The organism is Alistipes sp. AM16-43 (assembly GCF_003435745.1).
Taxonomy (GTDB): Bacteria; Bacteroidota; Bacteroidia; order Bacteroidales; family Rikenellaceae; genus Alistipes; species Alistipes onderdonkii.
Window position 1 is genome coordinate 248,667 of the sequence record NZ_QTUQ01000002.1, and the last position, 57,671, is coordinate 306,337.

The window sequence follows — 57,671 nt, forward strand, 5'->3', positions numbered from 1 at the left end:
CCCGGTGTACCGGTGTACGCTGCTGCCGCCCGACCGGGCTTTCGTCGCCGAGTGCGGTTTCGACCGCCTGATGACGGAGATCTGCGCCGTTCTGAAACTTCCGAGCCATGAGTAGCAGGAAGGCTCCCGCCCAACAGGAGATCGACGAAGAGTACCTGCGCAGCCTGATGGCGGCCCCGGAGCCGGCGGCTTCTTCGTCGGATACCGAAGTGTCGGAACAGGCGGAAACCCCGGCTTCGGAGCCGCGCGTCAGGCGTTCGGATGCGGAAGACTATGCGTCGCGGTTTCTGAAGAATACTCCTTCCGAAGCGCGGCAATGCGTCTATATCGACCGGCGGCTGCACCGCAAGATCACGACCCTCGTGGGCGTTGCGGGCAACCGGCGTTTTACGGTCGGGAACTTCATCGACAACGTATTGGAACAGCACTTCGAGCGGCACCGGACGGAAATACGGTCGCTCTGCTCCAAAGGACTCAATAAAATTCTATAAGGATGACACCCGTTATGAAAATCACGGAAGCCCTCGTCGTGCTGTTCCTCGTGCTGTTCTGCTACCTGTTTCTGGATAAGTTCCTCTTCCGGGGCGAGTTGGGCGAGATTTGCTTCGGGCCGACGTGCCGGGCGCTGGCGCGTTGGCATCGACGGCAAGCCGACCGTCTCGACCCGCCACGCCGCCGCAGGCGTCGGACGGCAGCCGTTACCCCTAAAGACGATGCGCTGGTCGTCACCCGGGACTACGGCGCCGGTCAGCGGACGCCAGCACGCGCCGCGTCACGCCACTCCCGGCGCAAGGGGAACAATTCAGACAAGAGCGACCATACATTTGTACCGGCAAGCGACAGCGATAAGGAACATCGCGCTGTGCAAGCGACCGTTCAGGGGTGGATACATAAGGAACCTACGGCGCTCACCGCGGAGGAAGAGAACACCCTGATGCGCGAAGCTGCGACCGAAGAGGTGATGGACATAGGATGCGAAACGACGGCCCCGCCTGCCGGGACGCAGAGTTTCTCTCCGCAACAGTTGGATTGCATCCTCGCCTTGTGCAAGGGGCAGGCCGTGCCTGAAGAGCAGCGGCAAACCCTGGCCGGAGTGCTGCGTGACATCCGCCATACGGAAGTGCAGCGTACACTCATGGACGCCATCTCCGGCGCCAGCCCGATCATCGCCCGTTATCTGGACGATGCCGAGAAGGAAGCGGCGCAGCGTATGGCTGCCGCTCCGAAATAGATTGTTCAACTTAAAAAATGCGAAGCTATGAAAGCTCCCGGATACTACGATTCAGGCTGACGGCAGGATGAGCAGCACGCATGAATCACGGGCCCAGCGCCCGGAGAGAAAATCTGAAGTCGAATTAAAAAACACAATCATCCATGAAAAGAAAACTCATTTTCAGTTCGGCATGAATCGCCGTATGACTGCTCGCCACGGTGCAGCACGCCGCAGCGCAGCAAGGCAACGGCATGGCCGGCATTCAGGAGGCTACGCAGATGGTCACGTCGTATTTCGACCCGGCGACCAAGCTGATCTACGCCATCGGCGCCGTCATCGGCCTGATCGGCGGAGTGCGGGTCTATCAGAAGTTCAGTTCGGGCGATCCGGATACGTCTAAAACCGCTGCGAGCTGGTTCGGAGCCTGTATCTTCCTGATCGTCGCCGCCACGATTCTGCGTTCGTTTTTCCTTTAGACGATGGCCGAATATCCGATCAATAAAGGCGTGGGCCGCCAGGTGGAGTTCAAGGGGCTGCGGGCGCAGTACCTCTTCCTCTTCGCCGGCGGCCTGCTCGCCGTTTTCATTCTCGTAGTCGTACTTTATATGGGCGGAGTCGATCAGGTGGCATGCCTTGTCGCGGGCGTGGGGCTGGGCGGTGCGCTTGTGGCGCTGACCTTCCGTCTGAACCGCAAGTACGGGGCTTACGGACTGATGAAGCTCCTCGCCGCACGGCGGCATCCGCGACGTATCGTCTCCCGAAAAAGTGTGGCAAGAATTCTAAACCGACATTAGAAACATGAATAACACCCTGAAAACCGAAACCCTCGAACGGAAATTTCCGATCTGAAAGGTCGAACACGATTGTATCCTCTCCAAAGACGCCAACATCACGGTGGCGTTCGAGGTTACGCTTCCGGAGTTGTTTACCGTCTCTTCGCAGGAATATGAAGCGCTGCACGGCGTATGGCTCAAAGCGGTGAAGGTGCTTCCGGACTATACCGTGGTGCACAAGCAGGATATTTTCGTTCAGGAGCAATATCGTTCCGACATCGGGAAAGATGATTTGAGTTTCTTGAGCCGGTCGTTCGAGCGGCATTTCAACGAACGACCTTTTCTGCATCATACCTGCTACCTGTTCATTACGAAGACAACCCGTGCGCAAAGCCGCCGTCAGAGCGATTGCAGTGTGCTGTGCCGGGGTACGCTCGTCCCGAAGGAGTTGCAGGACAAAGATGCGACGACGCGCTTTCTGGAAGCTGTGGAGCAGTTCTCCAGCATCGTCCGCGAGAGCGGCCATATCCGGCTGCGGCGTCTCGGAGCGGACGAGATTGCCGGGACTCCCGAATCTTCGGGAATCCTCGAACGTTATCTCACGCTGTCACCGTCCGGGAAGACTCCGTTACAGGACATGCGTCTCGATCCCGACCGGATGTGGATCGGCGACAAGGCGTTGTGCCTGCATACGCTTTCCGATCTGGACGACCTCCCCGGCAGCGTTCGTACGGATGACCGCTACGAACGCCTCTCGACGGAGCGTTCCGATTGTCGGCTTTCATTCGCCGCTCCCGTAGGATTGCTGCTCTCATGCAATCACATCTACAATCAATATCTGTTTTTGGATAACAGCGACGAAAACCTCAGGCAGTTCGAACGTACGGCCCGTAACATGCAGTCGCTCGCGCAGTACAGCCGTTCGAACCAGATCAACAAGGAATGGATCGACGATTACCTCAATGAGGCGCACTCCTTCTCTCTGACCTCGATACGCGCCCATTTCAATGTCATGGCATGGGGCGAAGGGAGCGAGGAGCTGAAGCAGATCCGTAACGATGTCGGGGCGCAGCTGGCGCTTATGGGGTGCACGCCGCGTCATAATACTGTGGATGTTCCGACGCTTTTCTGGGCGGCGATCCCCGGCAACGAAGGGGATTTTCCCGCCGAAGAAAGTTTCTATACGTTTCTCGAACAGGGCTTGTGTCTGTTTAACGAAGAGACGAACTATCGCTCATCTTTGTCGCCTTTCGGCATTAAGATGGCGGATCGGGTGAGCGGTATCCCCATTCACCTCGATATCTCCGACTACCCGATGAAAAAAGGATGGATAAGCAACCGGAACCGTGTGGTCATCGGGCCTTCAGGGGGAGGCAAAAGTTTTATCCTCAATCATATATGCAGGCAATATTATGAACAGGGCGCACATATCGTGATTGTCGATACGGGAAACTCCTATCAAGGATTGTGCTCGCTTATCCGGCAGAAAACCAAAGGTCGGGATGGGATATATTTCACCTATCAGGAGGATGCCCCCGTTGCCTTCAACCCCTTCTTTGTCGAAGACGGAGTGTACGACGTCGAGAAGCGCGAATCGCTCAAGGCGCTGTTGCTGACTTTGTGGAAGCGCGAATCCGAGGAACCGACACGTGCGGAAGAGGTGGCCTTGTCGAATGCCGTGAACCTATACCTCTCGCAACTCAAGACCGGCACTGCGGTCACACCTTCGTTCAACACCTTCTACGAGTTCGTCGCAACGGATTACCGCCGTCTGTTGGAAAAAAAGCGCGTCCGGGAAAAGGATTTCGATATTGAAAATTTTCTGAACGTTCTCGAACCCTACTATCGTGGCGGGGAGTACGACTACCTCTTGAACTCTGACAAGCAGTTGGACTTGTTGGATAAGCGATTCATCGTCTTCGAACTGGATAATATCAGCGAAAACAAAGTCCTTTATCCTGTCATTACACTGATTATCATGGAGACCTTCCTTACAAAGATGCGGCGGCTGAAGGGTATTCGCAAAGTTTTACTGCTCGAAGAAGCATGGAAAGCTATCGCCAAGGCGGGCATGGCGGGATTTATCAAGTATTTGTATAAAACCTGCCGCAAGTATTTCGGCGAGTGTATGTGCGTAACGCAGGAGTTGGACGACCTGCTGTCGTCGCCCGTCCTCAAGGAGAGCGTCATCGCCAACTGCGACTGCCGCATCCTTTTGGACATGCGTAAGTATGCTAACAAGTTCGACGAGATTCAGGAGTTGTTGGGATTGAGTGATAAGGAACGCAATCAGGTGTTGTCGATCAATCGGGCCAATGACCCCAAGCGCCGCTACAAAGAGGTGTGGATCGGACTCGGAGGCGTACACTCTGCTGTCTATGCTACCGAAACGAGTCTTGAGGAATACCTCTGCTATACCACCGAAGAGACTGAAAAACTGGAGTTGCAACGTCTCACGGAGAAGCTCGGCGGCAATATCGAGCTGGCCATACGCCAGTTGGCCGAGCAAAAACGCAATGAAGATCATTAACCTAAAAACCGAAAATCATGTTCATATCCAAAAAAGAACTCGCCGCGCGAGACGAACGGCTGCGCCGGGCGCAGGAAGAGATCGAGTCGCTGAAACAGACCATCCGGGAGTTGCAATCCGAGGTTGCCGACGACCGTATCTGCGGCTGCTGAAAGAACGAATACGGAGAGCGGATCACGATCCGCAAAACGGCTCCGGGATATGCCGCGACGCTTTTCTGCGGCGAACGTCCCGTGCGGGACATGGTCATTCTCAAACGCGATGACAGTCTGTGGCTCCATGTCTTGTACGGGCAAACCGGCGGATGCGTCATTCATCACACGACCAACGATATTCTGCATATCGGATGTTTCGGGCTTTTCGTCCGCGACGACCGGCCGCAGCGTATAGGAACGGAAGTAATCCTTCAGGCTCCGGTGCGATGGGACGGCGAATAGGCTTCGGCCTGCTGGCAGCGATGCTGCTGGCAGGTCATCCGCTTCGGGCGCAGTGGGTCGTGAGCGACCCCTCGAATCTGGCGCAGGGTATCGTGAATTCCACCAAGCAGGTCGTCGAAGCATCCCGGAACGGAAGTACGCTGCTTCAGAGTTTTCAGCAGACGGTAAAGATTTACGAGCAGTCGAAGAAATATTACGATGCGCTGCGGTCGGTGCATAACCTCGTCAAAAGCGCCCGTCGTGTGCAGCAGACGATGCTGCTCGTGGGCGACATCTCCGATATATACATCTCGAACTTCCGGTCGATGCTCGACGATACGAACTACTCGGCCGAGGAACTCACGGCAATGGCCGCAGGCTATACGAAGCTGCTGTCGGCGAGTGCCGACCTGTTGAACGACCTGAAGCAGATCATCACTCCGTCGGGGCTTTCGATGACCGACAAGGAGCGGCTGGATATTATCGACAGGATCTATTACGAGATGCTCGAATACCGCAATCTTACGGAATATTATACGCGCAAGAATATCTCCGTGTCGTTCCTGCGCAGCCGTCAGCGCGGGGATTCGGAGCGTGTGCGGGCCTTGTACGGCGGCCATAACGACCGATATTGGTAACCTATGACGATGCCATTAGCCGTAGAGTGGACGAACCTGCATCAGATTCTCCGCTCGTTGTACGCCGATATGTTGCCGTTGTGCAGCGATATGATGGGCATTGCCAAAGGACTCGCCGGATTGGGCGCCTTGTTTTTCATCGCATACCGGGTCTGGAAATCCCTCGCCGCCGCGGAGCCGATCGAGGTATTCCCGCTGCTGCGGCCCTTTGTGCTGGGGCTGTGCATCATGGCCTTCCCGACCCTCGTATTGGGGCCTTTGAACGGTCTGCTGTCACCTATCAGCAATGCCACATCGCATTTGGTCGATCGACAGGCGTTCGATCTGGAGAAATACCAGACACAGAAAGATGAATTGCAGCGTCAGGCGATGCTCCGCGATCCGGAGAAAGCCTATCTTATCAGTAATGAAGAGTTCGACAAACGGCTTGACGAATTGGGCTGGAAGCCTAAAGACCTCATGGCGATTGCCGGGATGTATGCCGAGCGAGCCGGGTATCAATTCGGTCAGAAAGTCCGTGAGGCATTCCGGGCGTTTCTGGAAACGCTCTTCCAGGCGGCATCGCTGACCATCGACACCGTGCGGACGTTTTTCTTGATTGTCCTGGCGTTACTGGGGCCCGTGGCCTTCGCCTTCTCCGTGTACGACGGCTTTCACAATACGCTGGCGTCTTGGTTGGCACGCTATATCTGCATCTATTTGTGGCTGCCCGTCAGCGACCTGTTCGGTGCGATCCTTTCGCGCATCCAGATTCTGATGCTCCAGCAGGACATCGAACGACTGCAAGACCCGACGTTCATACCCGACGGAAGCAATACGGTCTATTGCATTTTTATGATTATCGGAATCGTCGGATATTTCTGCGTGCCGACCGTTGCGTCGTGGGTCATTCAGGCCGGAGGTGCCGGAAGTTACGGCGATAAAGTCGCAGGCGCAGGACGTGCCGTGGCGATGGGCGCTGCCGGAGTCGCCGGAGCGGCGGTCGGAAATGTCGGAGGCCGTATAAAAGGGGCTTTGAAGAAACGATAAAACGTAATAAAATATGGAATTCAAAACATTGAAGAATATAGAATCGTCCTTTCGCCACCTGCGGCTCTTCAGCATGCTCTTTCTGGGAGCCTGCACGCTGATCTCGGTGGCGGCAGTGTGGACATCCTACCGCTTCGCGGAAGCCCAGCGGCAGAAGATCTACGTACTCGATCAGGGCAAGTCGCTGATATTGGCCCTCTCGCAGGATATGGCCCAGAACCGTCCCGTCGAAGCCCGCGAACACGTGCGGCGCTTCCACGAGCTCTTCTTCACCCTCTCTCCCGACCGCGAGGCCATCGAAGGCAATGTCCGCAGGGCGCTGTACCTTGCGGACGGAAGCGCCATCGCCTATTACCAGAGCCTCGCAGAGAAGGGATATTTCAACCGCATCATCGCCTCGAACGTATCGCAGAATGTCGTCGTGGACAGTATCCGCTGCGATTTCGACTGCTATCCCTATGCCGTGGAGACCTTCGCACGGCAGAAGATCGTCCGTGAAAGCAACGTCACGGAGCGGACGCTCGTCACGACATGCCGCCTGCGAAATGCCGTACGCTCGGACAACAACCCGCAGGGATTCCTGATCGAAGATCTGCGCATTCTCGAAAACAAAGACCTCGGAAGTTATGAGCGCTAAGGATTTACAGACGCGGGCCGAAGCGTGGCTGAAGGCCCGCATGAAACGTCTTACGCCGCGCCAGCGGCTCGGGCTGGTTACTGTGCTGCTGCTCGTCTATGCGGCGGTCTCCCTGATGATTCTGTTCGGTGGAATGCGGAGTCGGGAGACGTCGATTCCCGCCGTCGAACACCTCCGGCAGCCACTACTGCCGGAAAGGAGCCTGTTACCTCTAAACACGAGTGAAGATGACACGCAGGAGCGATAACGGAGCAGTTGAAAAACTGTCGCAATTTCTCACACCGCAGCACCTCCGGCAACTTAAGTTCGCCGGCGTCGTGACGGTGATGACACTGCTGTGCGGCATTTTCCTATGGTACCTGTTCGCCCCGAAACCGGCTCCGCAGCAGGCGGGAACGGGCGGATACAATGTTACGATTCCGGAAGCGACGGTAAAGCCGACGGAAACGGACAAACGCAAGGTCTACGAACAGGAGCAGTACGAGCAGCAGCGGCGCGAAAAGCTACAATCGTTGGGTGATGTTATGGACGACCGCTTGCCTGTGACCGGGGAAATGGCGGATGCTACAGTTCCGGCAGCACCGACGGCGATCGACGAATCGGATGCTGCCTACCGGAGGATATCGGGTGAAATGGCGGCTTTCTACACCCCGGCCCCTTCTTGCGGCAATACCGAGGTCGAAGCACTGAAAGAGCAGGTCGCGGCCCTGCAATCCCAACTCGACGCCGAGCGGCAGCAGCCCGACCCGCTGGAGCTGGCCGAGGAGCAGTACAAGCTCGCACGGAAGTATCTCGGCGGCGGAGTGGCCGTAGATGAAGAAGCTGTTGAGCCGACGAAGCAGCGGAAGGATTCGCGCCTGTCGGTCATGCGGCCCGTTCGGGAAGGTGAGGTCGAAGCCTCGACGCTCGATCCGCGGGCGGATTTCGCCGTCGAACGCAACTTGGGATTTCTCACGGCGGCAGGTGGCGTCGCGCATGCCGATACTCCGACCGTCAGAGCCTGCGTCGCCTCGACGCAGGTCATACGTGCCGGAAGCACCGTGCAACTGCGGTTGCTGGAAGCCGTGCGTATCGACGGAGTGACCATTCCCCGTAATACGCCGCTATACGGTCTTGCGACGATCTCCGGGATGCGGCTGCAAGTCATGGTGTCGTCCGTCGAATACGGCGGGCGGATCTTCGCTGTCGAAGCCGTGGCTTACGACCTCGACGGCCAGCCGGGGCTGAACGTCCCGAACTCCCGCGAACGGACGGCCCTCAAAGAGGCGCTGGCGTCCGTAGGACAGACTGCCGGGACGAGTGTAAACGTCACCCGTTCGGCCGGGCAGCAGGTGTTGTCCGAGCTGGCCCGCGGAGGATTGCAGGCTTCGTCGCAGTATGTCGCCGGGAAGCTCCGCGAGGTGAAGATAACCCTCAAAGCCAACCATCAGCTATTATTGATTTCAAAACAGCAGTAAAATGAAAAGAGACCTTATTTATCTGCCCCTGATCGTCTCCGCAATCTGGGCAGCACACGCTACGGCGAAAGCCATGCAGGACGGGCCGCAACAGATCGAACCCCGAAAGATCGAAGCGGGATTCACCAAGACTGTACACATCCTCTTCCCGTCGCCCGTGACCTACATTGACATCGGCTCGATGGACATCATAGCAGGCAAGGCCGACGGAGCCGAAAACGTCGTGCGGGTGAAAGCGGCCGTGCGGAATTTCGCAGCAGAAACCAACCTGACGGTCATCACCGAAGACGGAGGATTTTTCACTTTCGATGTCCACTATGCCGAGAATCCGGCTGTTTCGACCCTCAATCTTACAGTGCAGGAACCGCAACCAGAAAGTATGAAGAAACCGGCAGCCGTGGGCTATCCGCAGCCAACGGCCCCAGCATCCGAAGGCCGGGTGCTGCTGCGCGAGGTAGGGCGCGAGAAACCTGCGACCATAAAACGCATGTTGAGCGACATATACCGCCAAAACCGTACGGACGTGAAGGGCATTCGCACGAAAAAGTACGGTATCGGGGTCGAAGTGCTGGGGATTTACGTGTTCAATGACGTGATATACATGCACACCTGTATCTCGAACGACACGAATATCTCATTCGAGGTAGATGCACGACATTTCATTGTAGCGGATCGCAAACTCACCAAGCGTACGGCACAACAGCAGTCGACGCTCGAAATCCTGCGCGTATGCAACGATCCGGCAGTCGTGAGGGGACACCAGCGTCAGCGGACGGTATTCGCACTGCCCAAACTGACGATCTCCGATGACAAGGTGCTTTTGCTGGAAATCATCGAGAAAAACGGAGCCCGGCATCAGACGGTGGAAATACCAGCCAAAGAGTTGTTAGAAGCAAAACTGCTGTAACGGGAAAAATAAGATTCGATGTTCGTACACTTTCTAACGGCTATTTGCCTGACAATGGGAATATTGTCGGTACTGGTCGCCATCGGACTATGTTGGTTGATCCTCTTTCCGGAGTATCCGAAACACAGATATTGATCCGGGGTTGAACCCAATTAAAAGGCCCCGGTTTTACCGGGCCACTTTTAATATTTTACAACTTACAATTCTCTGGTGTGGCAGGCAGGTCATTCCACGACTTGTCCGCCATAGTGCAATGTGCATATTTCACGATGTATCTGCCGGCATAGCAGCTCGATAACCCGTTCGGAAAGATCGTGCCGCACCGTGTGCATGAAGCGGCGGTTCTCGATGCGGCTGAACAGGCTTGTGCCGTCTTCGGCGACGGCGCAGCAGATTTGCTCCTCGCGGAAACGGTCGTAATCGGTGAAATATTCCACATCGGGAGCGATACGTATATAAGATTTCATAGGTTCGTCAGATGATGTTTTGACACAATTCGGGGTGGCGGTATGGCGGGAGCCGCGGGCGTCCGCCCGTTCGCGTCTGCGGCAGTCATGCCGCAGACGGAAACCGGGACTTATTTATGGTGTCGCAAGGTCGTTGAATCGCAGTTCGATAGTTGTCAGCAACAATCCCGGCGGACAGAAATAAGTGCCCCTTATGTCCGATTCTTCGGAGAAGATATGCACGGTATAACGGTGTTCGCCTCGTTGCCGGGAAATCCGGATACTCCAAGTATGGCCGTTTCGGCGTGCGAAAAAAATGTGATTCCCCGCACCTACATGGATCAGATCGAAAACGGCGACTCCATGCCGGCGAAGAGCGTCGATAAATTCTTTCAACATGATTCATTCGGTTTTATGGGGACGGCCTGCGGGCCGTCCCCGATCAGAATTTAGGCGGCTTTCTTTGTCGTTTTCTTGGTGCTCTTACCCGTTTTGCCCTCTTTCTTGGCGGCTTTGGTCTTGGCTTTCTCCTGCGCTTCGGCCACGGCAATACGCTCGTCGAGACGGTCGTTGCGTTTCGTGTATTCCTCGTCGAACTGAGCTTTCACAACCTCGTATTTCTCTTTGTGGTGCAAGGCTGCAAATTCCATCAGCAGTTGCTTCCCCGTTTTGTCGAAACCGATGTCGGATGTAAGGCTTTTTACAAGAAAATCACGGGTGATGAGGTCGCGTTGTTCGTCGGTCAGCGCATTGACGACAGCGATTTTCTGTTCGGATGTCAAATAATACGCTTCGGGAAATCCCACGGCGGCGAGGTGTTCGCGCCGCAGGCTTCCGAGCATGATGTAATAGAGAATGTTGTCTTCCAGCTGGGTAAACGGCGTCGGGGCGATCTCCTCGTCGCGGACGATCTGCCGGACGGCTTCGACGGTTTTTTCGTGTGCGAGTTCCGTGTTGCGGATTTTCTTCTCCTCAAGGCGGGCGATCAGTTCCCCGGTAGATTCCCTGCCTTTGGCGGCTTGGTTCACATAGACCAGCCGGGCGTCGTCGCGCGAGGTTTTGACAAAAATCCGGATCGCCCCGGCGTCGTGCTTGGCCAGCAGGTCAGCGGTCTTTTCCTCGGCGGCCTTTTTCTGCTGTTCATAGATCTGCATTGCCGCGGTATAATCGGTATCGGTGGCATAATCCGCCGGACATGGTTCCGCGGGTATAGCGGGCATTTCCTGTACCTGCCCGTATTCGAACGACTTGCATTCGACCCCGTTTTCGGTCATATGCTCTACGGCCTTATCATGGTCGTCGCATCCGTAACGATCTTTGCAAAGGATGAATTTCGGATTTTGCGCGAGCAGTTCTCCGCTTTTTCGCTCGATGAATTCGCGGTTTTTGGCTTCGAGACATTCCCGGTTCGTACACCGTCCGCTTCCCGTGGCGAACATATCGTAGGTATTTGCGTTGTACTTGCATGCGGCACACGCCGTCTGGTCGAAGCGATACCGGGCCAGGTCGTTCGTATAATGGGCGTCCACCATTCGCTTGAACTCCTTTACGGAGTATTTCCGCCACCCCTCCTCGTCTTTGAGGCGGTCTTTGCAGATCGTCTTTTGCAGGTCTTTCCCGTATCGTGCCAACTCCATAGCGAGACCCAATGTAATAGAGTTTTCGCGCAAAAGTTTTTTGATGTCGGGGATCAGTTCGTCGAGTTTCATCCGGTAGTAGATATACTGCTCGCTCTTGCCGAAGCGTGCGGCCACGGCGGCGGCATCTCCTCGGAGGGTCTGCATGGCGGCTTTGTAGGCTTCGGCCTCGTCGAGCGGCGGCATCTCCTCGCGCTGAATGTTCTCCGAGAGCGCGAGGTCGAAGATCGCCCGTTCGTCCGCGGGAGCGGCATCGACGATTGCCTCGATCTCGGTCTGGCCGAGCAGTTGCACGGCGCGGTAGCGGCGTTCTCCGCAGACGATGATATAGCCGCCTTGTTCTGCGGCTCGCACCCGGATGGGCTGAATAAGGCCGTGTGTGGCAATGGAGGCGGCCAGTTCCGCGAGGGCGTTTTCATCGTAACTCCGCCGCGGATTGTAGGGGTTGGGGCGGATTTTGTCAATGGAGAGCAAAACGGTCGACTTCGTGCTCTGGGCGGCGGTTGCGGTCGTGGTGTCGGTTTCGTTCGTTTTCATGGTTTGATGATTTTAAGATTATTTTGAAAGGTATTTGATCAATTGCTTGTGGCGGTCGTACGGTATTTTGAACAGCAGGTAGGTAATGCCTATGCCGTTACGGGATGCGTTGTGGAGGAGTTGCCGTAGATCGGGGTCTTCCCCGGCCGTGACGCCGAACACCTCCGGCATGTATTTTTCCGGCAACCGTGTGCGCATCATGTAGTCGAAATCCGCCGTGCGCTGTATGATTTCTTCGTATGATTTCATAATAAAGTCGTTAAGAATGAGAGGATCGAATCGCCGGACATGGCATGCGCGTTGTCCCAATTCCGCCATTGCTGTCCGTCCTTGTTTTGTAACGAGAGGTTGAAAAGAGGGTCTTTCCCCTGCGACCATTTGCCGGAATAAATCCGGATGCTGAAAGTGCGTACATGGCCGCTGAAATCGAAAAAGGCGGTGTATTTTTCTTTGCCGTTGATCTCCAGCAGGAGCGCGGCGATAGCTGTTATCTGTTCGTTCATGGTTTCGGGTGTTGTGGGGCGGGCGGATGCCCGCCCCGGATTGAATGTTATTTGAGATAGGCGGCCAATGCGCTGCGCACCTCTTGTTCTCGGCGTTTGGAGAAAATCCACCCGGCGCACCGGGTGCCGTCGTGCGTAAGGTAGGCGCGAAACAGCCCGTTCAGATCGCGGAGCGTGTCACGCAGGGGTTTCGTATCGCCGAATACGGCGATCGACTTCGCGGAGTATTCCACGATCTCGACACGTGCGTCGGCCACGGTTTCGGGGGCGGCGGTCTGCACGGGTGCAGGGTTCTCGATGCATACATTGTCGGAATTTCCGGCCACGACGGCGAAACGCTTGATAATGCCCTCTTTGTCGCGGCACGATTCCTTACTGACCTGCCAGCCCGAATAGCGGTGCGTACCAAGGTAATAGCCGTGCCCCATGCTGTACTTTTCGCGGTGTTCGTACTCGGCATTACGCTCGGCCAGGTGTGCCGTGCCCTCGAACCGTGCCGCGGCCTTGCGCATTTCGGGGAACAGATCGCGCGTGTGGGTCGAGAATCCGAGGATCACCGTGCGCACGATACGCGAGCCGAAATAGTCCGTATAGGGGTCGCATTCGCTTTCATGCTGTTCGCCGATGATGACGGCCACGGCATTGTCGGGAACGATCTGCCGCAGACGCTCCGCGCCGATGGTGCGTAACCGTTCCGCGTCTTCCGCCGCCGCACGTCGGGCGGCTTCCTGCTCGGCTTTGAGGGCGTCGGCACGAGTGCGGAGCGCCGCGACCTCGGCGGCATCCATAAATTCGGGGTGCTCGTCGTCGTAATAGTGCCCGATACCGAATTTGTCCCGCAAGGGGCGGATCAGATCGGCAGTGTGCTCCTCGGCGGTTTCGGGGTCGATCAATCGGTAATTGTAACCGGATTGTGTGTGTTCGATTCCGGCCACGACCATGCGCTGGCGCATGTTGTAAGGGCCGTCGAAAATGACGATCTGATTCTCCCGCACGTTCTGTACGTCGGTGTCGTAACTCTTTCCTGCGAATAACAATGTGACTTTTCCCATAGTTGTAAGGTGTTGAATGTTAGTAAAACAGCCGCAGAAGAAACCGCACGAGGACGACCCCAGGGGAAAGGACGAGACGCACGATGTCCCGACACCGCCGCAAGAACCATAACGAGAGGCAGAAGCCCCAAAAACCGCCCGCGCCGAGATAGATGCCCGCGAGAAATTTGAACGCCGCAAACGCGCCGAAAAGCGCAGCCGCGAAACCTACCGCAGACCTCCAAAACCCGCAGATGCCGGTGGGAGCGGTGCCGCTCCGTTTCAAAATTTCCCGTATGTCTTTGTGCTGTTTCATAACTACGACCTTTTTTTTATGCCGTATGGGCCGCGTTTGCCTTGCTTCCGTTTCTGGGGGCTATATTTCAGAGGGGCGGAATACAAACAAGATTTCAGGACAAAAAAATCAGCCGCAACTTGTACATTGCGGCTGATTTATTTGTCTGAACCCGAAGGGCCCCGATCTTGGTTGTTTTCCGACCCCCTGCCATAGCTTCGCCCACGGAAACGGAAGCAAGGCAAATGCGGTGCATAACGTGCTAAACGGGGAGTAGGTAGTCTCGGAAACAGCACAAAGACATACGAGGAATTTTCAACCCGGATATAAAAAAGCAGATATATCTGAAACATATCTGCTTATTTGTCTTTGGCAAGATTGTATCATATTGTCGGCAGTCAACGATTGCAAGCTACTACCTGTTGTAGCAAAGGCATTTACCAGTAGTCGCGCTCAAACTTTTTTGGTAATTCGTGCATGATTTTGATATGTTCGTAGAGAACGCTTGCTAATCCGGGAAAGTCGTACTGTGGATTTATTTTGTACGTATTCAGCGCTGCGTGCATATTATTATTGAATATATATAATAAATCGGAATTAACCGAGTCAGGAAGTTGCATTTTATAGAATTGCAGTAAGATATTAATATTACTCCGCTCTAACCCTATATAATATTCGAAATATTCGAACCAATCTTTAGGCTGGTACCGTGGATTATTGAAAATAAGCGGAGCCGCAGAGTGTAATTTCAATCTTTTGCATGCTTCTATAAATACATCTCTGGGGACTATATCATTGTATTTTGTGGTACATTTAGCCTTACTCAATATATCATTGGTAATAAAGAAGGCATCATGTGCAAAACGTTTCAGAATCTCTTGTATTGGTTGTTTTAATATTCTCTTTCGATTGGTTTGGGGAAGATAAACGTTGATTAAATAGAAAATAGCGGATGCTATTTATTGATGCGAAGATTGTGTATGTAATTTCGGCATATATGTCTGCTTTCGGAAAAATAGTATCTATCTCAATCCAGACTAATTTGTAAAGCAAAATCCATATTAGGCATATTAAGCTGATTGTAAACAGTATGACATCTCCCCATTTTAGAAAAAACTTTGAATTATTCCGTGACATAATATACATGAAGCCTTTTAAACAAGACCATTTTACTTGTCTTTTTTTGAAGATTTAAACCCGATCGGTCGGCGTGGTTGGCGAACATCGGGGATTTTAACCGAAAGAGCGGCAATAGCTTCGTAGATGTTATCCAGCTCCTTGCGCATGTCTTCCGAAAGGTCGTTCACCGCTTCGGCGTTGTCCTCGTCCGCCCGTTCCAACAGGGTCAGTTTCGCACGGATTTCGGACAGCTCGGCCGTCATAGTCGAGGTTGTCATAATGTAGTTGCGCATGGCGACGAAAGCATCCATAATCCGGATACTGACTTGTATGGCTGTCGGGCTGCGTAGCACGGCAGAAAGCATGGAGACCCCTTGTTCGGTAAAAGCATAAGGACGTTTTCGTGTGCCGCCCCAATTTGATGTTCCATTTTGGAATATCAAAAATTCCTGTTCTGCCAGTTGAAACATGAACCGTTCCGGAAAACGTTCGATATTTCGCTTTACAGCTTTATTCAGGTTGCCGGTCGTAACGCCGTAAAGCTCGGCCAAATCCCGGTCGAGCATCACGCGCTGGCCGCGGATTTCGTAAATTTTACTTTGTATGGTTGTGAGTTCTTCCATCAATAAGTTTGGGCAAGTTCTTTCCTTCAACACAAATATAGTCGCTTTTTTGCAAAAAGAAAGACGAAACCGCTCCGTTTCGTCTTTTCTATTCTTTTTTCGCAGGATAATTTATCGGTGCGAAGAATTCAGCGATTGTGATATTATATAATTTACAGAGTTTCAGTATAGATTGTGTGTTTGGAACGGAGGTTCCTGATTCATACCGAGAAATATCTAAATGTGTAAACTCAATAACTTCTTCTTGAGAATACCCATGATCCGAACGTAATTGTTGCATACGTTCTATCAAGAGCCGTTGAAAAGTAGTATCTCTATATTTGGGAACCTTTGTTCGCATTTTTTGCAAAGGAAAGGTGATGTCTAAAATTTTATACACGTGATTTCACGTGTATTCGAAAAATTTGATTATATTTGCATACGTGGATTTCTAAATACAGAAATTATGCTACATTTGCGATTGAATAGTTCGGCGTAGCCGACGGACATAATCATAAAGGGTAAACAACTCTTTATACCTACTTGTAAACTTGGAGACCTCTTCGGAGGATGTTTAATCAGATGGTATAATGGTTGTCAGCTCCGGTTATGTCCTGTTTGTTATTTGCAAGCAGGGCTTGACTGGGGCGCAGGACAGCTTCCATCTGAAGGTAACTCCAAGACCGACAAGTAGGGGCTGACACCGCGCCCCCTTTTTATTTTCTGCGGGCGCATCATCCACTAACCCGAAACCGTCATGCGCCGCCATTTGCCGAATACATTACATCATACGGATTGCACCCGCCGAGCGACCGCCGGCAGACGGAATCGGTATGTGCGGGCGGCACATATTATATACGGAACGGCCGCCGGCAATATAATTCCCGCAACAACTGTGGCTCCTAAATCTGGTAACGGCAGCCCGGTTCCTGTTTCCGGGATAAATTTTTCTTACCGGATCGACCATAAAAAAATAACGGATGCGGCTGCTATTCGGTTGAATTCTTCAAAAAACAGTGTGAAGTTGCGTCACTATCACGTCGAATATCACCGCATCCGTTTTATTATACGCCCCCTCGCTCCGTTATCGACTGCTACGAGGAGGGGCAATATTATAAAATTCAGTCGGAATAGTAGTTGTTTTCAGCAAAATACATCAATGCAATATGATTTTTGTATTTTTGCAGAGTCGACACTACGGACAATGCCGGTACCTGATACGGATTTACATCACCGTTTTTTCCGAACAAGAACGTCGCCTAACGTCACCGGCATTGTCCTTTTTTATTTTCGATATGTAGAGTTCTGGTGGAAATCGTTGTATTACGCCGAACTTTATCAGCAAATTATAGTATCAGGGCAGAGGACTATTTCCAATCATCAATACCCTTTAATCATTCGGAATCAGGACGAAAGGAATATTATGAAAACATGAATATTTCTGCTCTTTTTATCGAAAATATTCCGATTTCTTGTAGGAAAAAGGGACGGCCCCCGATCAGTTCACGGTGTTTCACGAAATTCAACCGCGATCGCAATCACAATCACGATTCGGCCGTCCCTTTCTTTTTTCTACGGTTTGCTGAGCAGGTTCGGGAATAGCAGCATTACCACTGGCAGGTAGTCGCCCAAGTCTTCGCGTAGCAGATGCAGGCATCGCTGGATTTCGCGTGTGACCTTGCGTACCGATATGCCATAGCGCTCGGCAATTTGCTGATAGGTTTGATCCTCGAAACGATTGGCAATGAAAATCTGCGCCGACAGTTCGGGCATTTCGGCCAGACGCCGCCGGAATATTTCCTCGACATCCTTATGAAAAAGCACCTTCGAGAGATCGCAATCCTCAAGTAGTCCGAGGCTTGTGCGGATGTTGCGCATGCCACGCAGATACATCTGATGCTGTATTTGAAGGTGGGTTTGACGCTCGCGCAATGCATCAATACACTTGTGACGCACAATACCGAGAATATAAGCCGGAAACTCATCTTGTGACAACTGAATTTCCCGTCTTTTTTCCCAAAGAAGCAGGAAGCTATCCGTAACAAGATCCTCGGCTAACGTCTTGTCACGCAACAGGGCATAGGCGATCACGATGAACCGTGATTTATATTCGGAGTACAGTCGATCGAACTCATGCGTATCTAATATCGCCTGTGTCATTGAGTATAGCGGATTCGTAGTTTTTTGGGAATTCAAAGATAAGTTATATTCTGAAAAAATAAAATAGATTCGATGTTTTTATACAAATGAATGTATTTCAATAATTTACATTAATCAATATTTTATATAATTTCATAAAAATATTTATTTGCAAAAAAAGGGGTAAACATACCCACGCTCATTCGATATATTATTAAAGACCAAAAAATAACAACCGATCCGGGGAGATCGAACAAGAATTTTGACAACTATGGACGAGAAATTATTATTCAAATATTTTCGGGGCGAAACTACGTCGGAAGAAGAAGATGCGATACTGGCATGGGTCGAGGAGACCCCAGCCAACCGTAAGGAGTTCAAGACCGCTTTCATGATTTTCTCCGGTCTGGCGGTGTATGCCGCCAAGCCGAACGCTATGCCGACAGCCGCGCCGCAGCGCCGCCGAATCTGGAGGCAAGTCGTCCGTTATAGTCTGCGTTCGGCAGCTGCCGTCATACTGATGATCGGAGCCGCGTATACGGGTAAAACGCTTTATCGGAATGCGTTGTCGCAGCAGAATATGTCGATTGTCGTTCCTGCCGGACAGCAGATGTCTCTCACGCTTCCGGACAATTCACAGGTACAGCTCAATTCGGGTACTCGACTGGAATATCCGGTCGTCTTCGGCAAGACCCGCAGCGTGAAACTCTCCGGTGAGGCGTTGTTCGATGTTGCACCAGACAGGAAGCATCCGTTCATTGTCCAGACCTTCGCGTCGGATATCCGGGTACTCGGAACGAAATTCAACGTGCTGGCCGATGCCGAGCGTGGTGAATTTACCACCACGCTGATCGAGGGACAAGTACAGGTGACGAACCGGGCCAATTCTAATGAGCGAATCACCATGTATCCGCACGATGTCGTCTCACTCTCTAACGGGCGCCTGTATAAAGAACGTGCCGAAGATTTTGCAGAACTCTGCTGGACGGAAGGGTTGGTTCATCTGAAGAGGATGCCATTCGACGAGTTGATGGCCAAGTTCGAGCGAGCATTCAATGTCGAAATACGCATCGAATGCGAGCGGATGCCGCAGATTAACGTGATGAGCGGAGAAGTCCGCATTTCGGACGGTGTAGATTATGCGCTCCAGATTTTACAGCAGGTATCTACCGGCTTTAGTTATACTCGTGATGAAAAAACGAACGTGATTGTAATTAAATAATAATGTGATTGTAATTGAATAATAATGTGATTGTAATTGAATTTCGTGCAAGCACTCATGTTGCACTAAAAACTCTAAAATCTATGAGGAAATGACCGCGTGACTTAATACACTAAAGCGTTGACTATAATAAAGAAAGGTCTGCGAAATCGCCTATTCGCAGACCCGCGATAATAGTCAGCAAAAAAACTAATCGAGTAAACTATTATCTAAAATTACAAAAGTATGGAAAAAACAGTATTCCACAAAATCAGAAGACTGTTTCGATTTACTTTACTTGTTTGCCTGAGCCTCGGCGTATTATCAGCCAAGGCACAGACTGCCCGCGTGACGCTCAAAGTTCAAGACGCATCGCTCGGACAGGTCATGGATGAGATCAAGAACCAGACCAGATATCTTTTCATCAATCAGGATGTCAAGGATCTCAATAACCACAAAGTAAGTCTGAATGTTTCGGATAAAGCTATTGTCGAGGTGTTAGATCAGATTTTTACCCCTTTCAATATCGGTTATCGCATCGAAAAAACAAGCATTATTATTTTCAACCGACCGAAATCCACATCCAGTTCAGTTCTGATCGGAGGTAAGGTCAGCGATGTCGGCGGCGCACCGATTATCGGCGCCACGGTGCTGGTCAAAGGTACGACGAATGGTGTTTCAACCGATGCCGACGGTCGTTTTACGCTAACGATCGCTTCACCTGCCACTGCACAGCTCGAAATAAGCTACTTGGGCTACGAACCTCAAACTTTAGCTGTCGGCAACCGCACCTCTTTTGAGATTACACTGGCGGAATCGGCTTCGGAAATCGAATCGGTAGTCGTTACTGCCTTAGGTATCAAACGTGAAGAGAAGGCGCTGAGTTATAATGTACAACAAGTTGAAGCTGAAGACATCACGACTGTCAAGGACGCCAACTTCATGAACTCGCTGACAGGTAAAGTCGCTGGCGTTACGATCAATGCTTCGTCGTCAGGTGTCGGCGGTGCATCGAAAGTCGTGCTGCGCGGTAATAAATCCATTTCGCAGTCGTCGAATGCCCTCTATGTGATCGACGGTATTCCGATGTATAACTTCGGCGGTGGTGGCGGTACGGAATTCGATTCGAAGGGTGCTACCGAAGCCATCGCGGACATCAATCCCGAGGATATCGAATCCATCTCGGTGCTGACAGGTGCAGCAGCCGCGGCTCTTTACGGCTCGAATGCTGCCAACGGTGCTGTGATGATCACCACGAAAAAGGGACAGGCTGGAGCTTTGAAAGTGACGCTTTCGAGCAATACGGAGTTTCTGAACCCGTTCGTTCAGCCGGAGTTCCAGAACCGCTATGGCACGGGACTAAACGGTCTTCAGTCCGGGTCGGCCATTTACAGCTGGGGCGAGAAATTGGCACCTGCGGCGCGTCTGGGATATACGCCGGATGATTTTTTCGAGACAGGACACGTCTACACCAACGCCGTGACGGTATCGGGCGGTACGGACAAGAACCAGACTTACTTTTCGGCAGCCTCGGTCAATTCGGACGGTATCATTCCCAATAATGAATACGACCGTTACAATTTCACATTTCGTAATACGTCCTATTTCCTGAAAGACAAGCTGCGTCTGGATGCTTCGGCCAGCTATATTTACCAGCAGGATCAGAACATGACCAATCAGGGTGTCTATTCCAACCCGCTGGTTCCTGCTTATCTTTTTCCCCGCGGGACGAACTTCGACTCCTATCGTATTTTCGAGCGTTACAATCCCGCCTCTAAACTTATGGAACAGTTTTGGTCGGACGACCTTGAAGGCGGTGACCTGCGTATGCAAAATCCTTATTGGATTGCCTACCGCAACCTACGCAATACCGATAAGAAGCGTTACATGCTGTCGTTCTCGGCCTCCTATGACATTCTTCCGTGGTTGAACGTTGCTGGCCGTGTGCGCATCGACAATGCGAACTCGCTCTATACGCAGAAACTTTATGCTTCGTCGAATACGACGATTACCGACGGCGGTAAGAACGGTCACTATACCGAACAGCGCGAATACGATACGCAGACTTATGCTGACATTATGGTGAACATCAACAAGACCTTCGGAGACGATTGGTCGCTGCAAGCCAACGTCGGCGCTTCGATCAACAACGTCAAAATCGACCAATTGTCGTACCGCGGCCCGATTCAGGAAAACGGATTGCCGAACGTGTTCAATGTTTTCGACCTCGACGATTCGAAGAAGCGCGCCGAAAAATACGGCTGGCAGGAACAGACGCAGTCGATATTCGCCTCGGTGGAAGTGGGTTGGAAACAGATGCTCTACCTGACCCTCACGGGCCGTAACGACTGGGCTTCGCAATTGGCCAACTCCCCGCAATCGTCGTTCTTTTACCCGTCGGTGGGTCTTTCGTGGGTGCCGACCTCACTTTGGGATATGGGCAATGCGCTGACCTATCTGAAGATTCGCGGTTCGATCGCTTCGGTAGGTATGCCTTTTCCGCGTCACCTGACGGTTCCGACCTACGAGTACGACGCAACGAATAAAGTTTGGACAGCCAAGACGCACTATCCGATCGGCGATCTTTATCCCGAACGCACCCGCACTTATGAGTTGGGCCTCGACGCGCGTCTGTGGAAGCACTTCAGCTTGTCGGCTTCGTGGTATTGGGCCGATACCTACAACCAGACGTTCGACCCGCAGATTTCTGTATCATCGGGTTATTCGACGATCTATCTCCAGACGGGCCACGTCCGCAATACGGGTGTCGAAGCGTCGCTCGGCTATCAGAACCAATGGCGCGATTTCGGTTGGTCTACGAACTTTACCTTCTCGTGGAACAAGAACGAGATCGTGGAACTGGTTCACAACTATGTGCATCCCGAGACCGGCGAACTCATCACCAAAGAGCGACTGGAGATCAAGGGGCTGGGTAAGGCCAAATATATCCTTAAACCGGGCGGAACACTGGGTGACCTCTATACCAATTCCGATTTGGTCTATAACGACGACGGGTATATCGAAGTGGACAAGAACGGCAACGTAGCCGTCAAGGACGACTATATGGATGACATTTATCTCGGTTCGGTATTTCCTAAATACAACCTCGCATGGCGTAATGATTTCAACTATAAGGGTATCAATCTCGGCGTACTGTTCACGGCCCGCATCGGCGGTATCTGTTATTCGGCTACGCAAGCCAATATGGATTTGTACGGCGTGTCGGAGGCCTCGGCCGCAGCCCGCGATGCCGGTGGCGTGATGATTAACGGCCGTGACATGATCGACGCACAGAAATGGTATCAAGTAATCGGTTCGCAATCGGGATTACCGCAGTATTATACTTATTCCGCCACGAATGTCCGCTTACAGGAGCTCTCGCTGGGTTACACGCTCCCTTCGAAATGGTTCCGCGACAAGATGCGTATGACCGTTTCGTTCGTAGGCCGTAACCTGTGGATGATCTACTGCAAGGCCCCGTTCGACCCCGAAGCCGTAGCTTCGACAGGCATGAACTATCAGGGTATCGACTACTTTATGATGCCTTCGATGCGTAATCTGGGCTTCAATGTGAAATTCCAATTCTAAAGAACAGCAAAACCATGAAAAAGACAAACAACAAAATGCAGCTACTGCTGCTTTCGGTGGTGCTGCTCGGTACGACTGCCTGTACGGGCGATTTCGCGGACATCAATCGTAATCCGAATGAAGTGACCGACGAACAGTTGCAGGCTAACAACTATAAGATCGGTACGAACCTCAAGACCCTTCAGGGCCTGGTCGTTCCGACGGAAGAGCACCGGTTCCAATTCGTCGAGAGCATCGTCGGATGCCCTTACGCTGGCTACAACGGTAAGACCGTCGATACCTGGCAGGCGACATTCGAAAACTACAATCCCTCGGCTGACTGGCGGAAAGTTCCGTTCGTGGATATGATCTCCGATACCTATCCGGCCTATCGTGCGATTATCAACGGTACGGAGGACGTAGTGGCGCAGGCATTGGCCAAATTGTTCCGCATTGCCATCATGCAGCGCGTCACGGATAGCTACGGCCCGATTCCCTATACGCAGGTCATGGCCAGTAAGACCGAATCGCTGGAGGTAGCCTACGATACACAGGAAGAGGTCTACACGGCGATGTTTACAGAATTAGACGACGTGATCACTTCGCTTCAGGACAACCTTTCACTACCCTCGGATGCCTTCGGCCGTTACGACGGTGTTTATTCGGGTAATATCTCGCAGTGGCTCAAATTCGCCAATTCGCTCAAGTTACGTATGGCCATGCGTCTAACGGAGGTTAAACCCGATCTGGCGAAGTCGAAAGCTGCCGAAGCCATTGCCGCCGGGGTCATCACGACCAACGCAGACAATGCCATGATGCACACCTCGGACAACCGAACGACGCTCATTTACAACGACTGGGGCGACCATCGTATTGGTGCCGACATCATCAATTACATGAACGGCTACAACGATCCGCGCCGCGAGAAGATGTTTACGACTGTAACCCTTGTGGAGAACGGACAAGAAATACAGGGATATGCGGGTATTCGCATTGGTATCAACGTGACGAGTAAGGCGCAGGCCGTGTCGTCCTACTCGAACATGCGCGTTACGGGTACGGATCCCTATCTGTGGATGAACGCCGCTGAAGCGACGTTCCTACGTGCCGAATACGAACTGCGCTGGGGCTCGGCCGAAACTGCCGGAACACTCTATGAGCAGGCTGTCACGCTCTCGTTCGAGGAGCGTGGTGCCGATAACGTGAAGGGCTATCTTTCCGATGCGACAAGTACTCCGGCAGCCTACAAAGATCCGTTGAACAAGCACTCCATGGCTTCTCCGCAGAGCACGATCACCGTGGCATGGAACGCCGCGGCGGATTTCGAAACCAACCTCGAACGGATCATTACCCAGAAATGGATTGCCATTTTCCCGCTGGGAACCGAGGCGTGGACAGAACACCGCCGTACGGGTTATCCCCGTCTGCTGCCAGCCGTGGTGGATAACAGCGGTGGCGCCGTGAACGTGGCGCTGGGCGCACGCCGTCTGCCTTATCCGGTCGAAGAGTACACCGAGAACCCGACGAACCTGCAAGCCGCCGTTTCCGCACTGAACGGTGAGTCGGTAAACGGAGCGGGCGATACGCAGGGAACCCGAGTATGGTGGGATCGCAAAAACTTAAATTAGTATGGATATGAAACGAAATAAATTGATCGGGCTTCTCTCCTTATGCCTGCTGGCCGCGACGTTCGCTTCGTGTGAAGACTGGAACGAAACGGAAGCCGTCAAACAAAAAGTCGAACGCCCGGAGGATCAAAATCCGGAATTGTGGGCGGAATATACGGCGGCGTTGCGCGACTACAAGCAGTCGGAACATTTTATCGTCTACGCCCGTCTGTTTAACTCTCCCCAACCGGGTACCAGTGAAAAGGATTTCATGCGTTGCCTGCCCGACTCGCTCGATATCGTGTCGCTGACCAATGCCGACAACTTCTCGAAGTACGATGCGGAAGATATGCCGGCTATGCGTGAGAAAGGTACGAAAGTGCTCTATCAGGTCGATTATGCAGGCCGCAGCGGGGAACTGACCGATGAAACAAAACTCGGCGCTTACCTCGATAAAGTTATCGCCGCGGTCGAGAAGAATGGACTGGACGGTTACTCGTTTACGGGTATCCCCAATGCGGGCGACGCAGCGACCGCAACGGCGGCTGCACTTATCGTCGAACGACTTTCCGCGGCAAAGACCGAAGGACAACTGCTCGTTTTCGAAGGTAATCCGCTTTTCTTGACGGAGGACGCTTTGTCGAAGGTCGATTATGTCGTGCTCGACACCGAGGCTACGGAGAATGTGACCGACCTGAAGATGCAGGTACTCAACGCTACGGGGTATGCCGGCGTTCCGGCTACGAAGTTGCTGCTGGCCGCTGCCGCAGGCGCTCCTCTCTATGACGAGAATGTCGAGGAACATGCCGCTATCACGGAAATGGCCGAGCGGGTTGTATCGCTCGGGCCGCTGGCCGGACTGGGAACCTACGACATTTATAATGACTATTATGATCTGGACATGAACTATAAACTTGTTCGCAATGCCATCCAGACGTTGAACCCCTCAAAATAGTGAGCAATGAGAAGAATTAATAAATACTTATGGCTGATCGCTTCGGCCGCTTTCTGCTCCTGTCAGTCCTATGATGCCGACGACCACAAGTTCGGTAATGTGGTCTACCTCGACGTGGCGGAAACGACTGACGTGCAGACGGCAACGATCAAAAACACGCTCGATGAACTCGATCGGACATTCTCCGCAACGCTGGCTTATCCGTCCGGTGGCGACGTCACGGTCTCCATTGCAGTCGATCCATCGCTCGTCGATACCTACAACGCCCGTCACAACACCTCGTGGCCGATGCTCGATGCGAAATACTATTCGCTTTCCGACGAGCGGGTAACCATCCCGGCCGGCAAGACCGCTTCGGATGCCGTGACGCTCCATCTGCAGGAGTTGCTGGGCGAGGGCGAAGACCAGACAGGTGCGCTGACCCTCGATGCTACCTATCTGCTGCCCGTGACGATCACGAATGCGTCCGTTCCGACGCTGGACAGTTCTTCGACCGTCTGGTATGTTATCAAACGATCGTCGAACATCACTACGGCAGCGCAGCTTACCGACAACTGGATCAATTTCCCGACACTCGACAAGGATACGGAGCAGGCGATGGCCCTCAACAACTTGACGGCCGTGACCTACGAGGCGTTGATCTATATCGACAAGTTCGCCACCTCGGCTCTGAACTCGGCCGGTGTCGCCAACCCCGTCAGCATCTCCACCATCATGGGTGTCGAGGACTACCTACTTCTGCGTATCGGCGACACGAATTTCGAGCGCCAGCAGCTGCAGTTCGACGGTTCGGGCAGCGGTTCGGCCTTCGGTAAGTTCCCGGGGCGTGATGCCGGCAAGATCCTGAACGAAGGCGTATGGTACCATATCGCATGCACTTATGACCAGGCGACGCGCACGGTACGGATTTTCGTCAATGGCGAGTTGCAGAGCGAGGGCAAGGATATGGGGCTTGCGTCGATGAGCGACGACACGCGCATCAATCTGGCCATGCGTGCTTTCTACGATCGTTACCTCAATAATCCGACGCCGGAGAACGAAGAAAAATACGGCGGTTGGGCCGATGCCCGCCAGTTCTTCATCAGCTATTCCTACGACGCCTACCGCCCGCTGAACGGCAAAATCGCCGAGGCCCGTGTCTGGTCGGTAGCCCGCACGCAAGAGCAGATCTGGGAGAACATGTACGAAATCGCCGATCCCGAAAGCGACCCGACGCTCGTCGGTTATTGGAAGTTCAACGAGGGAGCCGGCAATACGATCAAGGACTATTCGCGCTACCATAACGACGGAGAGGCCGAGTACGATCTGGTATGGCCCGACGGTGTGGAGATTCCGAAAATTAACGAAACGGAGGAGTAAACTATGAAAACAAGGATAAATAATGTAAAGAAGGGAGTAGTGACGCTTCTTTTCGCGGCGGTCATCGCGGGCCTTACGGCCTGCGAGACCGATCCCGTGAAATCGCAGCGCGGAGAACTTCCCGACAAAGATTTGTTGGAGAATACCTATGTCAAAATCCGCAGCATCAAATCCCCGACTGAATTTGCCGTTGTCAATCTGTCGGAGGGAACAACAGTAACAGAAGATCGAATTTACTGCCGGCTGACCCGCCCGGCAGAGAGAGCGATGACTATCACGGCTGCCGTGGACGAATCGCTGGTCGAAGCCTGTAACGAGGAGTACGGTACGGATTTACTCCCGTTCCCGGCAGGGAATGTTACCATTGCCGGTAACGGTACGATTGCCGTAGCGGCGGGAGAGCGTATCTCCGACAAAATTCAGGTATCGTTCAAGTCGGACGGACTGGCTGCCGGAACGTACTTATTACCGATTGCGATCTCATCGAATGATGCGGCTCTTACGGACGGAGGCAAGGCGGTCTATTACGGCGTGAAAGTCCGCGGGATTGATATAGGCAACTACGAACTGGATACGGAATACCTGAACGTATTCTATCTGAACACGACCGAATACCAGCCGCTGTTGGCCGACATTTGGATATTGCAGAAAACCGAAGCCATGCCGCCGTTCAATACGCTCTGGGAGCGGACTTACGGCAATATCGTCAATCTGCGCATCGTGCAGATAGGTTACGAGGCCGATACGGAGCGTGCCTTGTTGGTGCTTAACTCTGACATACGCTATGTGCTGGAACATGCGGACAAGTATATCCGTCCGTTGCAGGACAAGGGGCGCAAGGTCTGTCTTTCGCTGGAGGGAAATGGCTCGGGACTCGGATTCTGCAACCTGACCGACAGCCAGATCGCCGACTTCACGGCGCAGGTGAAAGCCTGTCTGGAGTTGTATGATCTGGATGGCGTGAATTTCTTCGACCGCAATGCCGGTTACGGTCAGGTGGAAGGAATGCCGGAGATGAACACGACTTCCTATCCCAAGCTGATAAAGGCCATGCGCGAAGCCATGCCCGACAAACTGCTGACGCTGGCCGATTACGAAGAGCCGACCGAATATTTCGGGGACACCGAGGCGACGGGCGGCATCGAGGTCGGACAGTACCTCGATTATGCATGGTCGGGATATATGTCGGAGAGCGAGGATATCCAGTTGCTCGATCCGTGGGAAGTAATCGACCTCACACCGGGCGATGCGGCCGATTTGGGCATGATGCTCCCGACGACGAACCATCCGCGCCGGCCGATCGCCGGACTTTCACCCGAAAATTTCGGATACTTCGCTGTGCCGTGGTATCCGGCGGCAAGCGATTTCCTGATGACGGCACAAGGTTTTATGAATGTGGCCATCTGGGATATGATGGGCTATGCGCCGAACAATACGATCGTATGGGCCGACCTTATCTCCAATCAACAAAATGAGTATGAAATGTCTTGGGGCATGGTTCCGGGTATGTTATGGGCCATATTCGGCGATGAAGCTATGGATGGAACGTATATGTATAATGTCCTCGTAAATAACGATCAGGGAGGTTTACACTACGGAGAGTTGGCGAAAGACTGGTAAAAACGATAAAATACGGATTTGCATCGTGCAATCACAAATTACAATCACCATTTTAAAATTATTAACTATGAAAAAGACTTTATTTATTACGACTCTGCTCCTTTCCGCGGGTGCAATGTTTACATCCTGCAACAAAGACGTGGAAAATCCCGACATGCAGGCACAACCGGAAGAAACGGCTCAGGTAACGCGGGCCTACGGCGACAAAACACCGCTGATCGAGGTGTATTACGAGATCAACGACACCAATCCGCTCAACGCGTTGTCGTACGAGATGAGCGGCAAGAAATTCATCGATCTCGTACAGCTTTTCGCTTCGAATATCCAGAAAGACGCGAATGGTGATCCCTGCATTTTCTTCAACGACAAGCTGGCTCCGGTGATGGCTGCGAAGGCGACCTATATCGAGCCGTTGCAGAATGCCGGAATCAAGGTGATTCTGAACGTTCTGGGCGACCACAAAGGGATCGGCATCTCGAACCTGACGGATGACCAGATCGAGAAGTTCGCCGCTATTCTCACCTACATCGTGAAGGAATACGGCCTGGACGGAATCGGATTCGACGATGAATATGCCGACTATTCGACTCCCATTGATCCCACTTCGGCCAGCAAACTCGTTCTCAAACTGCGTGAGAAATTCAATGCTGAATTCCCCGGCGAACGCAAAATCATCCAGATGTTCGAATGGAATTATGCGTCTAACATTTCCGCAGCGGCAGGTGCGGAGATCGATTTGGCCGACCACGGATTGTTTGGCCCGAATGTTTTCCAGACTTCCAGCGCATTCGCCGGCGTAACGAACGATCGCTGGTGCCCGCAGGCTATCCAGATGGGACAATCGTACAATGCAATTTACCTGAATCAGATCAAGACCCGCTCCTCGCAGGCTGCCAGCGGCAACTACGGCGGTATTATGATGTTTAACGTCCGTAAGGCATCGAATGTCAATCCGCTGCCTGTATTCCAGAAGATCGCAGAAGGTGCATTTGGCGCAACTGTAACTTATACCGGTACGGAGTATTCTCAGGATTGGACATTCAACCCTGCGGGATACACGATTACTTATGCAGATATTCAGTAGCACTCACTCGATGTAAATCCGTATAGGATAGACGTTAGGCGACGTCATCTGGCCCGTGCATCGACCGAAAGGCGGTGTACGGGTTTTTCTTTAAGTTAAATGGAAAATAAATGGATTTTGCAAAGGATGTAACGATAGCGCGATTTAAACACTCGATTACTAAAGAGTAAATTCAAAGTTATTCATACTGCTTTTATCATTTTTCGGTCTATTATTTCGTCATTAGTAACGGTCATATGCATTGATGACATAGGTAAGTGACAATCTCTATTATGTCTGTATCTAAAAAATATTTTAATCGCATATGATTAAGAATATTGCAATGTGACCCTATAGATACGGAATCCTGTCTTATGAAAACGCTTATTCATACCCGTATATACGCGTTGCTAACTCAAAATGAATCGAATCCGTCGGAATTAGCCCATGCATACGAAGAGTTTATCGAGACGATGACCGAGATGGTTGCTAATTTCGATAACCGGGATGATATTTTGAGAATACTGTATTACAGCCGGGTTGAATTCGACGTATTGTCCCATCCATCGTTTAATCGATATTCGAACAATGTTTTAAGGACGACGTTCATCTATAAAATCATGTATATTCTGGATTGCGAAATCAATATCGTCAGCAATAGTACGAAATATAGCTCGAACCAAGACTATTCGTTCCCTTTATCCTATCAGGACGGCGAGTTGCTGTGGACAGGGACGCAGCAAGAGCTGCTGGAGCTTGCCGTTGCCCTTCATAAAAACGGGATTATCATGTACGGCAACCGCAAGGCGCGTTTCATCGAGATCGTCCGTGCCTTGTCTTCTACATTCCATATCACGATCAACGATGTCTATGTCAAGAAAACCAGGATGCTTGACCGCAGCACGGCGGTCACACCTTTTCTGGATAAATTGAAAAAAGCCTATGAGCAAGTCGTCGAAAGACACCTGCGATAGAGAGAGCGGAGACCTGTCAAGGATGAGAAAATCAAAAAGTTTTTCTCCGTTTGCAAAATTTCAACAGGCTATTTTTCAGTTGATTATATTTTCATACTTTACAAAAAACTTTTTGATTTTTCCCGAGAGGCATCCGGAAAAGTGTACTTTTCAGTGATTTTGTATTATACATTTGCAGCAGAAAGCGACGCATAGTGCATCGCTGCATTCAAAATCCAAATAACATGAAAAACATCCTTTTAGCCGTTGCAGTCTTCGCTGCCGCATCCGTTTCCTGCAACAAGGAGACCGAAGTCGTACCTTCCCCCAATTCTTTCACCGATGGGGCACGTATCGCACTTACGCTTACCGATGATGCCGCCGACACCCGCTCCTTCTTCGATTCGACAGCCTCGGCCGAGGCATGAGAGTCTTCGTTGTCGTCACTGTCGATTTTCGTCTTCGATAATGCCGACAACTTCGTTATTCGCCGGGATTTAACATCCAGCGAGCTGGCCGCGAAATCGGCGACATTCTCCCTACCTAAATCTCTTGCCAGCACCCCCTGCTCATTCTATGCCGTTGCGAACTACGACGCCTCGTCGGCCAAGACCCGGGCGGCCCTTACGGCCCTTGTGGAGAAGTCGGCCGCCGACTATAACGGCACCTTCGCCGAGGTGTCCACCGCAGCCAAACGTTCGGGCGGCTTCGTGATGTCGGGCATGAAATCGCAGACCGTCGGGGCCGTGAACTCCACGACCAATGTCGGCATCACGCTCAAACGCACTGTCGCTAAAGTAGCCCTTCAGACGACCATCGCCCCGTCGTTCGCCGACAAATATGCCGGAACGCTTACTATCAACTCGGTAAAACTCTCCAAAGCCGCCTCGCAGTCGCTCGTCGTAGCCGGTTCGCCGACACCCGGAGCTATGACCTTCAGCCACACGCAGACTCCCGCCACGGCTTCGGGAAAATGCAATGCGCTGTTCTACTGTTTCGAGAATGGAGCTTTGCCCGCGGGCAGCCGCGTTCTGCTGGAAATTAACGCCACATACGATTCGGACGGCAGCACCTCGACTACGGACGACCGCTCGGAGGTGACCTATTCGGTCGAGTTGACGGGTAAGGCCGCGGGCGAGATTCTCCGAAACGGCTACTACCGTGTCGCGGCCAATATCACGGGCCTTGTAGGTCAGGATTGCGCCGTATCGGTCACCGTCGCCGATTGGGAGACGCCCGTTACGCAGAACGTCGAACTGGGGGCATAGCCCTCTTGTTTTGGCAGCTCCCGTCCCTCGCGGGCGGGAGCTGTTTTCAATCCCTTTTTCAGATTTTTCCGACTATGAAAAAATATCTGTTGATACTCGCTGCCATCCTGTTGCTGTGGGGCTGCATCGCCGAGGACAGGACAGAATGTACAAATCCCCGCGGTGTCTTCGTCAGCCTGACAGTACGGCCCGAAAGGATGTCCTCCGTAACTCGCTCTGCGGATGAAACGGCCATCCGCGACCTGAACCTCTACCTTTACGACGATAACAGCAATGTTGTCCTACACCGTTACCAGACCTCTGCGACGCTGCGTTTCGAATGCCTACCGGGCAACTACCGGATCTGCATTGCCGCCAATCTGGGCCGCGATCTGGGCGACAATCTGCTGTGGGAGGATTTTACCGTTACACACGCCGACAAGTACGATGTATTGCCTATGGCCTATGAGGGCGATATAACGATAATTCCCTCGGCAGACGGGATGCTGACGCTGCCTGCCGTCGAAGTACAACGCTGCGTGTCGAAAATCTCCTATCACATTACCGTTACTCCGGCCGTTGCCGACATCGAACTGCGCTCCGTGCAACTGTTCTCGGTACCGCGTTCTGTATCCGTGTTCGATATGGCGGCCGCACCGTCGGATGATCCCGACGACTATACGGATTGTCCGGAGGTGGAACTTTCCGGACAGCAGGCTGCGGGCGACTGCTATCTGTTACCCAATATGCAGGGCATGGTGGCGGCCATTACCGACCAACGGCAGAAGAACCCGGAAAATGCCCCCGCGAATGCCTCGTATCTTTTGATCCGCGCCGTGCGCGGGTCGAAAATATTGGCTTATTATATTTACCTCGGAGGAAACAACACCTCGGATTTCAATGTCCGGGCCAACGCGCATTACCGGCTCAATATCTCGATCTTGGGCGACAGCGAGGTAGATACCCGCATTAGCAGCTATGCCGTCAATGTGCATGACACTTACGAAGAAAACGCGGCCGGCGGATATTGCACCTACAATCCGTTTCAGATGCTCGCTGTGGAGATCGACGGAAACCCCGCACCCCTGACGCTTCGGGGACGTATCGGTGTCGCGCAGGGCAACGCCGGAGCGTTCTGTCTGAACGGCTCTCCCGTAGGCGAAGGCCGCGACCTTACGCTTCCGGAGCAACCCGGCCCCAATGTCTTCGGCGTGAACTACGCTCCGGGAATCTATACGACAGTCAATTCGCAGGTGGTCTATACCGTCACGGTCGAGGATGATGCGGGATTTGCACAGTCGTTCGACATCGGACACCGCTTCGCCAACCGCCTCGACGTATATATTCACCCCGCGACGGCTGAAAACGGGAACGGTACGGTAACCGTCGCCGGAGCGTTGTATGACGCTGAAACTTCTTCCCTGACGCACGACCGGGTCGTCCTGTGCCATGAAAAGGGATGCACGCTGACTGCCGTACCCAAAGCCGGATACCGCTTCGAGGGATGGTATTCGGCAGCCGACTACAAGACACGGCTTTCGACCTCGGTTTCGTATGCCTACATTCCGACCTCGCCCGAAGCCGCGATCTTCCCGAAATTCACGGCCAATACCCGGCCGCTCGACGACGGGGGCACGGCCAACTGCTATATCGCGCCGGAATTGAATACCTCCTATTCGTTCGACGCTACGACGATGGGCAACGGCCGTGCAACGACGAATATCGTTCCGAAGAGACTTGCGGGAGCCGAGGCGAAAGTCCTCTGGGAAACGGGCACGATCCGTGGCGCGATCGTTGAAAGCGCGGAGCTGACCGGCGACGGACGTATCGTCTTCCGAACCGGCATGACCTATGGCAACGCCGTGATCGGACTTCTCGACAGCCGCGGGGTATGCATATGGTCGTGGCATATCTGGTCGGTGGATTACGAGATCGAGGCCACGGCCCAGACCTACGCTTCGGGAGCCGTCTTTATGGATCGCAACCTCGGGGCCCTGGCTACGGACTGCACGCAGGCCGCTGCCAAAGGACTCTATTACCAGTGGGGCCGCAAAGATCCGTTTCCGTATCCAGCGCTGGCCACGGACGCCTACACGCAGGCTCCGACCGTCTATGCTCCGGGGTTCGAGTATGCTGAAAGCAATCCCCGAACCTTCGGAACTGAATCGCCTTACGACGTGATGACCCTCGAATGGGCCACAGCGCATCCAACGACCTATATGGACGGGGTATTTTACGAGGATTGGGAAGAGTGGACGTCGGTCGCCGACTGGCTCTACGACCACCACCCGAACCTCTGGGGCAACGTCACGACCGGGAAGAACAATATCAGCCGCACCAGCCATAAATCCATTTACGATCCATGCCCTCCGGGATGGAAAGTGCCCGGTGCCGAGGATTTTGCGGGAATAGAGCGGATAGGCGTATCGGCACCTTATTACGTTACACTCCGCTGTAACAGCACGCAGACGGCGAAAATACCCTTGGGCGGAACATTCTACGAAGGACGTTACGACCGCAGCGGGTCGCTCGGAAGGCTCTACACGAACGCTCCGTATTATCTTCATTGGGACGACTCGACCGGCGTGTTCCATGACGTAGCCTGCACCTCGATCCTATTCGATACGAGTAACTACCCGCCGTTCGTCAACACAACGGATTTTTACCGCTATGCTGCCAATCCGGTGCGCTGCATCCGGGAATAAAACCGAAATAATAGCTAACGATAATGAACAAACAACGAGTCATACTGTTCGTGCTGCTGTCGGCGGCCTTGTGGGGGCTGCCCCGCAGGGCTGCGGCGCAGATCTTCGCCGTAAGGGCCAATGCTCTTGCGGTGTGCAGCGCGACGCTGAACGTCGGGGCCGAAGCGGCCCTGACGGACAACTGGTCGCTGGAGCTGTCCGGCTACTGGAATCCGGTGCAAACCGCATCCCTCTCGATGAACTTCCACGCCGTACAGCTCGGCGGCCGCTACTGGTTCTACGAATCCTTCGTCGGACACTTTCTCGGACAACACCTTACCTATGTCGGTTACGACCTCGGAAGCCGGACAAAACGCTATAAGGGTCATGCCTATGGCCTCGGTGTCAGCTACGGATATGCGTGGATGCTCTCGAAACGATGGAATATCGCCCTCGAAGCCGGCATAGGGCTGTTCCATACCGAAGACACACGCCACGACCCGACCGTCTCTGACTGGGAGGATGAATGCATCTACCGTTACCGATGCTGGACGCTGGCGCCGACAAAACTGGAAGTCTCATTCTCTTATATCTTTTAGCCATGAAGATATGCAATAAGATATTGCAGATAAGTCTGCTGTCGGCAGCGCTCGGAAGCCTGTTCGGCTGCTCGGTAGCCGGACGGCTTCAGCGGCAGCAGATGACTGCCTCGCTCTCGCAGCTTACCCGCGCCGAGCGGCAGGAGCGGCAGCAGGACTACCGCCCGCAGGTCGTAAAACTCCAGCGTGACAGCAACACATTCTTTCTTGCACCCGTGGATACGCTTGCCGACGGAGAACGCGTGATGGCGCTTCAGATCGAGCAGGTGACGGTCGTGGCGAAGATGCGGTCTATTCCCGAACGCAACGGGCGCGTCGTGCTGGATTTCATCGTGACGCTGCCCAAGCAGTTGTTGGGCAAGAGCCGCAGCGTCGTAATCACACCGATACTTCACAAACCCGACGAATCCGTGGCGCTCGAAGATCTGGTGATCCGCGGCGGCCGCTTCTCGCTGCTGCAAGAGCGCGACTACTGGCAGTACGAAACCTACGTCGAACGATTCCGCCCCGATACCGTAGGACGAGAGGCGGCCTTCAACCGCTTCGTGAAATTTCCCTATCCCGAAGACGTCCGGCTCGACTCACTGGTTGAAGGTCGGAGTACCGTCACGTACTATTACTCGCAGGAGGTGAAGACCGATGAGACCTCGAAGAAGATGCTTGTAACGCTTCAGGGACAGGTCTTGGCCGTGGACGACAGCGCCTATCGTCTGCCGCCATCCGATACGTTGAGCTACATCGTATCCTCGATGCTCTCCTTCGTAGATACCATACCGAGGTATCGCATCAAGGTCGTCGACAAGTTCGTGACCGTCGAAGATCGCAACTACATTCAGTTCTTCGTGGGCGATACCCGTGTGGTCGATACGCTGGGCGATAATCGGCGGCAGCTGGACAAGATCACCGGCCTGATGCGGCAGATCGTCGAACAGCAGGAATTTTGGGTCGATACCATCACGCTGACGGCGGCATCGTCTCCGGAGGGAGCCTATGCCTTCAACGACCGGCTCTCGCAAGGAAGGGCCGCGGCGCTCAAACGCTATCTTGTCCGCCGATACGGCAGAAGCATCGACACGATGCTGACCGTGCGGTGGGTGGCCGAGGACTGGCAGGAGTTGACAAACCGCATCCGAACAGACCGGGAGATCGTAAGCCGTGACGCTATTCTGGAGCTGATCGTCGCAGAAAAGAATCCCGACCGGCGGGAGCAGGCCATCCGGCAGCGGTTTCCGAAAGAGTATGCCTATATCCGTTCGGTGATCTACCCGCAGCTGCGGGCCGTGAATTTTCGCTACAGCCTGCGCCGCAAAGGAATGGTCAAGGATACGATCCATACCACGGAGCTGGATACGGCCTATGCCCGCGGCGTGGAGCTGTTGCAGAAACGCAAATACGCCAAAGCCTTGTACATTCTCAACGACTACAACGACCGCAATACGGTCGTGGCGCATCTGTCGCTGGATCATAACGAGCGGGCGATGGAGCTGTTGGCAACGATGCCCAAGGATGCCGTGACGGAGTATCTGCGGGCCATCGCCTGCTCGCGGCTGGGACGCAAGGCCGAGGGCCGGGAGCATTTCCTCGAAGCATGCCGCTTGGACGGGCGTATGGAGTATCGGGGCAATCTCGATCCGGAGATTGCTGAACTCTTAAAACAATAGTCATGCGGATCGGACTGGTGGATGTGGACGGGCATAACTTCCCGAACATAGCGCTGATGAAACTCTCGGCATGGCACAAGCGCCGGGGCGATACGGTGGAGTTCACCGATCCCGCGGCGAGGCGTTATGACAAGGTCTATATGTCGAAGGTCTTTACCTTTTCGCGCGATTGTACGGATCGCTACGACTGCGAGGTCGTGCGTGCCGGGACGGGTTACAGGGACTATGCGACGATTCTTCCCGAAGAGATCGAACATATATGCCCGGATTACTCGCTTTATGGGGTCAAGGAAGCCTATGGGTTTCTGACGCGCGGATGCGTGAACCGCTGTTCGTGGTGCGTCGTGCCCCATAAGGAAGGTGAAGTCCGGGCACACGCTGACATCGAAGAATTTCTCGACGGGCGTAAGCGTGCCGTGCTACTCGACAACAATGTCTTGGCTTCGGAGTGGGGACTTATGCAGATCGAGAAGATCGTCCGCATGGGCATCCGGGTAGATTTCAACCAAGGACTCGATGCCCGGCGTATCGCCCGCACACCGGAGATCGCTGCGCTGCTCGCACGGGTCAAATGGATACGTTTTCTGCGCATGGCCTACGATAGCCGTGCCATGCAGGATGACGTTCATAAAGCCATAGAACTCCTCCGTAAGCACGGCGTTCCGGCCCGGAAGCTCTTCTTCTATGTGCTGATAAGGGATGACTCCGAAGATGCGCTCGGACGTATCCGGGAGCTGAAAGCGTTGGGGTGTCAGCCTTTCGCGCAGCCGTACCGGGATTTCGAACACGAGGGGAAACCCTCGCGGGAGCAATGGCGGCTGGCCTACTGGTGCAACCGCAAGCCGCTGTTCTACTCCGTGGATTATGAGGAATACCGAAAAAAACGAACTTAACAATCGAACTTATGAACAGACTGAAAATCAAATATGCCGTCGCGTACGGCTTTCTTGCAGCAACGGCGGTCGCGCTTATCGCATCGCTATTTGCAGGCTGCCATGTCTATGAACATGAAGAGGTGGAAATTATCCGCTGCCCGGTGATCGAAGCCGATACGATCGACATTCCCGGCTGGGATAAGGAAATCGCAACCCCCGAATTTTAACCGCTGTCACGATGAAAAAACTGTTGATTTGGCTCCCGGGCATGCTTTCGATGCTCGCAGCCTGCACCGAAGCGGTAGAGATACCGGCTCGGGCGCCCGAAAAACAATCGCCCGTCAGGGTCGAACTGCATCTGACGACCGAGCAGCAGGCCGCCACCCGCGCAATGGATGAAAATTGCATTCGGGATGTGAATTTGTATCTATACGGAGATACAGAATATCATTTTTATTTCCCCTCCGTTTCCTCGCCGCTGGTGTTCAACGTCCTTCCCGGCAATTATCAGAGCTATGCGATTGCGAACGCCGGGCAGGATCTGGGGGATAAAAATGCGTTCAAGATCCAGTTTTACGAAACGGCAGTGGACGTGATGGAGTCTTCGGACGCTATCCCGATGACGGATCGGGGAACATTGGCCGTCGATGGCGCTGGCCGGTGTACCCCCTCATCGCTTCGCGTAACGCGCAGTGCGGCGAAGATCGCCTATACCATCGAGGTCGCCGACGCCGTCGCACCGTCGCTCCGTCTTCGCTCTGTGCAGTTCTGCAATCTGCCGCAGACGATACGTCCCTTCGATTCGGGCAGTATTTCCTCGACGGTCGAGGCGAATTACTATGACGGCGAAGCGATGCCTGTCAACAATGAATGGAGAACCGCGGGTACAGCGTATCTTTTCGAGAACTTGCAGGGCTCGGTAGACACGATCACCGACCAGAAGGACAAGTGCCCTGAAAATGCTCCGTCCTGTGCCACCTACCTGCGGATTCTCGCGGAACGGAGCGCGGACAAAGCCCTTGTCGAATACATCGTTTATCCGGGTGAAAATAACACGTCGGATTTCAATGTCCGCCGAAACACGTGGCATAATCTGGAGCTTGTTATCAGGGGCGAAGATGAGATCGACAACCGGGTTCTCGTCTACGACGGCCTGTATTACGGAACGGCGAACTGCCATATCTGCACCGGCGATCAGGTTACGTTCGATGTTACCCCGTATCGCACGTCCCGCAGCCGCAATTACGCCTATCTGGGAATCGAGGCGGGCAATGAATACGCTCCGGCATCCGCCGGGCTGCTGTGGCAGGACAATAAGATCATTACAGGATTCACGCTTGCGGACAACCGTCTTACGGTGCACACGAACGGTCAGCGGGGCAATGCGCTCGTCGCGGTGTACGATGCCGGCGGGACGATTCTCTGGAGCTGGCATATATGGTGCCTGCCCGGCGACCGGCCGCAGGACGACCGGTATACGAACCGGGCGGGCGAACAGTTCCTTGTCATGGATCGGAATCTGGGGGCCATCGGTACGGATTTGAAAACCCGCTACGGCCTGGTCTACACATGGGGGCGCAAAGATCCCTTTACGTCGAACGAGGTCTACAACGCCGCAGGACGTAAGGATCGGTTCATAAACCATTGGCCGACAATCTACACCTCGAACGGATCCGAAGCCAAAACATACGATCTGACCTATATGACCCGGCACCCGACGACGTATGTCTATACGGGGTGGTACGCCAAACTTTATACCTATTACGACAATGCCCTTTGGGGCGATCCCGCGCCTGTGGACACTTACGGTTGGGCGAGTGCGAAAAGCGTGCATGACCCCTGCCCCGAAGGGTACCGGCTGCCGAGCCGTTATACATGGACGGCTTTCGAGAATTACGTTTTTCCCGGAGAACCTTATGTGGTCGGAGCGTTCGACAACGGCTATTGGTTCCAGCGCTTCAGGGGAGATACGAAGGGGACGTTTTATCCCGTACCGGTCGGGAACGACGATTTTTGGCTGGATCGTGACGGCGTTGCTGTCATGTTGACCGGGGCGGTATCCGAACCGACATCCGCTACGCCGTATCCGACCGTCTATTTCAAATTCGAGATCAACAGCGGGTGGACGAATTTCGAAGGCGGAAAAGGTAAAGGGCTGGTGCGTTGTGTCAGGGAATAGACATTATTTCCGATTCTGTCTTGTAAAATCCTCTGAAATTTACCGTTCATGTCCCGAATCGCAGATTTTTTAGACCGCCTCATGAGGCGCAAGATTCCGGCGAGTGTTTTCGTTACGATGAACCCGCAGATGCAGGCCGTGCGTATCGCCGTCCGAGAAAACGGACGTCAGTCTTTCGAAGATTATATACGCGAACAGGTTGCCGCCTGCTCCCGTTCATCGGTCGTTCCCGACCACACGCTGCTGCATCTGACCTTTCCCGACAGCAAAGCGATTCCGTCGCGCCGAAGTACGACGAACGAGTATTTTTACGGGAAGCTGGCTCCGGCTTTTATCCGGCAGGATATACACCCCGAACCGGCCGTTTCGCTCCGGGATGCGGCTTTCGCACTCTCGAAAGGTCTTTCGCCCCTCTCTCCGGCAGGGCGGCGGGAACAGCTGATGCGCGATCCCGAATACCGGAGATTTACGATGCATTGTGCCCGTACGGCGCCCGACGATGCACCGCTCTATCGGGCTGTAACCTCTTCGCTGGGAACTTATCTCTTCAGCGATACGCCCAAGGGCCGGCGGGCCATGTACTGCTATATGCAATACATGACGGATCGTTTCTTCGGAATGCGGACTGATGCAGATACGCTGAAAATCTATGAATTGAAACATTTGCCGCCCCGAATTGCCGCGATGGCGGACAAGTGTATCGACAAATTCGTGAAAAGCGACCTGAAAAGCGAGTATCCGGGACTGGAGAGATCCCGATACAGTTTTACCGAGGAGAAGTGGATTCCGACATCGGTACTTTCGGAAGGCGTATGTTCGGCAGCATATTCCATATCGCCGTGCTACGAGGACTTCGAGAGGTTCGTTGCCGGGAACCGGACACAGGTATCGTCAGGCAATCACGATCTCGCAACGCTGTTGTATATCGCGGAAAACGGGTACGCCGCATCTGTGGCCGACGACGGGTTGCATCGTTTCAGACATCGGGAGTTCTTCTCCGAGGTGGCGTCGAAACTCCGGGATTGCGACCGGGCGCGTATGGGAAACCGGCAATCGACGCACGACTTCGGGTACGGTGCCTTGCAGCAGCAGGCCCGTGAAATCGCAGCGGGTATTCTTCGCACGGAATACAACATTCAGAACGGGAGATTCCTGACGGAATACAAAGAGTCATCGCCGGATGCAAAACAGCATGTTTCCCTGCCCGGAACGGGCACCGTAACCAAAAGGCGGGAAACGGAACGCAGGCTGCGGCATTCCCGTCCTGTCAGCGGCAAACGTGCCGCAATAAAAATATAACGGATATGCGGGAAGACCGGATACGAAGTATTTACCTGACGCTCGACTGAACGCTGCATGCCGTACGTTTCGCTGTCGGAACGAACGGCGAAGAGGGTTTCAGGCATCACATCTCCGAAGAGTTGAAAAAGACGATACCCGGACGGGCGCTCGAAAACCTGTTCTATCTGCAATACGATCTGCCTCCGGAAGCATCCTTCCATGCGACGACGGAAGAAGCGAAGCGGCCCGATGAACTATACATGCGGAAATTATTGCCGGAATTGACTCGTCTGAAGTTACAGCCCCGTCATGTCGTGGCGAATGACGAGGTGTATTATGCGGCGATGAAAGGCGTAATGCTCTTTACACCGGAAGCCGAAAAGCTGATGCTGACGGAGGATTACTTTTCGGCACGACGGCAAATCCGGCTGTGTGCACCGGATTTGAAACGACGGAATGAAACACGACGGTATCCGATGCCGGTGCTTAAATTATACTAAATACTAATTCATAAAACATTCGACTTATGGAAGTAACCATGATGGAAAACGACGCCTATTTGGAACTGAGAAGGCGTCTGTGCGGCCTGTCGGTTGCCGTAACGGAATTGTATCGTAAGGTAGCTCCGCCCACACGGGAGAAATGACTCAGCACGCCGGAAGTATGCGAGGCACTGCATATCTCGCAGCGGGCTTTGCAGAATTATCGCGATCGGGGAATCATCCCGTATTCCACGATAGGTTCCAAATTCTATTACCGGGAGACCGACATCGAACGCGTCATCCGCGAAGCTCTGATCCGCAGATAGTATGTCGGACATTATTACGAAGCGATCCGAAGAGTTCAAGGAACTGACGGATTGGATGGTGCAAACCACGCGCGAGATCGAAACGGCCATAAAACATCTGCGACCGACGATCGGTCAGGAGCATTATCTGACCGGAGATGAGATTTGCAGACGCTTCCATGTGTGCAAACGGACGTTGCAGACCTTGCGGGATACGAAAGCGATTCCCTATACGACGCTCGGCGGGAAAATCCTCTATCCCGAATCCGGTATCTTCGAGGTGCTGAAGAAAAACTACCGCGACTTCCGGCCCTGGAATAAGTAAACGAACGGCGACCAGACTGATCTGGTCGCCGTTCGTTTAGGGTTAAGCCTCTTTGGAAAGCAGCCGGGTCGTAGGCTGTGTGAGTTCATACAGATTGCCGATGCGCTGCGTAAGAAGACGTACGTCTTCCTTCATCTTGTTGGCGGTTAATTTGGCGTAGATCTGAGTCGTCGTAATCTGCTTATGTCCGAGCATCTCCGAAACGGTCTCGATGGGTACGCCTTTCTCCAGCGTGACCGTCGTTCCGAACGTATGCCGACCGATGTGCGTCGATAGGTTTTTGGTAATGCCGCATTTTTGGGCAATACGTTTTATCGTTGTACACATACTTTTCCGATCTTTCACGGGAAAGACCCGCGTTTCGTCGATTTTACCCGGATATCCTCTATATCGTTCGATAAGCTCTTGCGCAATGGGCAGCAACATGATGTGATAAGGCGTACCGGTCTTCTGACGGCGATTATAGATATATTGTTCTCCCGTCGGAGTTGTTACGATATGATCGTAAGTCAGATTCTTCAGATCTATATAAGCCAGTCCGGTGAAACAACAGAAAATAAACATATCCCGCACGGCCCGCTGCCGATGATAACGCAATTCTATATTCATAAGCCGTTGTATTTCTTCGTCGGACAGGAACATGCGGGGCTTATAATCCGGAGCACATTTGAACGCCAGAAAGGGATGACGGTCTATACAGCCTTGCTCAACGGCTACATATAAAACACATTTCAACGTCTGGGTGCGTTTGAAAGCCGTTGTCTTGCCGCAATGTCCGTCTGAGAGCATCCATGCGTAATATCTTTCGATGAACGTAACATCCAACTCCTTCAAAGTCACATCTTCCAGTTTTTTCAGAACCAGATACCGCACCAGGCAACGGCGTTCTTCCATCAGCCTATCGTAAGTACGTTGCGCTCTGTCACGTCCGATTCTCGCTTTTATAGAATCGGCATGGTAGTCGAAAGCTGCGATAAGCGTTTTATATCGGTCGCCGAAACCATGGTAAGCATTCTTGACCTTATTGGCCGTGACATACGCATCACGGTCGCAGATCGACTGATAATGTTTGGTGATTTGAGCCTTGATGTTTTCAAGCATCTGGTGAATTTCGCGCGAAAGCGTATTTCGTTGCGATTTCAGATAATTGGTTTTCTCATCCCATAGCGCCGGGTCGATATTCAACTTGCAACTGAAACCGGCTTGCGTGCCATTGACCGTGATGCGGCCCATGACCGGAACTTTCCCGTCTTTCGAGATTTTATCCTTTTTCAGATAAAACAGAACTTTGAACGTACTTTTCATAACTCAACAATTTTTAATGTGACAAAGGTATCGGTTGTTGAGTTCTCAAGAATTACGTATATTTGCGCAAGAAATTGTAATTCAGTCGCATATATGCTATTGTAAAGCAATTCGACGGGGTTACGATTTGGTAACGAAACTCCCGTCGAATTCTACTTTTTCAGGCTCTTCTGCCTGAAATTCGTGCAAAAGACAGATTTTATATATCTTGATTATCTGCGTTTTACACTTTTTACCTCCCCGTTCTTAAAAAACACTCATCCCTTTCGGGAGGTTCCCTTTTTTATCGGGTATGGGAATGCGGTTATTTGCCGAGCCCCATTTTCTCGATCAGCGCCCTGGTTTCGGGTTTGTGGCCGCGGAAGCGCACGTAGAGTTCCATCGGATGCTCGGTACCGCCCTTCGAAAGGATATTCTCACGGAACGAGCCGGAGACCTCGCGGTTGAAGATGCCCTTTTCCTTGAAGAGCGAGAAGGCGTCCGCCTCCAGCACTTCGGCCCACTTGTAGCCGTAATACCCCGCGGCATAGCCGCCCGAGAAGATATGTCCGAATGCCGGGGCCATCGCCGTTCCGGGAACTACGGGCAGCACCTGCGTCGGGGCCATCGATGCGACCTCGAACTGCTCGACGTCGCCCTCGAAAGGCTCGGTGATCGTATGCCATGCCATATCGGTCAGGCCGAACGAAAGCTGGCGCACGTTGGAATAGGCCGCCAAATAGTTCTGTGCGGCGACGATGCGGTCGACGACCTCGGCCGGGATCGGCTCGCCCGTCTGGTAATGCACGGCCCACAGGTCGAGGAACTCCTTCTCGGTAGCCCAGTTCTCCATGATCTGCGAAGGCAGCTCCACGAAGTCACGGTAAACGCTCGTTCCGGTCTGCGACTCGTACTTGCCCTCGCCCAGCATGCCGTGGAGCGAGTGGCCGAACTCATGGAGGAAAGTTTCCACTTCGTCGAAAGTCAGCAGCGAAGGGGTCGTTTCGGTGGGCTTGGTGAAGTTCATCACCAGCGACACCAGCGGACGGGTCTCCTTGCCGTCAACGATCTTCGCACCGCGGAACTCGGTCATCCATGCCCCAGAACGCTTCGATTCGCGGGGAAAGAAATCGAGGTAGAGTACCGCCATGAAACGGCCGTCCTGGTCGGTCACGTCGTAGGCCGTCACGTCGGGATGGTACACCTCGATCTTGTCGTTGGGCGTGAAGTTCAGCCCGTAGAGCTTGTTGGCGAGCATGAAGACGCCCTTGCGGACGTTTTCGAGTTTGAAATAAGGTTTCACCAGCTCGTCGTTGAGCGCATATTTCTCGTGCTTGTACTTCTCGTTGTAATAGCCCCAGTCCCACGGCATGAGCTGGCCTTTGAACCCGAGCGAAGCGGCATAGTCGCCGACGGTCTCATAGTCCCGGTCGGCATAGGCCTTGGTCTGGGAGAGCAGCTCGTCGAGGAAGGCCATGACCGTCGGGGTATTCTCGGCCATGCGGCGTTCGAGCACGTAGTCGGCATAGCATTTATAGCCCAGCAGGTTGGCGATCTTCAGGCGCAGGTTGGCGATCTGTTTCACGACCTTCGTATTATCGTTCTCGCCGCCCAATGCACGCGAATTATAGGCACGCCAGAGTTTCTCCTTGAGCGCACGGTTCGACGAATAGGTCAGGAAAGGCACATAGCTCGGCGCCTGCAACGTCACCGTCCAGCCCTTTTCACCGCGCGCCTTGGCATCGGCTGCCATGCCCTCCTTCACGAAGTCCGGCAGCTCGGCCACGACCTTCGGATCGGTGATGTTGATCGAGAAGGCATTGGTCGCAGCCAGGGCGTTCTGGCCGAATTGGAGCGTTGCGGCCGACAGCTCGGAAGAATACTTGCGGTAGAGCTCCTTGTCCGCGTCGGACAGGGCGGCACCGTTGCGTGCGAAGCTCTGGTAGGTATCCTCGAGCAGTTTCTTGTCCTCTTTCGAGAGGCCGCGGCCGGGTTTCCCGTAGACGGCCTTCACGCGGGCGAAGAGTTCGGGGTTGAGCGAGATGTCGTTCGACAGTTCGGTCAGCTTAGGCTGCACGCGCAGTGCGATCTGCTGCATTTCGTCCGACGTATCCGCTTCGAGCAGGTTGAAGAAGATACCCGAGATACGATCCAGCAGCGCACCGTGGCGCTCCAGAGCCACGATGGTATTGCCGAAGGTCGGCTTCGAGGGGTTGGCGACGATCGCGTCGATCTCGGCACGCGAGCAGGCGATGGCCGCGTCGAACGCAGGCTCGTAGTCCGAGAGTTCGATCTCGGAGAACGGCGGGGTCTGGTGGGGCGTATTCCACGCCGCCAGGAGGGGATTCGACATATCAAGTTCGGGCAGCTGCGCTTTGGGGATCGAATTGTCGGCGCAGCCTGCCGCCATAGCGGAAAATGCCATAATTACCAGTGCTTTTTTCATTTTATATCAGTTATGCGGTTTCTTCTCGATGAGTTATCTGATTATACTATATGGGTTATCTGACTATCGGTATCGTATTGAGGAGCGCAACCTCCAGTGAATCCAAGGACGGCGGTTCGGGGGTCCACAGGCCGCGGCTGCGCAACATCGCCCGCTTGTCGGGATCGGCACCGCGGAATGCCCGGTAGAGCGACATGCCGTCCTCCGAACCGCCGCGCGAAAGCAGCTTGGCGCGGAAATCTGCGGCGATCTTCTTGTTGAACAGGTCGCCGCTCTCGCGGAAGGCCTCGAACGTATCCTTGTCGAGCACCTCGGCCCAGGTATAGAAATAGTAACCTGCCGAATAGCCGCCGTCGAAGATATGGCTGAAATAGGGGTAACGGTAGCGGGGCTCGATCTGCGGGATCAGGCCTCGCTTCTCGTTGAGCGCCTGCCGCTCGAATGCCATCGGGTCGAACGGTTCGTATTCGGTGACCGAGTGGATATCCATGTCGGAAAGCGACGCGGCGATCAGTTCCGTGGTGGCGAAACCCTGGTTGAAGAGTTCGCTCTTGCGGAGTTTGTCCACGAGGTATTTCGGGATCACTTCGCCCGTGCGGTAATGCACGGCATAGTGCTTCAGCATCTCGGGTTCGAATGCCCAGTTCTCCATGACCTGCGAAGGCAGCTCGACGAAATCGCCCTCGACCTCCGAGAGGCCGCGGTATTTCACGTCGTGAAACAGGAAGTGGAGCGCATGGCCGAATTCGTGGAAGAGCGTTTCCGTCTCGTCGAGCGTCAGCAGTGCGGGCGTATTGCGCACCGGGCGCGTGAAGTTGCAGACGACACTCACCACGGGCGCCACGCGCTTGCCGTCCTTATAGGTCTGCTCGACATAGTTGCCGCACCAGGCGCCCTGGCTCTTGCCGTCGCGGGGGAAATAGTCGAAATAGAGCACGCCCAGGTGCGAGCCGTCGGCATCGAGCACCTCGTAGGCGACCGCATCGGGATGGTAGAGCGGCACGACGATCGGCTGGAAGGTGATGCCGTAGAGGCGGTTGGCCAGGTAGAAGATGCCGCCCTGCACGTTCTCGAGCGAGAAGTAGGGACGCAGCATCTCCTCGTCGAGGGCATAGTTCTGCTTGCGCAGCTTCTCGGCGTAATACCACCAGTCCCACGATTCGAAGGTGGCACCGGGGATGTCCTTCTGCAAAAGCGTGTCCATCTCGGCCAGCTCGCCCTTGGCGCGTTCGAGCGCCGGCGTCCAGATCTGGTCGAGCAGGCCGTAAACGGCATCGGTCGTACCGGCCATCTCGTCCGCCACGACATAGGCGGCGTAAGAGGGATAGCCCAGCAGGTGTGCCTTCTCCGTGCGCAGGCGGATGAAATCGTTGATGAGCTGCTTGTTATCGTATTCGTCGCCGTTGTTGCAGCGGTTCAGATAAGCCTTGTATATTTTCTCGCGCAGGTCGCGCCTGGTAGAATAGGTCAGCAGCGGAATCAGACTGGGCTTGTGGAGCGTGAAGACCCACTTGTCGCCCTTGCCCATCTGCTGGGCCTTCTCGCGGGCGGCATCGCGGATGCCTGCCGGCAGCCCGTCGAGTTCGTCCGACTTGAGTTCGAGCACGAAATTGTTGTTTTCTGCGAGGATGTTATTCCCGAATTTCACGGCCGTGAGCGACAACTGCCCGTTGATCTCTTTCAGGCGGGCCTTCTGCTCGGCGCCGAGCAACGCCCCGGCGCGCACGAAGGAGTCGTAGGTCTTCTGCAACAGACGCATCTGCTCGGCGTCGAGCCCCAGCGCCGCACGCCTGTCGTAAACCTCCTTCACACGGACGAAGAGCTTGTCGTCGAGGCGGATCTTGTCCCTGTGCGCGGCCAGCAGGGGCATCGCCTGTTCCTGCAGGGCCTGCATGCGGTCGTTGGTTTCGGCGGCACACAGCATGCCGAACACCAGTTCGGTCTGCGCGAGCATCTGCCCGGCATTGTCATAGGCAAGGATCGTATTTTCGAACGTGGCCTCGTCCTTGTTCGAGGTGATGGCGTCGATTTCGGCCTCGTGCAACGACATGCCGCGTTCGAAGGCGGGCATGAAATGCTCGGGCAGGATCTTGTCGAACGGAGGTACGCCGTGCGGCGTATCCCATTGGGTGAAAAACGGGTTTTCCCCGGCCGTTTTCCGGGAATCGCATGACGCAAGTGTCATAAGCAGTAAAAGTGTTGTGAATAATCCTGCAATACGTTTCATCTATCGTGTTATTTTGTGTAACTTTGCAATCGCCGACGGCGGAGGCATCTTCGATGCGTCCGCACAGCGATGCAAAGTTAATAATTTATAACAGGTATGCAACTTTTTTACGCCCCCGACATCACGCCGCCCCTCTATACGCTGAGCGAAGAGGAGTCGAAACATTGTGTCCGCGTGCTGCGCCTGGGGCGCGGCGATACCCTCCATATAACTGACGGAAGGGGCAATTTATTTTGTTGCCAAATCACCGACGACAACCCAAAGCGATGTGTGGTTCGCGTCACCACGACGCAGACGCAGTGGGAACCGCTCTCCTACCGGCTGGTGATGGCCGTGGCGCCGACCAAAAACGCCGACCGCTTCGAATGGTTCCTCGAAAAGGCCACCGAGGTAGGGGTCAGCGCCATCGTCCCGCTCGAAACGGAACACAGCGAACGCCGCGTCTTCAAACCCGAACGCGCGGGGAAGGTCATCACGGCGGCGATGAAACAGTCGCTCAAGGCCTACCGCCCGGAGCTGCACCCGCTTACGCCGTTCCGCGAGGCCGCAGCCAGGCCGTTCGAGGGGCGGAAATTCATCGCCCACTGTGCCCCGGCGCTGTCGCCCGCAGGCAAAATCTACCTGCCCGCGACGCTCCGCAAAGGCGAGTCGGCGCTGGTCTTCATCGGCCCCGAAGGCGATTTCTCAGACGCAGAGATCGCTTTCGCGCGTGCCAACGGATTCGAGGAGATCACCCTCGGCACGCAGCGCCTGCGCACCGAAACCGCAGCCGTCGTCGCCACGGTCATGGCGTCGGTGGCCAACGCCGGACAATAAAACGGCCGGGCGGGAAGCACAGCCGCCCCGGAACCCCGCCCCTGCGGCACGACTGCAACACTGCCGGATTAAGTAAAGAACACGGAAAACATGCAACGACTTCGTACCATTTTCGCCTCCTTCTTCAAGATCGGGCTTTTCACCTTCGGCGGAGGATACGCCATGCTGCCGCTCATCGAGCAGGAGCTGATCGCCAAGCGCGGCTGGATCGAGCACAAGGAGTTCCTCGACCTGCTGACCCTCGCACAATCCGTCCCGGGGCCCATCGCCATCAACACCTCGGTGTTCGTAGGCTACAAGATGCGGGGGCTGAAAGGTGCCGTGGCGGCGCTGCTGGGCAGCGTCCTGCCGTCGTTCGTCATCATCCTCGCGATCGCGCTCCTGTTTGCCGACATACGCCACAACCCCGTCGTGGACGCCGCATTCAAGGGCATGCGCCCGGCCGTGGTGGCGCTGATCGTCGTGCCGGTGATCTCGCTGGCACGGGGGATGCACTGGGCCATGTTCGCGGTGATCGCCGCATCGGCGCTGGCCGTATGGTACCTGGGCTGGTCGCCGATCTATATCCTGATCGCAGCGGCGGCCATCGGTATCGCATGGACATTATTCATCGCTAAAAAAGCAGGCAAATGATCTTCTGGCAACTGTTCGTAAGCTACCTGAAAATAGGGTTCTTCGGCTTCGGAGGCGGCTACGCCATGCTCTCGCTCATCCAGAACGAAGTGGTCGTGCAGCACGCCTGGATGACCAACGCCGAATTCGCCGACATCGTAGCCATCTCGCAGATCACCCCCGGGCCCATCGCCATCAACTCGGCCACCTATGTCGGCTACACGGTCGGCGCACAGGCCGGCAACGCGTGGTGCGGCATCCTGGGTGCGGCGCTGGCGACGTTTGCCGTATGCCTGCCGTCGCTCACGCTGATGCTGCTCATCACGCGCTTCTTCCTCCGCCTGAAGCAAAACCCCGTCGTCGAAGGAGCCATGAAGGGCATGCGCCCCGTGGTCATCGGCATGATCGCCTCGGCGGCACTGCTGCTGATGTTCCCGCACAGCAAAGCACCCGACGAACAGAACTTCATCGACGGCTGGAGCTGGGCGCTGTTCGGCGGCGTCTTCGTCGCCTCGGTCAAAAAAGTGAACCCCATCCTGCTGATCTGCCTCTCGGCCGCGGCGGGCATCCTGATATACTACATATTCTGAGCATCCCGGAAGGGAAACACCCTCGCAGCCATGAAGAAACCCCTCAAGAAACGAATTAAAAAGTGGAAAATCGGCGACTACGCGCGCCAGTTCTCGATCGTCACGGGCGGCGTACTGCTGACCCTGTGGCTGACCGCCCGGATCACCGAAGCGGCCAAACAGCGGGAGGTACGGCAGGCCATGCAACTCGTCGCATCCGAACTGCACGACAACCTGCAGGTCGTCCGGGATTACAGGTACACATACGGCAAAGACAAATGGGTGGCACGGCGCCTGCTGGAAGCGGATTTTTCGCTCGCAGGGTTCCCGTCCGACACGGTCGAAACCTATTCGCGCTACATCACAGGCGGCATGGGCAAGCCCTACCGCCTGTCGAACGATGCCCTGGAAATGCTCAAGACGACGGGCATCGCCTCGCATATCGCCGACAAGCAGACCCTCATCGACCTGCTGCGCTGCTATAAGGAACTCGCGGCGTTCGACGACTACATGGAGCTGTACTACGACCAGCGCATGCAGGCCATGCTGCCCTCCCAGATGGAGAATCTCCATTGGAATTCACCCTACCACGAAGGATTCGAGAAAACGCTCGCCGACAAAACGGTACGAAACTGGATCGGGCTGATCCCCAGAGCCTTCGACGACTGGTTTTTCGGAGAGTACGAGAAGAAACTCGAAAACATGATTCTCCTGCTGGAGGGGCGTTACGGGAAATCAGAACATGGCGACGACGGCGCCTCCGGCCAGTAACAGGATCAGGAAGGCGCAGAGGAACAACAGGCCGAGGATGGCCACGAACGTGCCGACGCAGCCCCAGCGCTGGCCGCCGTACGGCAACGGGTCGGTCAGCAGGGTGATGATAAGCCCCACGAGCGGCGTGAAGATCAGGCTCACGAGGAATGCCAGCCCGAAGCCGATGCGCCGGCTGCTGCCGATGATGCCCACCAGGACGGACAACAGGCAGTCGCTCAGCAGGCCGAACAATACGATCAGGATACTCATGGTTCCAAGTTTTTAACGTGTAAAACGGTAGTACGTACCGAGCGGCAGTTGCTTGCCCGCACGATCCGTGAAACAAAGTTCGCCGTACTGCTCCGTACGCGGCGCACCGAACGCCTGCCGCACCGCCGTACGGGCCAGCGTGGACGACAATCCCATCGAATAGAGGTTCAGCACGAGGAACGCCCCCCGCGGCTCCAGCAACCGGGCACAGCACTCGAGCATCTCGCAGATGTTGTCCTCGAGAATCCATTTCTCGCCGTTGGCACCCCGCCCGTAGGCCGGGGGATCGAGGACGATGCCGTGGTAACGGTTGCCACGGCGGATTTCGCGCTGCACGAATTTCAGCGCATCCTCGACGATCCACCGGATGCCGTCCAGTCCGCTCAGCTCCATGTTCTCGCGCGCCCAGGTGACCACCTGCTTCACCGAATCTACATGCGTCGTATCCGCCCCTGCGGCACGCGCAGCGAGGCTCGCCCCGCCCGTATAGGCAAAGAGGTTCAGCACGCGCGGCGTGACGCGCCCCCCCGGGCCGGTGGCAGAGTGCCCGTCCCGGCCCGATCCGGCGCCTGACGGCACGGCAACATCGTGTGCCGGCAGGGAACTCCCGGCCGCAGCCGCGCCGGAAATATCCACAGGAAACGTCCCGCCCGAAGCCAGCGCCCGGCAATTATCGTAAATGAAATTCCAGTTGGCGGCCTGTTCGGGGAAAATGCCGACATGCTTGAACGAGGTGAGCCCCAGGCGCATACGAAGCGCCATATCCTTGTATTCGTAGGCCACCGTCCAGCGCGGAGGCATGCCGGGGCGCAGGCGCCACTCGCCTCGTTCATCGCTGCGCACGTCGCGCAGGAAGGCCGCGTCGGCCATGCGGCGCCACTCCCCCTCGGGGAGCGAGCGCCGCCAGATGGCCTGCGGTTCGGGACGGCGGGCAACGTATTGCCCGAAGCGTTCGAGCTTCTCGAAATCCCCCGTGTCGATCAGTTCGTAATCCCCGAACGAGGGTGTCAACTGTCCTTGCATGCTTATGGTTACTTTACCGTCGGCTTCAGCATGAAGCGGAACGTATAATCGCCGTAGGGCACCCGGAACTGCTTTTCGGGCAATGCGCCCCAGCTGTCGATACAGCCCAGGCCCGATTGCAGCAGGTCAAAGTTCACGAACGTGGCATCGCGTGCCACGAGCGTCCCGGAATGCTGCTGCGGCGGAAAATTCGATACGTCGAGGTCTGCCGTGGCGTACGGCAGCGCCGAGGCCGAGAACGGCGCATCGGCAAGGATCGTCAGCCCCGTACCGGCGCTGTCGGCCACCGTCCACCAGCGCAGGCCGCCCTTGGTGCCGGACTCCTGCGGACGCACGTATTCATCGTGGTACTGGTCGGCGACACGCTGCTCGTAAAGCCCCAGGTCGGCCGACGAAAGGCGGTCGGCATAGTTCTCGTGCGCACCGCGGCCGTAATAAATCACACGGTCGTAACGCGCCGGCATCGTGAGCGTCATGCCGAAGCGGAACAGATTGGGCACCTCGGCCGTCTTGTCGGCGGTCATCCGCTCGGTGACCTCCATTTCGCCCGCACCGTTGATGCGGTAGGTCAGCGCCAGCGTAGCTTTCACGGCGGGCAGTTCATAGAGGGCCTCCACGACAGCCACCCCGTCCTCGACCGCAGCGTCGAACTTCGTAAGCCGCAGTTCGGGGTTCTTCCATACGGCCTGACGCTGGTGCAGCCTCGCCCCGAGGTCGTTCTCGGTCGGGGCACGCCAGAACTGCGGGCGCAGTTCGGCGCCCTCGGCCATCAGCTCACGGCCGTCGACCGTGTATGCCGCCAGGAACCCGTCGCGCGAGAAGAACACCTGCCACGTATCCCCTTCGACACGCGCACCGCGTTCCCAGCGGGTCACCTCTACGGGACGCGCCGAGGCCGCAAGGCCAAAACCGGCCTTACAGTCGTACTCGCGTACGACGAACTGCTGTCTGGCCGCCGTATGGCCGATGTCGAGCAGCGGCTGCTTCTCTTTGAGTTTATAGGCCACGTTCACCAGGATTTCCTTCGCCTGCGGGCAGAAATCGGCTGCAGTGAATCCCAGCTCATATGCACGGCGCTGCTGCGGGGCGACATCGAGGTCGCCGATGCGGCCGGCCTTCACCACACGGCCGTCGGCAAGCAGCTGCCACTCCATTTCGTAGGCATCCAGCCCGATGAAGAAATTTTCGTTATAGACCTCGACCCTGCCCCGCGCAAGGTCGACGGGCGTAGTCCAGATGCTCTGGTACTGGCGCTGCACCTCGTAGGCATGGGGGTGCCACGTGCGGTCGGGGGCGATGATACCGTTGCAGTTGAACGAGTTGTCCGTCGCATCGTAGTCGTTGAAATCGCCGCCGTAGAGGAACGACACACGGCCGTCGGGCTCGTAGCGGACAAGCCCCTGGTCGACGAAGTCCCAGATGAAACCGCCCTGGTAGGAGGGGTATTTGCGCACCAGTTCCCAATAATGGTCTAGGCCCCCCATCGAATTTCCCATGGCATGGGCATATTCACACTGGATGAGCGGTTTGGAGGGGTTGTTGCGAGCATATTTCTCGCATTGTTCATAGCCCCAGTACATGGGGCAGATGATGTCAGTGAAGGCCCCGTCCTGATCGTACACGGCACGTTCGTAATGCACCGGACGCGAAGGGTCGTACTCCTTGATCCAACGGTAGCATGCCTCGAAGTTGGGGCCCATGCCCGCCTCGTTGCCCATCGACCAGATGATGACCGAAGGATGGTTCTTGTCGCGCAGCACCATGCGCCGGTTGCGTTCCATGTGTGCCTGCGCATAAGCCGGCGCCTTGGCCAGCGTGTTGTCGCCGTAGCCCATGCCGTGCGACTCGACGTTGGCCTCGTCCACGACATAGATGCCGTAGCGGTCGCACAGCTCGTACCACTGCGGGTCGTTGGGATAGTGGCTCGTGCGTACGGCGTTGATATTCATCTCTTTCATGATGCGGATGTCCTCGATCATCCGTTCGCGGCTCACCACATAGCCGCCGACGGGATCCATCTCGTGGCGGTCGGCGCCCTTGATCAGCACGGGCTGCCCGTTCACGAGCAACTGTGCGTCCCTGATCTCCACGGAACGGAAGCCCACGGGCTGCGTCACGGTCTCGGTCACGCCCCTGCCGTCCGACACGGCGATCTCGAGCGTATAGAGGTTCGGGGTCTCGGCCGACCATTTGGCCGGGTCGGCGACCTCGAAGACATACCCGCCCTTGCCGCCGGCAGGCTGCAATCGATGTTCCGCCACGACACCGCCCGCCGCATCGCGCAGCGTCAGACCGACCGACTTCACGCGGGGCGTGGTTTCCACCTCGACGCGCAGCGTGGCGTCCTTATATTCCGAATCCAGCACGGGCGTGATACGCACGTCTTCGAGGTGCGCCTTGTCGCGGGCAGTCAGCTCCACGCCGCGGGCAATGCCCGCGAAGCGCCAGAAGTCCTGGTCTTCGAGGTAGGTGCCGTCCGACCAGCGGAACATCTGCAGGGCAATGAGGTTTTCGCCCGGCTTCACGAACTTCGTGATGTCGAACTGCGCGGCCAGCTTGCTGTCCTCGCTGTAACCGACGAAACGTCCGTTGACCCAGACATAGACGTTCGACGTGGCGGAACCGATCGAAAGGAAGATGTCCTTGCCGCCCCACGATGCCGGGATGTCGAACGTGCGCCGGTAGGAACCCACATGGTTCTCGGCATCGGGCACATAGGGCGGATCGTTCCTGAAATTACCGCGCCAGGCATAGCCGATATTCACATAGACGGGGTCGCCGTAACCGTTCAGCTCCCACATCCCCGGCACGGGCATGCTGCCCCACGCCGCATCGTCGTAGTCGACGGCCCCGATGCCGGACGGACGCTCCGAAGCGTTGCGTACCCAGTGGAATTTCCATACGCCGTCGAGCGACAGGCGCTCGCCTACGGCGAACGACGAGCGCATCGGCAGGCGGTTGATTTCATTGACGGCAGGATCCTGCCATTCACGCCCGGTCTGGGCGCCGGCAGCCAACACGCCCGAAAGCGCTGCCGCAAGGATCAAAAGAGTTTTTTTCATCATGGAGTTATCGTTTAGGTTTCATAATTTCGTCTTGGTACAGTCCACCAGGCTCATCTCGCACCGGTCGCAGTCGAACTCCAGCCGATAGCGCGACCCGCCGCGTTCGAGCCACAGTTCGCCCCGCAGGCGGGGATGCTCCTTCAGGCACTCGCCGATCTCGCGGCGGATGCAGTAGGCCGAACGCATCACGCGGCGCCCCGCCGTCGAAGCCGCGAGATCCAACCCCCGTTCGATCTGCCCGACCCCGTGGTCGCGGTAAAACGCCTCAGCGAGGCGGTTGGTGACATTTTCCTCCGCCGAAAGGCATTCCGCAGGATATTCCGCCCTGCCTTCGGGCAATATCCGGTGTCCGATGCCGCGCTCCGACCGGGCCTTCGACAATGCATCGAGCCCCTCGCGGCGCAACTCCGCAGCCAGCGACGCCGGGACGAACCAGTCGCCGCCCCGCACTTCGGCCCCGCGCACGGCAAAAACCGTATCGCCGCCCTTCACCGCCTGCGTCCGCAATGCCGCGGTATTGGCCGCGGCATTTTTAGCCCTTTCCAGGGCGACGCTGCGTGCGGCCGAAGCCGTCACCCCCTCACAGTCGGTATAGCTGAACCTGACACCCCCTGCCGTCGCTTCGACCAGCACCGAGGCGGGGATCACGCGGCGCGTACGGCTGCGGGCGAGGAGCTGGTTGAAACGGTGGTCGTAATTGCGATAGACCTCCGTCCCGGGCACAATACCTTCCATGCGGTTGGGCGTCACACAGTCGCCGTCGGCGGCGTTGACATTGGTGCCCGCGAACCCCCGGTCGGTGAGGAAACAGATGCCGTCGCCCGCGGCGAGCAAACCGCCCCGATCGAGACGGAACCTGTTCTTTTCAACCCGCACCACACGGCCCACATACTCGCCCACCGCCTTCGGCGTATCGAACGACGCCACGCCCGGCCGCTTGCCCGCGAAGAAATATTCCGACTCCCCGCGCGTGAAGCTCTTGGCCGTATCGGGCGTGAAATCCGGGATGCTCTCCCCGGCTGAAGCCCGCCGCAGATGCGGCCTTACGGCCAGCGCCGCGTCGACCTCGCGACGGTAGTAGGCCACAATGTTCTTTATATAACCGACATCCTTGAGCCGCCCTTCGATTTTGAACGAAGTGACGCCCGCGTCGAGCAACTCGCCGATATGCGCCGAAAGGTTCAGGTCGCGCACCGACAACAGGTGTTTCCCGGCAATATAGGTACGTCCCCGGCCGTCGGTCAGGTCGTAAGTCAGGCGGCACGGCTGGCTGCACGCCCCGCGGTTGCCGCTGCGGTCGGACACCGACCGCGAGAGGAAACAGCGGCCGCTGTAACCAACACAGATCGCCCCGTGGACGAAACATTCCACCTCGGCCGCGGTCGCAGCGCAGATGTCCCGTATTTCGCCGAGCGAAAGCGCCCGTTCGAGGATCACCCGGGCGAACCCGCACTCGCCCAGGAAACGCGCCTGGGCAGGTGTCATATTGCACATCTGCGTCGAAGCATGCAACTCGACCGGCAGGTTCATGCGCCGCAGCGCCATGTCCTGCACGATCAGCGCATCGACCCCGGCCGCGATCAGTTCGCGGGCCTGCCGCCCGGCGGCCTCCAGCTCGTCGTCGTAGATCAGCGTGTTGAGCGTGGCATGCACCCGCACTCCGTAACGATGGGCATATTCCACCACACGGGCGATCTCGCCGGCGCTGTTGCCCGCCGCATAACGGGCTCCGAACTTCGCCCCGCCGATATACACGGCATCGGCACCGTAGTCCACGGCGGCGACGGCCGACTGAAAATCTTTGGCGGGAGCGAGTAGTTCGACGGATTTCAACGCATTATTTTTTGCAAAATTAACAAAATCCGCGACAAATGCGGACTTGTGACCCCGGAAAAATGTCATCCGGGCTCCCGCACGCGGTGAAACTCCGTTTTTTTATGAAACAGGCAAAAAACGGAGCGACAGGAGTGCAAGTTGGCGTGTTTTTTATAATTTTGCAATTTGTAAACACGAATACACACAAAAACACAGGATACCATGCTTACGATAAAGCAAATTCGCGATGACAAGCAGGCCGCGATCCGCAAGCTCGCCAAGAAGGGAGTGGACGCCGCACCGGTCATCGCCAGGATCGAAACGCTGGACGACCGCCGCAAGGCCATCCAGACCGAACTGGACAATACGCTGGCAGCGCAAAACAAAGCCGCCAAGGAGATCGGGGCGCTGATGGGACAGGGACGCCGCGACGAAGCCGAGGAGCGCAAGCGCTTCGTCGCCGACCTCAAGGAAAAATCCAACCGCCTGCAGGCCGAATCGCACAACGTGCAGGAGGAGTTGCAGGCAGCGATCGTCTCGCTGCCCAATTTCCCGGCCGACATCGTGCCCGAAGGCAAGACCGCCGAGGATAACCTCGTCGTGAAGCTGGTCGAAAGCTATACCCAGCTGCCCGAAAACCCGCTGCCCCACTGGGAACTGGCACGCAAATACGACATCATCGACTTCGACCTGGGCGTGAAACTCACGGGCGCAGGATTCCCTGTCTACAAAGGCAAGGGAGCCCGTCTGCAGCGTGCGCTGATCAACTATTTCCTCGACTGCAACACCCGGGCCGGCTACCTCGAAGTGGAACCGCCGATCATGGTCAACGAAGCCTCGGGCTTCGGCACGGGCCAGCTGCCCGACAAGGAAGGGCAGATGTACCACGCCACGGCCGACAATTTCTACATGATCCCGA

At 55.1% G+C, this 57,671-nt stretch carries 53 protein-coding genes and 2 pseudogenes (2 of these 55 cut by a window edge); 38 read left to right on the top strand and 17 right to left on the bottom strand.

The genetic code is table 11. From position 1 onward, the window contains the following. From DW189_RS04215 to traN, 13 genes and pseudogenes are all read left to right on the top strand, one after another. Positions 1-115: the final stretch of an AAA family ATPase gene (locus tag DW189_RS04215; protein WP_117506980.1), read on the top strand. The gene continues 659 nt to the left of window position 1, outside the view; only the last 115 of its 774 coding nucleotides appear in the window; its start codon lies beyond the left edge, outside the window; it ends in the stop codon at positions 113-115. Further along, positions 108-491: a DUF3408 domain-containing protein gene (locus tag DW189_RS04220; protein WP_015546610.1), complete on the top strand. Its 384-nt coding sequence runs from the start codon at positions 108-110 to the stop codon at positions 489-491. Before DW189_RS04215 ends, DW189_RS04220 begins: the two co-directional genes overlap by 8 nt. Positions 492-493: 2 nt before the next feature. Further along, positions 494-1,231: a hypothetical protein gene (locus tag DW189_RS04225; protein WP_117506981.1), complete on the top strand. Its 738-nt coding sequence runs from the start codon at positions 494-496 to the stop codon at positions 1,229-1,231. Between the two features lie 200 nt (positions 1,232-1,431). Further along, complete coding sequence (locus tag DW189_RS04230; RefSeq protein WP_019150812.1) at positions 1,432-1,689, top strand: DUF4134 domain-containing protein; 258 nt, start codon at positions 1,432-1,434, stop codon at positions 1,687-1,689. A gap of 3 nt (positions 1,690-1,692) precedes the next feature. Beyond that, positions 1,693-2,007: a DUF4133 domain-containing protein gene (locus DW189_RS04235; protein ID WP_018697353.1), complete on the top strand. Its 315-nt coding sequence runs from the start codon at positions 1,693-1,695 to the stop codon at positions 2,005-2,007. Positions 2,008-2,011: 4 nt separating this feature from the next. Continuing rightward, positions 2,012-4,516: pseudogene (locus DW189_RS04240) on the top strand (TraG family conjugative transposon ATPase). A 17-nt stretch (positions 4,517-4,533) separates the two neighbouring features. Continuing rightward, on the top strand, positions 4,534-4,668 hold the full coding sequence (locus tag DW189_RS14595) for a hypothetical protein (RefSeq protein WP_259295429.1): 135 nt from the start codon (positions 4,534-4,536) through the stop codon (positions 4,666-4,668). A 269-nt stretch (positions 4,669-4,937) separates the two neighbouring features. Then, positions 4,938-5,570, top strand: coding sequence for a DUF4141 domain-containing protein (locus DW189_RS04250; RefSeq protein ID WP_055203594.1), 633 nt, complete (start codon positions 4,938-4,940; stop codon positions 5,568-5,570). 9 nt (positions 5,571-5,579) lie between these two features. Then, complete coding sequence (gene traJ, locus DW189_RS04255) at positions 5,580-6,599, top strand: conjugative transposon protein TraJ (RefSeq protein ID WP_181969294.1); 1,020 nt, start codon at positions 5,580-5,582, stop codon at positions 6,597-6,599. A gap of 13 nt (positions 6,600-6,612) precedes the next feature. Beyond that, complete coding sequence (gene traK, locus DW189_RS04260) at positions 6,613-7,236, top strand: conjugative transposon protein TraK (protein ID WP_018696888.1); 624 nt, start codon at positions 6,613-6,615, stop codon at positions 7,234-7,236. After that, on the top strand, positions 7,226-7,483 hold the full coding sequence (locus DW189_RS04265; protein WP_117506983.1) for a hypothetical protein: 258 nt from the start codon (positions 7,226-7,228) through the stop codon (positions 7,481-7,483). Before traK ends, DW189_RS04265 begins: the two co-directional genes overlap by 11 nt. After that, a complete protein-coding gene (traM, locus tag DW189_RS04270; protein WP_409012325.1) occupies positions 7,464-8,693 on the top strand; it encodes a conjugative transposon protein TraM in 1,230 nt (409 codons plus the stop codon). The genes DW189_RS04265 and traM overlap by 20 nt, the downstream gene beginning before the upstream one ends. Position 8,694: 1 nt before the next feature. Further along, positions 8,695-9,600: a conjugative transposon protein TraN gene (gene traN / locus DW189_RS04275; protein ID WP_117506985.1), complete on the top strand. Its 906-nt coding sequence runs from the start codon at positions 8,695-8,697 to the stop codon at positions 9,598-9,600. A 224-nt stretch (positions 9,601-9,824) separates the two neighbouring features. On the opposite strand, the gene DW189_RS04280 is transcribed toward traN, so the two are convergent. The 10 genes from DW189_RS04280 to DW189_RS04330 form a co-directional block, all read right to left on the bottom strand. Continuing rightward, positions 9,825-10,067 (bottom strand): hypothetical protein, encoded by a 243-nt coding sequence (locus DW189_RS04280; RefSeq protein WP_019150800.1) that lies wholly within the window; start codon positions 10,065-10,067, stop codon positions 9,825-9,827. Between the two features lie 114 nt (positions 10,068-10,181). After that, positions 10,182-10,445 (bottom strand): hypothetical protein, encoded by a 264-nt coding sequence (locus tag DW189_RS14215; protein WP_147326491.1) that lies wholly within the window; start codon positions 10,443-10,445, stop codon positions 10,182-10,184. 50 nt (positions 10,446-10,495) lie between these two features. Next, positions 10,496-12,220: a ParB/RepB/Spo0J family partition protein gene (locus DW189_RS04290; protein ID WP_117506987.1), complete on the bottom strand. Its 1,725-nt coding sequence runs from the start codon at positions 12,218-12,220 to the stop codon at positions 10,496-10,498. An 18-nt stretch (positions 12,221-12,238) separates the two neighbouring features. Beyond that, positions 12,239-12,469 carry a hypothetical protein gene (locus DW189_RS04295; protein ID WP_117506988.1) on the bottom strand — a complete coding sequence of 77 codons (231 nt, stop codon included), beginning with the start codon at positions 12,467-12,469 and terminating at the stop codon, positions 12,239-12,241. Further along, the gene (locus tag DW189_RS04300; RefSeq protein ID WP_117506989.1) at positions 12,466-12,723 is read right to left on the bottom strand and encodes a hypothetical protein; all 258 of its coding nucleotides are present in this window, start codon (positions 12,721-12,723) and stop codon (positions 12,466-12,468) included. Before DW189_RS04300 ends, DW189_RS04295 begins: the two co-directional genes overlap by 4 nt. 47 nt (positions 12,724-12,770) lie before the next feature. Beyond that, the gene (locus DW189_RS04305) at positions 12,771-13,775 is read right to left on the bottom strand and encodes a fusion protein (protein ID WP_117506990.1); all 1,005 of its coding nucleotides are present in this window, start codon (positions 13,773-13,775) and stop codon (positions 12,771-12,773) included. 19 nt (positions 13,776-13,794) lie between these two features. After that, positions 13,795-14,070 (bottom strand): hypothetical protein, encoded by a 276-nt coding sequence (locus DW189_RS04310; protein ID WP_117506991.1) that lies wholly within the window; start codon positions 14,068-14,070, stop codon positions 13,795-13,797. 1,148 nt (positions 14,071-15,218) lie between these two features. Then, a complete protein-coding gene (locus DW189_RS04320) occupies positions 15,219-15,791 on the bottom strand; it encodes an ORF6N domain-containing protein (RefSeq protein WP_117506993.1) in 573 nt (190 codons plus the stop codon). Between the two features lie 88 nt (positions 15,792-15,879). Beyond that, the gene (locus DW189_RS04325; RefSeq protein ID WP_117507189.1) at positions 15,880-16,131 is read right to left on the bottom strand and encodes a helix-turn-helix domain-containing protein; all 252 of its coding nucleotides are present in this window, start codon (positions 16,129-16,131) and stop codon (positions 15,880-15,882) included. Between the two features lie 1,211 nt (positions 16,132-17,342). After that, positions 17,343-17,930, bottom strand: coding sequence for an RNA polymerase sigma-70 factor (locus tag DW189_RS04330; RefSeq protein WP_018696898.1), 588 nt, complete (start codon positions 17,928-17,930; stop codon positions 17,343-17,345). Between the two features lie 250 nt (positions 17,931-18,180). Here DW189_RS04330 and DW189_RS04335 point away from each other — a divergent pair, with 250 nt between their 5' ends. The 20 genes and pseudogenes from DW189_RS04335 to DW189_RS04430 all read left to right on the top strand — a co-directional run bounded on the left by DW189_RS04335 (position 18,181) and on the right by DW189_RS04430 (position 41,872). Beyond that, on the top strand, positions 18,181-19,131 hold the full coding sequence (locus DW189_RS04335) for a FecR family protein (RefSeq protein WP_026318576.1): 951 nt from the start codon (positions 18,181-18,183) through the stop codon (positions 19,129-19,131). Between the two features lie 225 nt (positions 19,132-19,356). Beyond that, positions 19,357-22,698, top strand: a complete 3,342-nt coding sequence (locus tag DW189_RS04340; RefSeq protein WP_409012326.1) for a SusC/RagA family TonB-linked outer membrane protein — start codon at positions 19,357-19,359, stop codon at positions 22,696-22,698. A gap of 14 nt (positions 22,699-22,712) precedes the next feature. Then, positions 22,713-24,305: a SusD/RagB family nutrient-binding outer membrane lipoprotein gene (locus tag DW189_RS04345; protein ID WP_117506995.1), complete on the top strand. Its 1,593-nt coding sequence runs from the start codon at positions 22,713-22,715 to the stop codon at positions 24,303-24,305. Between the two features lie 7 nt (positions 24,306-24,312). Further along, positions 24,313-25,239 carry a glycoside hydrolase family 18 gene (locus tag DW189_RS04350; RefSeq protein ID WP_033395341.1) on the top strand — a complete coding sequence of 309 codons (927 nt, stop codon included), beginning with the start codon at positions 24,313-24,315 and terminating at the stop codon, positions 25,237-25,239. A gap of 6 nt (positions 25,240-25,245) precedes the next feature. After that, entirely contained in the window at positions 25,246-26,598 is a 1,353-nt protein-coding gene (locus tag DW189_RS04355; protein ID WP_018696903.1) for a BT_3987 domain-containing protein, read from the top strand. Between the two features lie 3 nt (positions 26,599-26,601). After that, positions 26,602-28,218 (top strand): BT_3987 domain-containing protein, encoded by a 1,617-nt coding sequence (locus DW189_RS04360; protein ID WP_117506996.1) that lies wholly within the window; start codon positions 26,602-26,604, stop codon positions 28,216-28,218. A 67-nt stretch (positions 28,219-28,285) separates the two neighbouring features. Beyond that, the gene (locus DW189_RS04365; protein WP_117506997.1) at positions 28,286-29,302 is read left to right on the top strand and encodes a glycosyl hydrolase family 18 protein; all 1,017 of its coding nucleotides are present in this window, start codon (positions 28,286-28,288) and stop codon (positions 29,300-29,302) included. A gap of 353 nt (positions 29,303-29,655) precedes the next feature. Continuing rightward, on the top strand, positions 29,656-30,255 hold the full coding sequence (locus DW189_RS04370) for an RteC domain-containing protein (RefSeq protein ID WP_015547825.1): 600 nt from the start codon (positions 29,656-29,658) through the stop codon (positions 30,253-30,255). 224 nt (positions 30,256-30,479) lie between these two features. Beyond that, positions 30,480-30,662: a hypothetical protein gene (locus DW189_RS04375; protein WP_117506998.1), complete on the top strand. Its 183-nt coding sequence runs from the start codon at positions 30,480-30,482 to the stop codon at positions 30,660-30,662. Between the two features lie 9 nt (positions 30,663-30,671). Further along, entirely contained in the window at positions 30,672-31,502 is an 831-nt protein-coding gene (locus DW189_RS04380; protein ID WP_117506999.1) for a DUF4906 domain-containing protein, read from the top strand. A gap of 74 nt (positions 31,503-31,576) precedes the next feature. Next, positions 31,577-34,186, top strand: coding sequence for an InlB B-repeat-containing protein (locus tag DW189_RS04385; protein WP_117507000.1), 2,610 nt, complete (start codon positions 31,577-31,579; stop codon positions 34,184-34,186). A gap of 23 nt (positions 34,187-34,209) precedes the next feature. Then, positions 34,210-34,764 (top strand): DUF3575 domain-containing protein, encoded by a 555-nt coding sequence (locus DW189_RS04390; protein ID WP_117507001.1) that lies wholly within the window; start codon positions 34,210-34,212, stop codon positions 34,762-34,764. A 2-nt stretch (positions 34,765-34,766) separates the two neighbouring features. Beyond that, complete coding sequence (locus tag DW189_RS04395) at positions 34,767-36,425, top strand: hypothetical protein (RefSeq protein ID WP_117507002.1); 1,659 nt, start codon at positions 34,767-34,769, stop codon at positions 36,423-36,425. Positions 36,426-36,427: 2 nt separating this feature from the next. Next, on the top strand, positions 36,428-37,318 hold the full coding sequence (locus DW189_RS04400) for a radical SAM protein (RefSeq protein WP_117507003.1): 891 nt from the start codon (positions 36,428-36,430) through the stop codon (positions 37,316-37,318). Between the two features lie 11 nt (positions 37,319-37,329). Next, positions 37,330-37,527: a hypothetical protein gene (locus DW189_RS04405; protein WP_015547821.1), complete on the top strand. Its 198-nt coding sequence runs from the start codon at positions 37,330-37,332 to the stop codon at positions 37,525-37,527. A gap of 11 nt (positions 37,528-37,538) precedes the next feature. After that, positions 37,539-39,479 (top strand): DUF4906 domain-containing protein, encoded by a 1,941-nt coding sequence (locus tag DW189_RS04410; protein ID WP_117507004.1) that lies wholly within the window; start codon positions 37,539-37,541, stop codon positions 39,477-39,479. A 48-nt stretch (positions 39,480-39,527) separates the two neighbouring features. Then, positions 39,528-40,778: a DUF6047 family protein gene (locus DW189_RS04415; RefSeq protein ID WP_259295430.1), complete on the top strand. Its 1,251-nt coding sequence runs from the start codon at positions 39,528-39,530 to the stop codon at positions 40,776-40,778. Positions 40,779-40,900: 122 nt separating this feature from the next. Then, positions 40,901-41,260 (top strand): hypothetical protein, encoded by a 360-nt coding sequence (locus DW189_RS04420; protein WP_117507006.1) that lies wholly within the window; start codon positions 40,901-40,903, stop codon positions 41,258-41,260. 158 nt (positions 41,261-41,418) lie between these two features. Next, positions 41,419-41,568, top strand: a pseudogene (locus DW189_RS14385) (helix-turn-helix domain-containing protein); the annotation flags it as partial. 1 nt (position 41,569) lies between these two features. Continuing rightward, the gene (locus DW189_RS04430; RefSeq protein WP_117507007.1) at positions 41,570-41,872 is read left to right on the top strand and encodes a helix-turn-helix domain-containing protein; all 303 of its coding nucleotides are present in this window, start codon (positions 41,570-41,572) and stop codon (positions 41,870-41,872) included. A gap of 42 nt (positions 41,873-41,914) precedes the next feature. Here the strand turns inward: DW189_RS04430 and DW189_RS04435 are convergent, their stop codons facing one another. The 3 genes from DW189_RS04435 to DW189_RS04445 all read right to left on the bottom strand — a co-directional run bounded on the left by DW189_RS04435 (position 41,915) and on the right by DW189_RS04445 (position 47,829). Continuing rightward, positions 41,915-43,177, bottom strand: a complete 1,263-nt coding sequence (locus DW189_RS04435) for a site-specific integrase (protein ID WP_117507008.1) — start codon at positions 43,175-43,177, stop codon at positions 41,915-41,917. A gap of 304 nt (positions 43,178-43,481) precedes the next feature. Beyond that, complete coding sequence (locus DW189_RS04440) at positions 43,482-45,566, bottom strand: M3 family metallopeptidase (RefSeq protein ID WP_117507009.1); 2,085 nt, start codon at positions 45,564-45,566, stop codon at positions 43,482-43,484. Between the two features lie 91 nt (positions 45,567-45,657). Further along, entirely contained in the window at positions 45,658-47,829 is a 2,172-nt protein-coding gene (locus DW189_RS04445) for a M3 family metallopeptidase (RefSeq protein WP_117507010.1), read from the bottom strand. 96 nt (positions 47,830-47,925) lie between these two features. On the opposite strand from DW189_RS04445, the gene DW189_RS04450 reads away from it, so the two are divergent. The 4 genes from DW189_RS04450 to DW189_RS04465 all read left to right on the top strand — a co-directional run bounded on the left by DW189_RS04450 (position 47,926) and on the right by DW189_RS04465 (position 50,597). Then, a complete protein-coding gene (locus tag DW189_RS04450) occupies positions 47,926-48,645 on the top strand; it encodes a 16S rRNA (uracil(1498)-N(3))-methyltransferase (RefSeq protein ID WP_117507011.1) in 720 nt (239 codons plus the stop codon). 90 nt (positions 48,646-48,735) lie between these two features. Then, positions 48,736-49,278 carry a chromate transporter gene (locus tag DW189_RS04455; protein ID WP_022332919.1) on the top strand — a complete coding sequence of 181 codons (543 nt, stop codon included), beginning with the start codon at positions 48,736-48,738 and terminating at the stop codon, positions 49,276-49,278. Beyond that, positions 49,275-49,847, top strand: a complete 573-nt coding sequence (locus DW189_RS04460) for a chromate transporter (RefSeq protein WP_022332918.1) — start codon at positions 49,275-49,277, stop codon at positions 49,845-49,847. Before DW189_RS04455 ends, DW189_RS04460 begins: the two co-directional genes overlap by 4 nt. Positions 49,848-49,877: 30 nt before the next feature. Beyond that, positions 49,878-50,597 carry a hypothetical protein gene (locus DW189_RS04465; protein WP_022332917.1) on the top strand — a complete coding sequence of 240 codons (720 nt, stop codon included), beginning with the start codon at positions 49,878-49,880 and terminating at the stop codon, positions 50,595-50,597. Here DW189_RS04465 and DW189_RS04470 read toward each other — a convergent pair. From DW189_RS04470 to DW189_RS04485, 4 genes are read right to left on the bottom strand one after another with little or no spacing between them, the layout of a single operon-like run. Beyond that, the gene (locus DW189_RS04470; RefSeq protein WP_022332916.1) at positions 50,562-50,849 is read right to left on the bottom strand and encodes a hypothetical protein; all 288 of its coding nucleotides are present in this window, start codon (positions 50,847-50,849) and stop codon (positions 50,562-50,564) included. The genes DW189_RS04465 and DW189_RS04470 overlap by 36 nt on opposite strands. Positions 50,850-50,861: 12 nt before the next feature. Next, entirely contained in the window at positions 50,862-51,872 is a 1,011-nt protein-coding gene (locus DW189_RS04475; protein ID WP_117507012.1) for a class I SAM-dependent methyltransferase, read from the bottom strand. Positions 51,873-51,880: 8 nt separating this feature from the next. Next, the gene (locus DW189_RS04480) at positions 51,881-54,934 is read right to left on the bottom strand and encodes a glycoside hydrolase family 2 TIM barrel-domain containing protein (RefSeq protein WP_162508170.1); all 3,054 of its coding nucleotides are present in this window, start codon (positions 54,932-54,934) and stop codon (positions 51,881-51,883) included. Between the two features lie 21 nt (positions 54,935-54,955). Beyond that, entirely contained in the window at positions 54,956-56,770 is a 1,815-nt protein-coding gene (locus DW189_RS04485) for a peptidase U32 family protein (protein ID WP_117507014.1), read from the bottom strand. 204 nt (positions 56,771-56,974) lie between these two features. Here DW189_RS04485 and serS point away from each other — a divergent pair, with 204 nt between their 5' ends. Continuing rightward, positions 56,975-57,671 carry the 5' portion of a serine--tRNA ligase gene (serS, locus tag DW189_RS04490; RefSeq protein ID WP_117507015.1) on the top strand. 575 nt of this gene lie beyond the right edge of the window, so 697 of the gene's 1,272 nt are visible here — the first part of the coding sequence; the start codon lies at positions 56,975-56,977; its stop codon lies off the right edge, out of view.

Coding starts and splice junctions, on each gene's coding strand:
- DW189_RS04220 (WP_015546610.1), top strand. CDS start 108: ATGAGTAGCAGGAAGGCTCCCGCCCAACAGGAGATCGACGAAGAGTAC.
- DW189_RS04225 (WP_117506981.1), top strand. CDS start 494: ATGACACCCGTTATGAAAATCACGGAAGCCCTCGTCGTGCTGTTCCTC.
- DW189_RS04235 (WP_018697353.1), top strand. CDS start 1,693: ATGGCCGAATATCCGATCAATAAAGGCGTGGGCCGCCAGGTGGAGTTC.
- DW189_RS14595 (WP_259295429.1), top strand. CDS start 4,534: ATGTTCATATCCAAAAAAGAACTCGCCGCGCGAGACGAACGGCTGCGC.
- DW189_RS04250 (WP_055203594.1), top strand. CDS start 4,938: ATGGGACGGCGAATAGGCTTCGGCCTGCTGGCAGCGATGCTGCTGGCA.
- traJ (WP_181969294.1), top strand. CDS start 5,580: ATGCCATTAGCCGTAGAGTGGACGAACCTGCATCAGATTCTCCGCTCG.
- traK (WP_018696888.1), top strand. CDS start 6,613: ATGGAATTCAAAACATTGAAGAATATAGAATCGTCCTTTCGCCACCTG.
- DW189_RS04265 (WP_117506983.1), top strand. CDS start 7,226: ATGAGCGCTAAGGATTTACAGACGCGGGCCGAAGCGTGGCTGAAGGCC.
- traM (WP_409012325.1), top strand. CDS start 7,464: ATGACACGCAGGAGCGATAACGGAGCAGTTGAAAAACTGTCGCAATTT.
- traN (WP_117506985.1), top strand. CDS start 8,695: ATGAAAAGAGACCTTATTTATCTGCCCCTGATCGTCTCCGCAATCTGG.
- DW189_RS04280 (WP_019150800.1), bottom strand. CDS start 10,067: ATGAAATCTTATATACGTATCGCTCCCGATGTGGAATATTTCACCGAT.
- DW189_RS14215 (WP_147326491.1), bottom strand. CDS start 10,445: ATGTTGAAAGAATTTATCGACGCTCTTCGCCGGCATGGAGTCGCCGTT.
- DW189_RS04290 (WP_117506987.1), bottom strand. CDS start 12,220: ATGAAAACGAACGAAACCGACACCACGACCGCAACCGCCGCCCAGAGC.
- DW189_RS04295 (WP_117506988.1), bottom strand. CDS start 12,469: ATGAAATCATACGAAGAAATCATACAGCGCACGGCGGATTTCGACTAC.
- DW189_RS04300 (WP_117506989.1), bottom strand. CDS start 12,723: ATGAACGAACAGATAACAGCTATCGCCGCGCTCCTGCTGGAGATCAAC.
- DW189_RS04305 (WP_117506990.1), bottom strand. CDS start 13,775: ATGGGAAAAGTCACATTGTTATTCGCAGGAAAGAGTTACGACACCGAC.
- DW189_RS04310 (WP_117506991.1), bottom strand. CDS start 14,070: ATGAAACAGCACAAAGACATACGGGAAATTTTGAAACGGAGCGGCACC.
- DW189_RS04320 (WP_117506993.1), bottom strand. CDS start 15,791: ATGGAAGAACTCACAACCATACAAAGTAAAATTTACGAAATCCGCGGC.
- DW189_RS04325 (WP_117507189.1), bottom strand. CDS start 16,131: ATGCGAACAAAGGTTCCCAAATATAGAGATACTACTTTTCAACGGCTC.
- DW189_RS04330 (WP_018696898.1), bottom strand. CDS start 17,930: ATGACACAGGCGATATTAGATACGCATGAGTTCGATCGACTGTACTCC.
- DW189_RS04335 (WP_026318576.1), top strand. CDS start 18,181: ATGGACGAGAAATTATTATTCAAATATTTTCGGGGCGAAACTACGTCG.
- DW189_RS04340 (WP_409012326.1), top strand. CDS start 19,357: ATGGAAAAAACAGTATTCCACAAAATCAGAAGACTGTTTCGATTTACT.
- DW189_RS04345 (WP_117506995.1), top strand. CDS start 22,713: ATGAAAAAGACAAACAACAAAATGCAGCTACTGCTGCTTTCGGTGGTG.
- DW189_RS04350 (WP_033395341.1), top strand. CDS start 24,313: ATGAAACGAAATAAATTGATCGGGCTTCTCTCCTTATGCCTGCTGGCC.
- DW189_RS04355 (WP_018696903.1), top strand. CDS start 25,246: ATGAGAAGAATTAATAAATACTTATGGCTGATCGCTTCGGCCGCTTTC.
- DW189_RS04360 (WP_117506996.1), top strand. CDS start 26,602: ATGAAAACAAGGATAAATAATGTAAAGAAGGGAGTAGTGACGCTTCTT.
- DW189_RS04365 (WP_117506997.1), top strand. CDS start 28,286: ATGAAAAAGACTTTATTTATTACGACTCTGCTCCTTTCCGCGGGTGCA.
- DW189_RS04370 (WP_015547825.1), top strand. CDS start 29,656: ATGAAAACGCTTATTCATACCCGTATATACGCGTTGCTAACTCAAAAT.
- DW189_RS04375 (WP_117506998.1), top strand. CDS start 30,480: ATGAAAAACATCCTTTTAGCCGTTGCAGTCTTCGCTGCCGCATCCGTT.
- DW189_RS04385 (WP_117507000.1), top strand. CDS start 31,577: ATGAAAAAATATCTGTTGATACTCGCTGCCATCCTGTTGCTGTGGGGC.
- DW189_RS04390 (WP_117507001.1), top strand. CDS start 34,210: ATGAACAAACAACGAGTCATACTGTTCGTGCTGCTGTCGGCGGCCTTG.
- DW189_RS04395 (WP_117507002.1), top strand. CDS start 34,767: ATGAAGATATGCAATAAGATATTGCAGATAAGTCTGCTGTCGGCAGCG.
- DW189_RS04400 (WP_117507003.1), top strand. CDS start 36,428: ATGCGGATCGGACTGGTGGATGTGGACGGGCATAACTTCCCGAACATA.
- DW189_RS04405 (WP_015547821.1), top strand. CDS start 37,330: ATGAACAGACTGAAAATCAAATATGCCGTCGCGTACGGCTTTCTTGCA.
- DW189_RS04410 (WP_117507004.1), top strand. CDS start 37,539: ATGAAAAAACTGTTGATTTGGCTCCCGGGCATGCTTTCGATGCTCGCA.
- DW189_RS04415 (WP_259295430.1), top strand. CDS start 39,528: ATGTCCCGAATCGCAGATTTTTTAGACCGCCTCATGAGGCGCAAGATT.
- DW189_RS04430 (WP_117507007.1), top strand. CDS start 41,570: ATGTCGGACATTATTACGAAGCGATCCGAAGAGTTCAAGGAACTGACG.
- DW189_RS04435 (WP_117507008.1), bottom strand. CDS start 43,177: ATGAAAAGTACGTTCAAAGTTCTGTTTTATCTGAAAAAGGATAAAATC.
- DW189_RS04440 (WP_117507009.1), bottom strand. CDS start 45,566: ATGGCGGCAGGCTGCGCCGACAATTCGATCCCCAAAGCGCAGCTGCCC.
- DW189_RS04445 (WP_117507010.1), bottom strand. CDS start 47,829: ATGAAACGTATTGCAGGATTATTCACAACACTTTTACTGCTTATGACA.
- DW189_RS04450 (WP_117507011.1), top strand. CDS start 47,926: ATGCAACTTTTTTACGCCCCCGACATCACGCCGCCCCTCTATACGCTG.
- DW189_RS04455 (WP_022332919.1), top strand. CDS start 48,736: ATGCAACGACTTCGTACCATTTTCGCCTCCTTCTTCAAGATCGGGCTT.
- DW189_RS04460 (WP_022332918.1), top strand. CDS start 49,275: ATGATCTTCTGGCAACTGTTCGTAAGCTACCTGAAAATAGGGTTCTTC.
- DW189_RS04465 (WP_022332917.1), top strand. CDS start 49,878: ATGAAGAAACCCCTCAAGAAACGAATTAAAAAGTGGAAAATCGGCGAC.
- DW189_RS04470 (WP_022332916.1), bottom strand. CDS start 50,849: ATGAGTATCCTGATCGTATTGTTCGGCCTGCTGAGCGACTGCCTGTTG.
- DW189_RS04475 (WP_117507012.1), bottom strand. CDS start 51,872: ATGCAAGGACAGTTGACACCCTCGTTCGGGGATTACGAACTGATCGAC.
- DW189_RS04480 (WP_162508170.1), bottom strand. CDS start 54,934: ATGAAAAAAACTCTTTTGATCCTTGCGGCAGCGCTTTCGGGCGTGTTG.